Origin of the sequence: Mesorhizobium sp. L48C026A00 (genome assembly GCF_000502375.1) — a bacterium.
Taxonomy (GTDB): domain Bacteria; phylum Pseudomonadota; class Alphaproteobacteria; order Rhizobiales; family Rhizobiaceae; genus Mesorhizobium; species Mesorhizobium muleiense.
In genome coordinates, this window is sequence record NZ_AYWU01000021.1 from 1 (window position 1) to 57671 (window position 57671).

Consider the following 57671-nt stretch of genomic DNA (forward strand, 5'->3'; position numbering starts at 1 on the left):
TGTCTTGGTCGATTCTGGCAATCACCAAACTGGCACATCGCGATGCCGTCGGGAGGGGGCATCCACTCCATCAGACTTTCACCACTAGGGCAGCTTCTGGACTCTGGCCCAGAATGGCGGCATTCTCTCTTCGGGGAGAGCGGGCGTGGGCAAAGGCCACCGTTATCAAGGCGCCAATCAGGCTGGCCGCTGGTGAAGGCACGCCGGCAGAAGAAGGCCGTCACGGCGGCTGCCGCGACCGCTCTTGGGGCTGATCTTCCTCGGCTTTGGCACGCTTGCCGCCGCAGTCACCCAATTCGCGATCCAGAGCACCTCCGGCCAACAGAGCACCTCTGGCCTCCAAAGCACCATAACAAATTGGACAGAACCGCTGCCTAGGCCGATGCAGGGCCGGGCATCTGTCATCGACGGCGACACCGTGGAGATTGCCGGTCAGCGCGTCCGCTTCAATGGCATTGACGCACCCGAGAGCCGTCAGCACTGCGACGACGCCAAGGGCTTTGATTACCCATGCGGGCGCCGCGCCGCGCAAGCCTTAGACAAGTTCCTGGCAGCATCGCGACCGCCGCATTGCAGCTTTGTCGACCGTGATCGGTACGGGCGTCTCGTCGGGAACTGCAATCGCGCCGACGGCCGAAGCGTTCAGAAATGGCTCGTTGAACAAGGCCTCGCTCTAGACTGGCCTCGCTATTCGAACGGGGCATTCGCCGCCGAGCAAGTCTCAGCCAAGGCCGCGCAACGCGGAGTTTGGCAGGGCCGCTTCGATCAACCATGGGACTTGGCGGGATGCCAACGCCGACAAGGTCGAGAGCGTCAGCGAGCAATCGACCGGCTTCGGCCTTCTCGGCGGCTGCAACATCAAGGGGAACATACGCGTCAACACCGGCGAGAAGATCTATCACGTGCCCAGTCAGGAGTATTATGCGGAAACCCACATCAGCCCTTTGAAAGGCGAACGGTGGTTTTGTAGCGAGGTTGAGGCACAGGCGGCCGGCTGGCGCAAGGCAAGGCGGTAAAGGGTCGACGGGCAGCGAGCAGGTGCGCTTATTCGCAAGCACGGCAGCGATCGGGCAATCCTGACCGAGGCCGCGAAGGCATTGCCGGCAATATGATTTCATTTGGCGCGAACAGCCAGGCACACTCGATTGGAATTCGATTCATAGGAGCCGGCGGCCTCCGATTGCCCGCGCCTCCGTCCGCCCGGAGGAGGACGCGGCCTGTTCGGAGCATCGGCCTGCAACATGACGCAAAAGGAAAACGCCAAGGTCGAGGGCCCAGGAGGATACTGGCCGAGCTGTTCAGTTATTAAACTTCGAGAACGAATAGCCCGGCGCTAGGCCGGGCCCCTGAAGCTGGTTGCGCTCAGAACCTGTAATTGACGCCCAAACGAAATACGTCGAAGTCGCCATCTCCTTCGAAATTCTCGGTCCCATCCCCTGTGCCGAATGGGATATCGCCCAGATCAACATGCAGATATTCAGCCTTCGTCGACCAGTGTTCCGTCCAGCCGATTTCCGTCCCGAGGCCAGCGGTCCATCCGTCGGCCGATCCGCCGCCCTGTTGCTCGGAGTTCTCGATGCCCCCTTCGACTTCTCCGTAAGCGTAGCCTGCCGTGCCGTAGACAAGCCAGCGGTCGAATGCGACACCGAGACGTCCGCGAACCGTGCCGAAGTACTCAATCTCGGCGTTGCAATCGCCTGTAGTACAATTCCAAACTGGTCCTGAGGTACCTTGGGAAGTGGTTCCATCGGGGCCATTCGAGATGTCAGCTTCGATGCCAAGGACCAAATAGTCCCACTGCCAGTTGTAGCCAATAGTTGCACCGCCCACGAAACCGTCGACATCTACATTTGCGCCGTCGCCAGAATTACTGAACAGCGTATAATCGCCCCAAGCGTATCCTGCATGCGCGCCGATGTAAAAGCCCGACCAGTTGTAGGCCGAAACCGGCGTTTCCACGATCGGATCGGAATACACAGCGTCAGCAGCAAGTGCGACACTTGTCATGGAGAGCAGGACGGTTGAAGCGAGAAGCAGTCGGTACATAAAACCATCCTTGATAAGGAGAGAATAAAGAGATACTCGCTCGTATGCTGCTTTGAGCTTTCGGTCCAGTCATCGAAACAGACCAGACCGCAACAGGTCTATTCAGTGGCAAAAATACAACAGCTTGCGCGCGCCTTTGATGAATACACAGACCGCGTTTCTATCCTTCCGGTTATATTAGGCTCCAGAAATACACGATGCGGGCAACAAAGCCGGCACCGTCAACGTTGCAGGTCAATGAAGCTCCACAACGACTGTGCGCCATGTATCGTCAGGGCGCGTAACGAACGCGCACGTCCTCGATGAGTGGTTGAAGGCCGCGAAGCGAGACACGAGTGATAGCCCTCAACATCCGAATACCAGCCGGCAGGCCCCCAACGGAGAGCCGCTTTGAAAACGCGTCAAGAATTTCGTGTTCGGGCTTTGGCTTGGGATCGTAGTGAATACTGCCTGCCACATGCGACGTTAATCGAATGATGTCTCTTACCGTCACCTTCTTGCCCCGTGGCGAGATGACGTGATGCGCCATGAAGTCATCCAAGGGAAGCGACAGGGCTCCAGGCGATCTCCTTCCGTTCGCGCCATATGGGTCGACGCTATCTTCGAGAGATTCGAAGACCAAGAATTTTGCCGATCCGGCCAATCCAAGCGTCCCCCGCCGACATCGAGGCGCCCGACCCCACCACTTCGACCGCAGCCGCCTATCAGGCTGCGCTCAACATGTGACAGGCTGGTCATTCGGCCCGTCCTTCGGACCACTGAAACCCAGTGTTAACGTCGTTCGCGGGTGAGAGGATGCAGCCGCAGCTTGAAAGTGTAGGGTACAGCTCGCTGCCAGGCACGGAGGCGAAAATGAAATTGCTTGGGATTGCGATCTTGTGCACGGGCATGATCAGCGCAGCAATGCCGGCCGTTCGCGCTGAGGATCAGCCTGTTCCGCCTAACCATGTGGAAGCGCCAGAGCCGGCAGTTCATTGCGAGGGCCAAAACTGCCTTCCACCAGCCGATAACCCTGTCGAGGAATGCAAGGGGCAGGATTGCACGCCGGCTCCGCCGGTGGACCCAGGTCCGCAGATTGAACAGGTCGACTGAACAGCATCAGCCGAACACCCGACTACGAAAGGCGATCGCAGATCCGTGGAGAAGGTTGGATTCCAGGTCCTCTCCCTCCGCCATCTGCCGTTGATTTATCTAATTCATCGATTTGCCAGAGTTACTTCTTCCAGTAGAGAAGGGCCCGCCGCCATGAGGCCGGCGAAGCGAAGTGAGCTACGACTTACCGCCCAGGAACACGGGAGCCTTCGATCTGCATTTGACAGACTTGGAGTTCGAAGGACTACTGGCTTTCCTTAAATCTAAACAGAGAATAGGCCGAGCCTGGATTTTCGGCTCCCGGCCGTCTGGTCGGCGCCGGCCAAAGGATGTCGTTAAGCCCGCTGATATCGACGTTGCCGTCGAACTCGTGGACGTTCCTGAAGCAGACACGCTACTGGCGATGTTCGATGTCCGGATCGATTTTTTCGTGCATGGGCACCCGCAATATGGCCTCTCGACTACGGAAGGTCAGGCTGGCTTTGTTCAAATCGAGTTTCCTGGCAAAGAAGGCCCGACCGTCGCGGCGTTCATCACCGCCGACGGCGCCACCCTGATCTTTGAGCGGGCCGGCTTGCTGCCGGGGTAGCTTACGCGATCAGGCTTGACGCTCTGCCCTGCCACGCGATGCTGAGTACGGCTTGGGGGATCATTTGCTTACCCGCGGTGGAAGGGGAACATGACTCCTGAGTTCTTTGGGAGTTGGCTGCTCCAAGTAGCCGTGATGCTTTGCGTCGTTGCGGGATTGGCAATGACCATCGTTGCGGTTCGCACTGGATGGAGCTCCATTGGTTTCGTGATGATCGGCTTTGCCAGGCGAGGCCGACACGAGTACATGCGGTCTGTGTCATCGATGGTCGAGAAGATCCTGACCACGTATGCGGGAAAAGGGCTACCTGCCGAAAGGCGCAGCAGAATAGCTATGCTCGTCACCGTCAGCCGGGAGGAGTGTAGAGCGGCTCTCTGCATCGATGAACCAAGCACTGGCCATCGAGCGTCGGCACAAACCCTACCGCTGGGATTTCCGACCAGTCGCACGCATTGCTGTACCGGCGGACGTAGAGGGCATAGGTGTTCGGGCCGGTGGTCAGCACCGCCGAGCCATGGCTCTGGATTAGCGCCTGCGTCTGTTGGCAGGTCATGGCGCGGGTGTCCGGCCTGGCCTGGGCGAGGGTTGTGAAGGNTCTGGATTAGCGCCTGCGTCTGTTGGCAGGTCATGGCGCGGGTGTCCGGCCTGGCCTGGGCGAGGGTTGTGAAGGCAAGCGTGACCGCTGCCGAGGTCAACGCAATCCGGCGAATGGACATGACGAGACTCCCATGATGAGCCATTTGGTTGACAAACTCGCATGTCGCAGGGCAGCTGTGCCATGGCGGCCTCCAAATCGGAATTTCCGGACTGGAGCAAACCGCCCGCCCCGTGCGAACCACGGCGTGCCGCTGGAGCCCGCAACCGAGGACGCTCTCAACTCCATCGCGGCTGAAGTGAAAATTGGCCGGGCGGCCGCACACCGCCGGCATCGATGATGATCTGGGAGCGGTAGCCGTCGAATTTGGCTTCATGCATCCACTCATCGCCTTGGGGCGGCTTGGCGACCAAGGTAGGCATCATTGGCGGGAGAAACTTCAAATGCATGCATTGACTCGCAAAACCGCGATTTCAATTAGCATGCGCTTAATTAGTTCCAATTTTTTAGCATGCGCTTAATTAGTTCCAATTTTAACGAATCGTTGACCGCGCTGTCCCAGAATAGGACGGCGCGGTCANTTTAGCATGCGCTTAATTAGTTCCAATTTTAACGAATCGTTGACCGCGCTGTCCCAGAATAGGACGGCGCGGTCAGACCCCAACCCGGGATTGCGCAGGCGGCTCCGCCAATCTAGCTCCCCCGCCTCACTGTCGGAGCCGCTTCCACACTCCTCTAGCATTACCAGCAAAGGTTGCATCTACTGTTACGTTATCGGAACTCCTTCGATTAGGCGGAGACGGCCACTCCCTCCGCCAAATGCACCCTGCCCCAACATTCTCCGGGTCGGTCTAAACCGGCCCGCGAATCCCTTAGTTGAGAACTGCGGGCTTTCAAAGGAAAGCTTGCAACCGCGGAGCCTAGCCCTTTGCCGTGGCGTCATTCGCAGCAGGATCTAAATTCGGCCGCTCGATCCCTTGCGTCTCAACATTGTAGACGCGAACGTGCCCTTCGAGGCCTTTGAACTGGCGAGTACCGAGGTCAACGATCGGCATGTTGCCAGGCAAATGGCGCGTCACGGAAAAATCGATAAGGATTTGTCGATCTTCAGCGGACGAACACAGCCTCGATGCCAAGTTCACGACATTGCCAATTGCGGTGTAGTCAGCGCGGGCCTCATAGCCAATTCGACCCACCGTTGCCCACCCCATAGCGAGCCCCATGCCGAAGCCAATCTCAAAACCACGCTGCCGCCACCCAGATATGAGCTCTTGTGTGGAATCCTGCATGTCGACAGCCATGTTTACGGCATGAAGCGCCGGCTCTTCACATGGAACCGGGGCGTTGACGAGAATCATCAATCCATCCGCCGAAAAACTGGTCAGCGTCACCTCATACCGGGCGATGATCGCGCCGAGCGCCTCGTAGTACTCACGCAAGAGCTGCATGATGTCCTCAGGCTCAGCGTGCGCCGAAAATGCGGTGAAGCCACGCAAATCGCAAAAAACAGCTACCACTTCCGCGCGCTGTCCGGCGAGCATTCTCTCGTCGCCAGCCTTTTCTACGAGCTCCGCCACCTGTGGTGCCAGGAAGCGCTTCAAACGCATCATTCGCTCATCGCGGTCCCGCGATATGGCGAGTTCCTCCGCCATTTGGTTGAACCGCGCAGCCAGCCGCTCAAGTTCGTCTCCAGTGACAATGTCGATCCGGGGATCGAACTGTCCGGCACCGATCTTGAGGGCGCCTTCTTCCAGCAATCGGATAGGCCCGCTCATCCGTCTGGCAAGCCAATAGGCGAGTACCGCCGCAAGGACTGTGGCGGCGAGGAACAACCCGCCGGTTCGCCACAATGAAGCGTACAGGGGTGCAAAAGCCTCTGCCTGCGACTGCTCGACAAATACCATCCAACCGGCCGCGGCAACGGGCGCGCCAGCGGTCACAACGCGTTCATTCTCGGCGTTGCGGCTTGCAATCGCAGTGCCGCCCGCGGCGGCGATCGCATCCCGCAATCCGCGCAGGGCCAAAGCTGCTTTCTCGTCGGCGCCTTGCATCACTTTGCTGATCGCGGGGTGAGCGATGAGGTGGCCGGTCTCGTCGACGACAAGTGCCTGGCCGCTGCGGCCTACGCGGACTTCGGAAACGATGAGCCAGATAGCCTTCAGACTGATTTCGGCGATGATCGTGTTTTCTAGGACTGTATCGTCGTAATTCGCCATCGCCATGGTTGCCGACGGTTCGGAACCCTGGCGGTAGGCGACCGGGCCATACCAGACCTTCGCGGTCTTGGCGCCCACGACAGCGGGATCGCCCGAGCGGTCCGCCCCGCCTTCCGTCCTGTTTGAGCCAACGCGCGAGACGTGCAGCCGTTCTGCGCCGTCGCCGTCGACGAAACTGATGCTGAGAATTCCCGGGACCTGGTGCATCACACGCAGGAAAAGAAGCCGAAGCTGTTTCACGCTGGCATTGGCCGACACGTCCTCGGGGATCGTGGAGCCGAGCGGAATCTTGATGCCGTCAAGAAAGCTCTCAATTTTGTCGGCCGCCGATGTTGCCTCGGACCGCAGCAGGGCACTGAGGATCGCACGCTGGTCGACATAGCTGAACCACCAGTTGCTGATGCCACCGGCAGCCATCGGAAAAATGGCCGCCGCGAACAAGACTAGAAAATACTTCTGAAATAGCGATCGACGCATGGAAGCGGCTTTGAGATTGGAGAAAGGTCTCCCACATGATGCGACCCGACCATAAGTCGCGACAGCTCAGTCCCAGAAAGGTAACCTAAATTCTTGGGTCTTGGTATGGGCTGAGCCGTTCCCACTCATGGTCGAGTCTCGTGCCTTCCATGGGGCTTGGATGGACGTTTCCCTGATCGGGGAGAGTCGCGTATTCACCAGCCACGTGAGCACGCCCCCGAAGGCTCGCTAGGCCCAGCGACCTCCCCCCGCAACCAAAGCCGCTGGGCCGCCCCGCTCCGCTAGTCCAGTCTAGAGCTTCCCTTTGAACCGATCTCCATTCATGGGGCTCGGCAGCTACATCACAGGCGAACGAATCCTATAAGCGGCAGATGATCGGAGGCGACCCGCGAAAGCGGCGTGTCATGGGCTTCGACGGATGAGATCATTCCGTGTCGATTTGCCATGATCCGGTCGAGCGACAGCAGCGGCAGACTCGATGGAAAGGTGGGGACCGCCGGTGGCGCGGAACCGAAAGTCGTGTGCAGCGTATTCAGCGCGGAACGGTTTCCGAGTCGCCATTCGTTCAAATCGCCGAGCAGCAGTGTTGGTTTTTCGTCCGGTCTGTTCATGATTTCGAGCACGACACGGGCCTGTTCGGAGCGCGATCGGCGCAGCAAGCCGAGATGGGCTGCGATAATGCGCAGAGTTCGTTTCTCGTCCAGATCGATTTCGGCAACCAGGGCTCCGCGCGGCTCCAGCCCCGGGAGCTTTATCTGATGGACATTGCGAACGATGCCCCGTTTGAAAAGCAGAACGTTGCCGTGCCAGCCGTGTCCTTTGCCGTTTCCGGACACCGGCACCGGCACCAGGCCTGTTTCCAATTCGAGACGCAGCAGATCCAGAAGGCCGGCACGATCTCCAAAGCGATTGTCCGCTTCCTGCAACGCAATGACATCCGGACCGATTTCCCGGATGACGCGAGCGATTCGTTCGGGATCGAACTTTCTGTCGACGCCCACGCATTTGTGAACGTTGTAAGATGCGACCAGAGTCCCCGCAGGGCGTGTCCCTTCGGACGGCGCAGCCTTCGCCTTCTGCTTCTTTCTGTCGCGAATGGATTTGAGCACACTTGCAGGAAAGCTCTGTCCAGTTCTTTGCATGAGTCTGCTGCTCGTCCTCACTACCTTCAAGACTTAGCTTTGTCTCACTCAAACAGGATCTGCAATCGCTGCTTCCTGCCCTGACGAGATGCGGCGCTCGAAAGGAGCGATGGCTGCGTCGCCCGAATTGCCCCGGGCAGAACGAGAAAGCCTCTAAAGGTAGGGCGATCCCAGCCACAACACTCGGTCGAACAGGCGGACGATGAATGGCCGGGCTCTCAAGGTTTCGATCGTTACAGACGTGGCGGAGGCGATTGCCGATCCGATCCGCGCATCAATCTCCGCGGCAAATCCTGCATCAAGAACCTCTACATCAATCTCAAAATTCAGCCGCAGTGACCGGGCGTCAAGATTGGAGGATCCTATAAAAGCCCAAACTCCATCGACCGACAGCAGCTTCGAATGATCGAACGAGCCCTGCGTGCGCCATACGCGGCAATAGTGCTTCAGGACCTGATCGAATTGCGCCGTCATCGCCCGGTCAATAAGGAAAAGATTGTTCATCGCCGGTACCACGATGTCGATCTCGACGCCTCGCCTGGCTGCGGTCGTCAGCGCGCTGATCAGTTCCCGATCCGGCAGGAAATAGGGCGACATGATGCGGATCGATTTGCGGGCGACGGAAAATGCCCCGATCAGCAAGTTGTGGTTCGTTTCGATGCTGGCATCCGGCCCGGATGCAACCGCCCGCGCCAGCATTGGTTGACCGGGAGCAGCGGGAAGCGCGGCCACTTGCCAGGTGTCGCCTTTCAGGAGCTCGCCGCTCACGAAGCGCCAATCTTCGGCGGCAACCGAAAATAGGTCGGCAACGACCGGCCCGGTGACCTGAAAATGCGTGTCCCTCGCGCTGGAGGAGCCGGCGAACTCGGCTGAGAATCCCTTTCGGATGTTCATCCCTCCGGTGAACGCAATCGTGCCGTCGACGACCAGGATCTTCCGGTGCGTTCTGAGGTTGGCGTAGGGAAGACGCAGGCCCATGACAATGTTGCCGTTGAAGAGGTCTGCTGTGATTCCTGCCTCTCGCAGGCGCCCAAGAATGCTGGGGACGGAGTAACGCGCCCCGACGGCATCGATCAGCACGCGAACGCTGACACCCCGCTGGACGGCTCCGGCGAGAGATTCCACGAAAAGCCGCCCGACATCGTCATTGTCGAAGATGTAGGTCTCGAGCAGGATAGCGCGTTGAGCGCCATCAATCGCTCGGCACATTGCGGCATAGGTCTCGTCACCTGTCTCCAATATCGCAATCGCGTTTCCCGAGGTCAGGGCACGCCGGGCCACCCTGTCGCCCAATGTCTTCAGGCCGGTGAAGCGTTGGCCGTACCGCTCGGCAATCAATTCTTCTGCGGCAAAGTTACGCTCATGTTTTGCGGAAGCCGCCTCGCTGGAAAGGGGCCGCATGGCGCTGATCGTGGCACGACGGATGCGGTTTATGCCGGCAACGGCGTAGATGATCGCGCCGAGGAATGGCGACAGGAACATCACGCCGACCCAACCCGTGGCGGCGCGGACGTCTTCCTTCGTCATTATGGCATGGACGATGCCGATGGCCGCCATCACCACCGAAATGATCGCGAGGACCTGGGGCCAATGAGTCAATAAGGTCTGCAACATCGCCAAAACTATCCAGCGAGCGGTTGCAGAACGCAATGCAGCTCATTCCCGGCGTTGATACTCAACAGATCCAAAGCGAACAGCGCTGTCTCCTATGGTGGTAATCTTGCACGGTCCTCAAATCGATGAGGACGCCCCGTGAGCCGCCATCAGGGGCATTGGAGCCGTACCTGGCTCATAAACGCCCCACAACTCGGGAGTCGGCTCCTTCGAATTATTTGGCCTTCAGCCATGTGTTCGACAATCCGCTCCTGTAGCGGCTGTCGGCGCGCTTCGAGATGATTCCATGGAGCCCGATCTTCTCGACGGTGCGGACGAGCGCCAGCGCGCTGCCCTCGAAGTGCTCACTGTATTGGATCTTGCCTAGGCCAGGCTCAACCAGTTGCCATAGCGCCTGCTTGCGCTGCAGCAGCGGCAAGGAGTCTAGATCGCGGCCGTCGAGATGGAGGATATCGAACGCGACGAACACCAGCCGGCTTGGCTCGTTCCAGATCGCGGCTTCCAGCGCAGGGCAATCGAAAGCGCTCTGCTCGCCGGGAACAATGACTTCGCCGTCGAGAATGGCAGTCCGGCATGGCAGATCGACGGCTAGTGCGATGGGCCAGTATTTCGTGGTCCAGTCGCGGCCGTTCTTGTTGTAAAGACGCACACCGGCATTATCGATGATGATCTGGGTTCGATAGCCGTCGAGATTGGCCTCGTGGACCCAGCCCTCACCTTCAGGCGGCCGCTCGACCCGCGTCGGGATCTGCGGCGGAAGAAACTCCAGCCGGCCGCCAACGACCTTGGCACGCTTACTCAATGACGCCACCTTTGACCGCGCAGCGGCGGCTATCGGCACAGGCAGCACGACATCTCCCCAACATGATGCCTGCCACCTGTGCCGAGCCCCCGCCAAGCCGCCGAGCCCCCGCCAAGCATTGCAAGCATCTACGCACGAGCCCGATCTGTCGTTGGCTTTGCATCCTAATACTTATCCCGGCGTACATATCTTGCTCGGCGCGGCGCTCTTGCACCGTTCCCGACCGGCTAATTGCTGTCCGGGATCGCCGCCAGCCGACGCAGCCCTTTGCTGGTGAGATAATCCGGGCTAGAGCGGTTCGTCATTTCAAGGAACCGCAGAACCGCTCTATCTCTTTGTTTCTTGACTTGGCAAGCATACGACTCGCGGTCTCAACAAGTGTCTTATGCTGCGTAGTTGCAATGTATGCTCCGCTGTGATGCGCGGCGACATCGATGAACAGTTGGTCGATAAATCGGGAATTGGCTATAATTGATGGTGCGGTGGACGCGACACGAAATATTCTGGTCCATGAGGCGGCTGATCTTCCCCGCCCCTGTTTTGAGCCCGCCCCACTTCAACCATCCCCGATCCTGTACTCAGCTTCCGAGCGCTTTGAGCCAATGTTCAAAGGAAGAGGCCTCCTCGTGTCCGGCATGCGAAACAGAGTGGGCGGGGCGCGGTAACACCACGGAGCTTCGGACTTCGCGGGGGCTGTAGCCGAATTCCTTGCTAAAAGCTCGGCTGAAATTAGCCGCTGAACTAAACCCGACGGCTTCGGCAATATTAACAATGCGCCGGCTGTCCGCCGGATTGCTAAGCGCAACATGGGCTGCCAGAAGTCGGCGACTTTGTATGTAGTGGAGAACACCACCGCTCGGTTCGAACAACTGATAAAGACGAGAGCGCGAGACGCCGAGCGCCCGGCACATTGAATCCGGCGTCAGATGAGCCGCATCCAGATTGTTGTGGACGTATCGACGGGCTCGCTCCATCAGCGCGACACTCACCAATTGTTCGGTGGCCGCGGCATGTTCCGCCGGGGGCGAGAGGCAGGCAATGATCATGCTGCGTGTTGCGTGCACGATGCGGGGCAGATCGTCAACCGTGAGACTGCGCAGTCTTGCTTCGATGTTCTTGAGGTAGTCGAGCAAAAGGTTGGCAAAGTTGCCGGACAGAATTGAATTATTCTTTGCGTCCAGGGTTGCCGCCGCATCGGCGAACAAATCACGCGGCAAATAGAGAAAGAGACTTTGGGATTCCGTTGCCCTCCCCCGAAACGGGTAGCCAAGCGATCTAATCTCCAATTTGCCCGGCTGGTTTTCCGCTACGCGGCGATCGACCTCCGTCCACGACCGGCCAGTATGCGGCAAAGCGATATACCAGTGATCGATCGAGCTGGACCGAAGCTTCGCAGCAGAACGCATATAACTATGTGCCGGTGCGCGCTGTTGAACGATCAGCATGCCGCCGAGGTTCCAAGCCGTGTGGTCGGCGGGAAAGCCATCGTCGAGCGATTTGTCATCCGGCAACTTGATCTCGACAAGCGGAGCCATATGCGCCTGCCAAGCGACGAATTGATCTTCTGGCGCCAGTTCGAGCGTCGAAAAGGGCAAAGGTTCGAGCGCCGGCGCAAGTGACGGGGCAGCCTCATTGTAAGGCTGAGCTTCGCGCGGCCAACGACGTCGATCGCGCTCAAGCGCCTGCCTCGCAAGCGCCTTGTCCTGCCTCTTAGCGTCCATCGCGTAGTGCCGTATCCGATTCCGGTATGCCCATCGCCACCGCAATCATGTGGTGTATCACAGCCATCTGGCAAGACCAGCTGAACGCGAGTCCACAGAGGGCTATCACACTGGGTTACAGCAAGAAATGCATTCCGAGATAAGTTTCTGGATGCGACGATAACGACACTCTTCAACGTGGTGCGTATAGAGTCTGGCACGGTGAAAGCGTAGTTGAGGAGGCAACGAAATGAACGCAAACCTCAAAACAGAAGCTCGTCGCAAGATAATTCTTGATGGATATTTTAATAACGAACCTTTGAAAGATATTGCAGCCAAGGTCGGATGCTCACTGGCGAGTTTGAAAGTCACCGCCAGTAGACTCGGTTGCACACGAACTCCGAAAGAGGCGGCGGAATTTCGGCGAGGATTTCATGTCCCAGAACAAAAATTGCGGGATTACCGCCAACTTATGATTGCTGGACAGTATAGAGCTCGCGAGTGCGCCCTGATTTTGGGACTATTGAAAGACCAATTATCGGTCAGCGAGTAAACTTATTCCAATCACGCCTCAGCGGTTCATCGACAAAAAAGTCCGCCGCAAACACTGGCAACAGGCCCTGAAAGGTTCGCACAGATGCTGCGTCGGCGTTTCAATCGCACCTGCCTCAGCCCTCATGATCTGGCTATTTGCGAACGCGTGTTCGATCAGGTTTGCGCAGATGAACACATGGACTCTTCAAGCCGGGATGCCGAGGCCTTAGCGGTGGCGATTGTCGCAATCTTCCGAAACATTACTACCAAGGAGCGCGAACTGCTGGATGAATTGAGGTCTCTTCGTCTCTCAAAGGGCGCAGAGAAGGCGCACTAGCTGGGCGGCTTTCCCTGACGAATTGTTCTAGTCCCGCGTTGGCATTCGCATCTGCATTGCCCCATTGAGTCCCGCCAGAGTGTAGCCACAGCGCTTGCGAAGGAGATGGAAATGGGTTTAGCCCAAGACTTGTCTGATGTTGCGCTCACATTCGATTGTCCGGATTGCTCGCATCCGGCGGTAAGGAAGGGCTCTGCGCTAAGAACGATCGCGCACTTCAGATGCGACGGGTGCAACGCCAAGGTACGGATCACCTATCCGCAGAAGCTAGCGATCTTCGAAAAGTACAGGCTATTAGCCGCCCAAGGGGCATTGCGATAAGACGATCCGGAAACGCGTCGCCAATGGCGGTGACGCGGACCAGATGCAAAAGGTCGATGCCCCTGGTGGTGGGTCTCGCTAAAGAAATGGCCCACCGGCAACTGGCCGGGTTAGAAAGCCCGGCAGATAAAGCGTGGTCGTGGTTGTGGTCGTGGAGGTCTCGCCCGAAGTTCCGCTCGTCGTCTCGGCAAAGGAAAGGCCGGCGGAAAGCGCCAACACGGCCGAGGTCAAAACGATTCGTTTCGTATTCCTTTCTCCTGTCTTAAGCGCACGACGCGCTCACAAACCAGCATGCGGACAGAAGGGATGTTCTACTGATGGGGCTCACCCTCGGAATCGTTCCGCGTGCCAGTGGATCTTGCCGTCAGGCCGGCGTGATCGTGAGATCCTCGCTTAATCGAACATGATCCGAGAGGTTCCTCTTTCTGCGATCGACATTCTCCGAGCTTCTTGGATCCGCTCGGCCTGTTGTTTGGTATAGGGACCCATCGGCCGGGTCTTTTCATGGCCGCGGCGAACCCGACAATACCAGTGGCCGCTGTCAGAGAAGATCTCAACCGAGGTCGGTGCATCGTTGGCCGCCTCCTTAGCGACTTCGCTGATGAATTTCACGACCTTTGAATGGTGCCGGGCGGGTCCAACCGTGCGCAAACCACTGGTGACGATAAGTTCCTGCTGCACTGGGGACATGGTCGAACTCCTGTCGGTCATTTGCTTGCGCTCCCTCCCACCGGCGCTGCGCAGCATTCAGGGCAGAGCTGGGTGGATAATCTCGAAGCCTATTGCTCTGAGTAGCTATCTAGCAAACGAAATTGATTGACATTTAAACGCAATTTTTATGCTATATGTTTTATGGACATTGAACTCGCCCGGACTTTCATCGAGATCGTTTCGACAGGGAGTTTCATTCGGGCATCGGAGCGCTTGAATGTCGCCCAGACGACCGTAAGCGCACGGATTCGCAACCTCGAACAGCAATTGGGCCGCGCGCTTTTTGTTCGCCACAAAGGCGGAGCTTCTCTCACCCCGGCCGGTGAGCAATTTCTGCGCCACGCCCCGATGTTCGTCCAACTATGGCAACGCACCCTTCACCAGGTTGCCGTGCCCCCGGGACGTCGAGCTGTTCTGACGGTCGGCAGCGAAGTCAGCCTAGCGCAACCTCTTCTGCTCGATTGGGTCCGATGGATGCGCGGGTCGCTTCAGGACATTGCACTTCGAGTACACGTCGATGTGCCGAAGGATTTGATCAATCAGGTCGCGTCAGGAATGGTCGACTTGGCTATCATGTACGCGCCCCCCCACAGACCGGGTTTGAAGATCGATCTGCTTCTGGAGGAAAAACTCGTCCTCGTGACGACCAATTCCGAAGCGCGCCTCCTGGACGAATCCGATTATGTTTATATGGATTGGGGGCCGGATTTTGAACTTCACCACGGGATGAATTTCCCGAGTGCTGCGCCGGATCTTTCTTTCGATCTCGGTCCGCTCGCACTGAGCTATGTTCTTGCGACTGGCGGCTCCGGATATTTCAGGATGAGTTCTGTGCGGCCTCACATGGAGGCCGGCCGGCTGCACCTTGTGCATGAAATGCCGCAGTTCTCCTATCCGGTTTACGCGGTGCAATCCGCAAGTGCGGACGAGAGCGTGGTAGGTCCTGCCCTGGCAGGATTGCATTCCGTCGCGAGCGCCGACATCAAATTGTAGGAGTTGTTGGGCGTCTAAAGGTCCGCTTGGATTGACGGGAACAGAAGGTCGACCGTTGTTCCAATCCCTCGCTCACTCTTTATCCGGATCCGACCACCAACCATTTGCGCCAATGCCTGCACTTGCAACATCCCTATCCCGGTGCCCTTCTCACCCTTCGTCGTGAAGAAAGGATCAAACACCTTTCGCAAGACTTCCGGAGCCATGCCGCAACCATCGTCCTTGACGCGAACGCATGCGTAGGTTTCGGGCCCGGGCAGGTCAGGCGTCGGGGCCGTCTGCACCAATCGCTCAGTGGTGACGCGGATCTCCCCGCCACTTGGCATCGCATCTCGTGCGTTCATTACGAGATTAAGCACTGCAGAGTCGAACAGCGCCGGGTCGATCAAGCAGTTCGGGATATCGGAACCAAGCTCCAGCTTGACGCGGACATCGGGGCCTGCGCCATATCTCAGGAAAGGCTCAAAAGACCTGAGGAATTCATTCAAATTGCCAGCGTGGATTTCGAGTTCCTGATGTTTTGCGAAGGCCAGTACCAGTGACGTCAGTTCGATACCTCGATCGATTCCCTGCCGCGCTGCAGCAATGTAGGTCCTCACGCTTTCGGGCTCCTCGGCTCTTATTTCGGCAAGCCTCAGGCCGGATCCGATGACTGCCAGGAGGTTTCTGAAATCATGGGCAATACCGCCAGTCATCTCGCCTAAGGCGGCAAGCCGATGTGTGGCACGCTCACGTTGTTGGGCTGCGGCCCGAGCACCGAGAGGCATATCTACCTGACGCTCGTCGCGCTTCGCTCGTGTTTCATGATCGTATGGAAACGCGCTGCCGGTCATGATGGTCGCCCCTATCGATCATTGACGACAAACAGGAAACTCGGGCTCCCATTCGCATCGTCGTTTGGGTTCTCCTGTTGCTGGTGTCACGCATCCTGCACGCATGCCTAGGCGCGCCGCACGATCCCTTTCGTCATGATGTCTTCGACCATCGGAAAGGCCTTGACGGCCTCTTCCGGTAGGTCTCCCTTCGCTCCGGTTAGCTCCGTCCAGTCATGCGCCTCGGGCTCGCCGACGACGATACGACCGACCATTCCAGCATGCTCATGCGGAATGCAGTAATAATCATAGACCCCCTGCTCGGTGAAAGTAACCGAAAAGCTTTCGTCGGGCAGTAGATAGTCAGAATCCCAAGATTTTGCCGCTTTGGGCATGCGGAGCGGCCGCTCGAAGTTTGTGGGATTGTATGCCGTCGTCGTGTGCGAATTGCCGGGATTGAGATTGGTCCAGCGGATCGTCTGTCCTGGTTTGATCAGAATGCCTATCGGGTCGAACCAGACGTGTGAACCGTCGTCGCGCCCTTGCATCTTGACTTCGATCATCTCGCCACCCAACACGGCCAGAGAAGAGAGGGAAAGGGCGGCGGCGAGCCCGCCGCCAGCGCCCAGTATCTCACGACGCGTCAGTATCATTTGGCGACCTGTGCCTCGTCAGCCGCCGAAACATGCCACAGCACGACATGGACATGCGGCTCTTCTACCCCCGGATGGCCGGCATTGTAGTAGACGTCCACATGGTCGACATTGCCGCCGGGTGAAGCGAGGTCGTCAAAACGCTTGTCCGGATTGAGGTCTTTGGTCGGCAGCATGTAGATCGTGCTGACAAGCTCGCCATCGTGGTCATAGGCAAGGAATGGTCCGGCAGGCAATGTCGTCGGATCGACGAAAAGTTGGCCCATGCCCGGCAGGAAGTCGGGCAGTTTCACAAGCTTGCTGACCTGTTCGTAAGGAGCGGCTGGCGGAGCTTTGGTGACCTCATTCGCCGCCATGGCGCAAAGCGAACTGCCCACTGTCAAGGCAACTGCGAGGACGAGTTTTTTCATCACGGCATCTCCTGGTTGAAATAAAAATTGCGACGGCTGAAGATCTGGAAGTCCGTCTAAAAATTCGATTTTCACTTTCTGACACGGCATGTTCGCGCCCAGCTAGCAAGCAGGAGACTGTTCTGTTCGTCAAACGAAAATAACTGGCATTTAAAAGCATTATTTCTGTTAGTCAGGCCCGTACCTGTTTTGCTTGATTTTCAAAATATCTTCCACTACCTCTGAATTGCTATGAATATTTTCAGCCTCAATTTCCGGCGGGAGCCTAAACGCCTCAAAACGGGCCATTAGCCCGGACGCGAGAGAGTTCGCGTCCGGGACAGCCAGCCTCATCTCCACTCCTCAGTCCACTGAGAACTCTGTCCTGCTTGACCAGTGCGGCTGAACGCTCATTTGCGATCGCGTCTGGATCGACACGGAGGTTGACCCTGATGATCTCCCCCATCCTGTCAGAAGAAGACATTTCGCTTGATCTTGTGACGAAGGGAAAGCAATCAGCCTTGTCAAGAATTGCGATCAGGATTGCTCGGAGAAATGGGCTTGACGAGCAGATGGTTATCCGTGGTCTTTTCGACCGAGAGTGTCTCGGCTCGACGGGCATCGGTCGTGGCGTCGCGATCCCCCACGCTCTGCTCGGTATGATCTCTTCGCCTGCCGCGTCTTTGACACGTTTGGCTCAGCCTATCGATTTCGACGGCCCGGACGACGATCCCGTCGACCTCATTTACACTATACTTTGGCCGGCCTCTGCCACGTCCGCCTTCCTCCCTGCCCTTTCCCAAATATGCCGGCTGCTTCGGGCATCTCAGGTTCGGGCGCGACTCCGACAGGCACGGACATCCGATGAGGCGTTGGCGATTCTCGAAGCTAAGCCGGTTCCGGCAATTTTCACCAATTTGCATACTTGCTGCTTCGAGCCTGGCGTTCTGGTGTCCAGGCACCTGAGCAATGCCTAGTCAGATGGCCCTGCTCGACCAGCGCCTTCAGATGGTCCTTGATCGTGTTGCGGCTCGCGCCGCTGACCCTCGCGGTCTCGGCCACCGTAGCCCGGCCATGCTCACTCGCCAGTTCGAGGATCGGGACCGATGACTCCGGCAGCGCAGCGAGCATGACTTGCTCGCGCTCCATCTTCTTCTCGAGGTGCTGTTTTTGGCTCTGCAAGGCCGCAGGAAGAACTCCAGCCATGGGTTCCAGTCCGGCGCATCCATCCGGATCGTCCCCTGCGTCCGCCGAAGCGACAGGTAATAACTTCCTTGTTCTGCTCGATCACGCTCTCCAGCGAGCTTGTAAGGCACGTAGGCATAGCCCGCGCGCAGCAGCAGCAGCGTCGTCAGGTGATGCCGCCATGGCCGTTTGTCCACCTGTTTCCATCCAATTGTCGTTCTGCGCAACACTCCTAACAGAGGATGGCCGGAAGGGGCCTTACCGTAATCCAAGCGCACCTCCGCGCACATCGCTGGCAAGCATCGCACATCGCGGAATCGCCAGATATACAGTAAGCGTTTGTTATCCTTGCGCTTTGTGAGTTGTGGCCTTTCTGTTCCAAACTCCGTTTCTAACCTCCACAAACGATGAAGCTCGGCCATCGTGCCGCGATGCTCAGTCTCCTTTGACACGCGCGGTGAACGGCGAGCGACCGCACCCCTAAAGTTTGGAAAGACTGCTCCAGAACAAAGACTGCTCCAGATTGGTATCGAGTTCGTGGCGTCGCACGTGGTTCCGCGCAGTTGCGGGTTGCGCCGACGCATCTTGCACGGCAAGCTGCCTCGAAGCACTCCAGCGATCGCACGTGGCCGCTCCAATGAGGCTGTTCTGGATCTTCAGGTTCTGGCGTTCCTTCTCAGCCGCTGGCCTGCTGATCGGAACACTCTTCTTTGCGGCCTCGCTCACCCCTACGCTGCTTCCACGCACGTTTGTGACGCAAGGCATTCTATCGGGATGTTCTTTCGCGGCCGGATATGGGCTTGGCGTGTTCGGGCGCTGGCTGGCCGACTATCTGGAGTTGCCCAAGCCCACCGGCCGCATCGTGCGGGCCATCAAACTCGTCGCTGCGGCCATCTGCATCCTGGTTGCCGTCGCGTTTCTCTGGCAGGCGTCGGAATGGCAAAATTCGATCCGGCAGCTCATGAGGCTCGAGCCGGTAGACACTGCACACCCCCTGAAGGTCGGTCTGATCGCGTTGCTGACCTTCGTGCTCTTGATCCTCTTGGCGCGATTGTTTCAGGTCACGTTCCTGTTCATCTCGCGAATGCTTGGCCGGATCGTGCCGAAACGCGTGTCATACGTGATCGGCATTGCCGCTGCGGCTGCGTTATTCTGGACGGTGGTCAACGGCGTTTTCTTCAGGTTTGCGCTCCATGCCGCGGATTCGTCCTTCCAGGCATTCGATGAACTGATCGAGCCCGAGACCCAACAGCCGGCCGACCCCAGCAAGACCGGAAGCGATACCTCGCTGATCGAGTGGGACGAACTAGGAAGGGCGGGGCGGGAGTTCATCGCGACCGGACCGACGAGCAAGGGTTTAGGCTCGTTCCTGGGGATGGATGCGCGTGAGCCGATCCGCGTCTATGTCGGATTGCGGTCTGCGGAGACAGCCGAGGAGCGCGCAAAACTCGCCCTCGAGGAGCTCAAGCGCGTCGGCGGATTCGATCGCTCGGTGCTGATCGTGGTGATGCCGACAGGCACCGGTTGGATAGACCCTGCTGCAATGGACACCGTCGAATATCTCCACGGCGGCGACGTCGCGAGCGTCGCCATGCAGTATTCGTATCTCACAAGCTGGCTGTCCCTCCTGGTCGAGCCCGGCTATGGCGCCGAGGCCGCTCGTACCCTTTTTGCGGAAATCTACAGCCATTGGGCCAAGCTCCCGAAGGAAAGCCGCCCCAGGCTCTACCTGCATGGGCTGAGCCTTGGCGCCTTGAGCTCCGAGCTATCCGCCGAGTTGTTCGAAGTGATCGGCGACCCGTATCAGGGGGCACTTTGGAGCGGCCCGCCGTTTCCGAGCAGGATCTGGCGTTCCGTCACCGACGATCGTGAGCGAGGATCGCCGGCCTGGCTGCCACGCTTCAGGGACGGGTCGTATGTGCGGTTCACGAGCCAGGAGAACGGCCTGGCGATCCCGTACGCACATTGGGGACCGATGCGGATCGTCTATCTTCAATATGCGAGCGACCCGGTGACGTTCTTCGACTACCGGTCCCTGTACCGACAGCCGGAATGGATGGCGGGGCCGCGCGGTTCCGACGTGTCTCCCGAGCTCAAATGGTATCCGGTGGTGACGCTTCTCCAACTCACCGTCGACATGGCGATGGCCACAACGGCCCCGATGGGGTACGGGCATGTCTATGCGCCGGAGCATTACATCGATGCCTGGATCGAAGTGACTGACGTTCGGGGATGGACCGCGGAGCAGATCAACCGGCTGAAGCTGGAATTTTTGCGACGGCGGTGAAGGGAGCGGCTGGCGAAGGCCAAGCGCCTGGACGTATGCCGTTCACGACCATTCCGGGCGCGCCTGAGCTGCGCCTCCAACTGGCCGAAGACGTTGGCCGCGGCGGCAGCCGCCTGCTTCTCGTCGTTCCCGACCTGCACCGTCGGCTGGGCGAAATTGATGCCGTTCGCCGCGAAGGCCTGCGGATCATGGTGTAGGCGCGCAGCCTGACGACGGACTGGTGGCCGGGTCTGGCCATGAATGCGAAGCTCAATTCCATACCACCTCTTCTGCCACAGCGCAGGGTTTTGCCGATCGACTCGAACCCGGCTTTTGATCCATTTCTCTCAGTCGCCCACGACCTGCCAGGTATCGTCCGGATTGAAGCGGTCGATGTATTTGACGATCTGCTCGGTGGCTGGCCCGAGATCCGCCTCGTAGACGACGCCGTGCTGGTTGACGGCGAAGGTTTTTGCGCCTGTCTCGCCATATTTGGCCGGCCAGGCGATGAGGCCAAAGCCGGCGATCATGTTGCCGTTGATCACGTAGTCATAGGCGCCGCCGGCGATCTGGTTGCCCTGGCCGGTCAGGATCTTGTACTTGTAGCCGAAATAGCCTTCGCCCTTGGCCGCGTCCTCAAGCTCGGCCTGATCGATATTGGCACCGGCCGGGCTCTCACCGTTGATATCGTCGGTCGGCCAGTAGAGCCCGTCGGTCGCGTCTTCCGAGCTTATCAGTTTCTGCGCGAACTCCTCCACGCCATCCTCGTCGCGGTCCTGCGACGCATAGTCCTCCTGCGCATCGACATAGGCGCGCATCGTCTCGATCGCGGTGAGCTCGTTCTCGCCGACATACCGGTTCACGATCTCTTCGAGCCCGGCATAGGTGTCGAAAGCCCACTTGCCGTCCCCGCCCTTGACGATCGGAAAAGGCAGCGGCCACAGCTTGTCGCCGATCTGCAGCGTGCGGCGGTCGCCCTCGCCATCGAGGACAAGCCGCTTGGCCACACCCTCCTTGATCGCCGCCAGCGTCTCGTCGGCGTTCTCGTCGGCCTTGAGCTTCTCCGCATCGAGGCCGAGAAGGGCCGCAACCGCACCGTTGCCGGCGTCGTTCAGCGCCTTCTTGAACGCCTCGACAGCCGCCTCCGGCGTGTCGAAGACGGGCGGCTCGGCAGCGGCCGCAAAGGCGGTGATCTCCGGGGCCTCCGGCGCATCCTGTGCGGCGGCTGGCTGCGAGACAGCGAAGCCCACTGCAAGCGCCACGGCGCAGACAGAGCGGAGAAGGATCGTGTGCAAAAGTCCCGTGTGACGGGTGGTGCTGAGCATCTGTGTCATAATCCTGTCCTCCCGTTCCGTTAACGCCGGCGTCCGCCGCCGCCGCGCTTGATCTGCTTGTGGCCGCCGCCACGGCTGCCGCCGCCCATGGATTGGTGGCCGCGGTTGGAGCTGACCTTGGTCATCTTGCCGCGATCGACGTTGCCAAGCCCCGAAGGCTTCTTCGGCCGGTTGTCGACCCTTGCCGCAGGTTTTGGCTTGCCGGCCGGACGGTTGACCTTTGCCGGCTTCGCCGCCGGGCGATTGGCACTCGGGCGGTCGCCGACAGCGGGCTTCGCTGCGGGGCGATTGACAGTACGCCTGTCCGCAGGTTTCTGGATGTTGGCGGGCTTGGCGGGGCGGATGGCGTTGGCGGGCTTCGCCTTCAGCCCGTCGAGCGTGCTCTTGCGGATGTCTCTCGTTGCAGCCGTCTTGCCCGGCGCCCTGTTGGCGATCTTGTCGTTCTTCTTGATGTCGCGGGCGCGGTCGCGGATGGCGTTGTCGCCATTCTTTTCGATCCGGTTCCTGATGTTGGTCTGGTCGAACTTGTTGAACTGGTCGCGGTCGATGTTGATCTTGCTGCGATCGATGTTCTTCCAGTCGACGTCGTTGATGTTGATCTTGCCGTTGAAGTCGCGGTTGTTGAAGCAATTGTTGCAGTCGATGTTGATGTCGTTGCCGTTCCAGCGACCGCCCCATACGCCCCAGTCGTTCCAATCGACGGCGGCGGCCCAGATGGCGCCGGTCACCGCCCCGGCGAAAAAGGTCGCTCCGGGATACCAGTAATAGGGATAGGGGTCGGGATAATAGCGGATCGGCTCCCACACATAGTTGGGCTCATAAAACATCTGCGGCGGATATTGCGGGACGTAGATCACTTCGGGGCTCGCCGATTTGATGACGATGTTGTCGTTCTCCTTGACCACCTGGATCTTGTCGTCGGTCTTGATCACGCCCTTGGCGACCGCCTCGTCGCGCAGCTGCTGGATGGCAACCAGCACGTCCTTCTGCTGGTAGGCGATGGCGTCGCCGAGCGTCTGCGTCCATTCGAGGTCGTCGCTCATCATCTTGACGATGTCCGGATAGTTGAGCAGCGACACCACCGAGCCGTCCCAGCTCTCCTTCGGCTTCAGGCTCTTGTCCTTCTCGTAGCGGTCGAGGAAGCGCGCCGCCTCGACGATCTCAAGCGGATAGAGCGCTGCCGCAGTGATCACTGAGATCAGCTCGTCCGGATAGAGCGCAATCCGCGCAACCAGGACCTCCATCTCGTCGGCGCTCAACGGCTCCGGCGAGGCCGCCGCATCGCCGGATGCGTCAGCCGCCGCGACCTGTTCTTGTGCAAGGACAGGATGCGCCGAACCAAACCCGGCAAGCAGCAGCGCCAGCGCCGCCGCGCCGACCTTCAACATCTCATTGCCCGTCATGCTTCGATCCTCCCTGTCTGTCTCTGTCCCGGCAGGCTTTGCGCCGGGCGTTTTTGGCAGTGTTTGTCACGTTCTGCGTGCAATGCAGCGGAAACCTAAATGGCACGTCGACGTGTCGACGGGCTGCGCCATCCGCGCGGCCGGGCGGTAGCGCCGGCAATAGTTGGGCGCGCAAAGATGCGATCCGCCTTTCATCACCTTGCGCGGGATTCTGATCTGCGGCTGCCGTGGATCGAGGCTGTCGTCCCGTTTGGCACCGCGGGGGTTGTCAACCGTGCAGCACGGGCTGTCGATCTTGCCGTGTTCCTGGTACCAGTCCGTGGTCCACTGCCAGACATTGCCAGCCATGTCGTAGAGGCCGTAGCCATTGGCGGCAAAGGAGGCGACGGGTGACGTCCCCTCGTAGCCGTCCTCGCAGAGATTCCGCCACGGGAATTCGCCCTGCCAGGTGTTGGCCATGTGTCGTCCATCGGGCGTCATTTCATCGCCCCAGACAAATTCGGCCGCGTCGAGCCCGCCACGCGCCGCGAATTCCCACTCGGCCTCGGTGGGCAATTCCTTGCCCGCCCACGATGCGTAGGCTTCGGCATCCTCAAAGTTCACATGCACGACCGGATGGTCGGCCAGCCGCTTGATCGAACTCGCCGGCCCGCGCGGATGGCGCCAATTGGCGCCGCGCACGTAGACCCACCAATTGTAGTGATCGCGAAGATCGACACGCTGTTTGGCCTTGCTGAACACCACGGACGATGGTGCCAGCATGTCCGGCTTCGCTCCGGGATAATCGTCGGGATTTACGGGACGTTCGGCCGAGGTGACGTAACCAGTTGCGTCGACGAAGCGAGCAAACTCGCGGTTGGTGACGGTGCAGACGTCCATCCAGAAGCCGCCCACTGCCACCCTATGCGCCGGGGCCTCTTCGGGATAGTGCTTGTCCGATCCCATGAGGAATGTGCCGCCGGGAATCCAGACCATGTTCAGGAATGGCTCTTCGACCTGTGTAGATTGAGCCTGGCGTTCCACAACTTGACGCATCGTCTTGCTCCGAATCCTTACTTCTCGAAGGCGAACACCCGGTTCCAATCCTTCTTCATATCGACAACCGTCCAACCAGAATCGGCTGCAGCGTCGAGGCCCTTGTCGAGGTGGCCGATGTGCGACTGGCGGTCGTAGGCCCATTCGCGCTCCGCGTCGGTGTGGTGCACGTAAAGGCAAAAGTGCGGGCCAGGTCCCGAACATGTCCATTGCAGCATCTGCAAGTCGCCGTCCGAATTGCCAAACGCCGCGATTGGCCGGCGACCGATGTGCTGGTGGATGCCGACAGGCTTGCCCGCCTTGTCGTCAATGAAGTTGATTTCCGGCAATCGCATGAGCACCGGCGTTCCGTCGCGCATCTCGAACTTGGTCTTGCCACTGCTGCCGATGACCTGCTCGGGCGGTATACCATAGACCTTCTCCGTCCATGGACGCATGAAATCGATGCCGCCGCCTGAGACGATGAAAGTCTTGAAACCATTGGCGCGAAGATAGGCCAACAGCTCCAGCATCGGCTGGTAGACCATCTCGGTGTAGAGCCGGCCGGTCTTCGGGTGTTTGGCGGTGGCAATCCAGTCGCGAACGATCTGGTCGAATTCCACCGTTGTCATACCTGAGTGCGTGGTCATGACGATCTCCACGATCGCCGGCTCGCCGCCTGAGAGTGCAGCTTTCACGTCGCCCTTGAGCAACGAGGCAAAGGGCTCCTTGTCCTTCCATTCCGGATGCTGCGGCGCCATTGCCTTGACCCGATCGAGTGCGAACAGGAGCTGAAAGTACATGGGCTGCTCAGCCCACAGCGTGCCGTCGTTGTCGAAGACGGTGACGCGCTCTGCTTCGGGCACGAAGTCTGCCGCGCCTTCCGCAGTTACACGTTCGACGAAGGCGACGATGGCCTGCTTGGCCTGGACATCGTTCCAGGAAGGTAACTGATCGGCGCCCTGCGCAGTGGCAGAGCTTGCGATCCCCAATAACAGGAGGATGGACAACAGGTAGCGCTTCGCGGCGCAAGCAAGATTGGTCATGGCTTGATGTCTCCTCTGGTCAGCGCCCTCGAAAGCGCCATCATCAAACAGCGTTACCGGGAAAGGTGATCGCTCGGGTTCGTTTGGCCTGGCTCTTTCGCGGCAGCTGCCAGACCGGCTGACTGAGGTCCGTCGAACAGCAGCGTCCAAAGCCTGCCTTCCCCAAGTGCAACGTCGACTTCCCTGGACGCCAGGTAGGGGATCAATATCAGCAGCATGATCAGGCTTGTCGCGAGCGTCTGCGGCAGCTTGTCTCCTCCGAACTCAGCGAGGGAGGCAGCGATCGTTCGCCCGTGAATCAAACCGACGACGACTTCCTCAACGACCGAGAGGACGAGAAGCAGGATCAGGTATAACAGGGCCTTGTAGGCTATGACGTAGACCATCCTGCTTCGACGCCGGTCGCCCAATCGGATCATGTGCCCGAGCATTATGAACTTCGCCAGGATCAGTGCCTTGATGGCCGCCAGCCCTGATGGCAGATAGCTGATGCCCTCCTCGCCAAGGATCGCTGCCTTGTAGAGAATGAGCGCACCAAAGCAGACGAATAGATACAAGGACAGGAGCGCGTACTCGCGCAATTCGTTCTTTGCCCTCTGAGCAATGGTCTCGGTCGAAGGATTGTTGTTTGCGACTGCCATTGACCTGCTTCCGCGTTGGCCTGGAGGCCGCGCCTGCCGATAGTGCGAGCGCGGCCCATTAGAGCGAAGACTCAGTTTCTGCCACCCTCCTGCAGTTTCGCCAGGACCTGGTCGAGTGCGAAGCTGCCGGGCCTCTGCCGAGGCGGGAACTCGACATAGGTCTGCAGGTGTTTGGCGACATAAGCCTGCGCCGGCACGAGCGCGAAGGCGTGCTCGACACGCCATCTGGCGTATTCCCCGGCATCCGTCTGCGCCCGTTCGAACGGGTCACCCTTGATGTCGAAGAGCTTCGGGAACCGCAGCGGAATCAGCGGGTTCTCCCACACGGCCAGCCCCTCCTCGCGCTGCTCGAGGAAGACCATCTTCCAACGTTCGTAACGCAAGCCGGCGAGATTGCCGTCNGTTGCCGAAGCCCTGGATATGGCCAGCCCCTCCTCGCGCTGCTCGAGGAAGACCATCTTCCAACGTTCGTAACGCAAGCCGGCGAGATTGCCGTCATCGGTCCAGTAGAAGTATTCGTGGCGCTTGCCTTCGCCTTCGCCGGCTAACACGTCGCGTTGGTTGTAGCCGTCCAGATGCACCTTGAACGTCTTGCCAGCAGCTTCGTATCCGTTCAACAGCTTGGCCGTCACGTCTGGTTCGCCTGCGGCTGCGACCAGCGTCGGCACGAAATCTTCGTGTGACGTTATGTGATTGATTTCGGTTCCGGGCTTGATGACGCCCGGCCAGCGCATCATGCACGGCACGCGGTAGCCACCTTCCCAGTTTGTGTTCTTCTCGCCTTTGAAGGGCGTGGTGCCGCCGTCCGGCCACGAGAAAACCTCCGCGCCGTTGTCGGTCGTCCAAAGGACGATGGTGTTGTCGGCGATGCCGAGGTCATCGAGCTTGCCCAGAAGCTGGCCAACCATGCCGTCCATCTCCACCATGGCGTCCGCATAGATGCCCAAGCCGGTCTTGCCCTTCGAAGCCTCCTTGAGAAACGTGTAGATGTGGGTCCGGGTCGAATTGAACCAGCAGAAGAACGGCTTCCCGTCGGCGTTCGAGCGGTCGATGAAGTTGAGCGCGCTGCCGAGGAACTCTTCGTCTACAGTTTCCATGCGCTTCTTCGTCAGCGGACCGGTGTCCTCGATCTCCTGTTTACCCACCCGCCCGAACCGCGGATCCTCGGTAGGATCGTCGGTTGCACCGGCCTTGCATTTCATCACGCCGCGTGGACCGAACTTGGCCTTGAACTCGGGGTTCTTCGGGTAGTCGGGATGCTCAGGCTCGTCCTCGGCATTGAGGTGATAGAGATTGCCGAAAAACTCATCGAAGCCGTGAACGGTGGGCAGATGCTCGTTGCGGTCGCCGAGATGGTTCTTGCCGAATTGCCCGGTAACATAGCCCTGCGGCTTGAGCAGTTCCGCAAGTGTCGGGNCCTTCTCCGACAGCCCTTCCTTGGCACCCGGCAGGCCTACCTTCAGCAGGCCGGTGCGGAAGCAGGATTGGCCGGTAATGAATGCGGCGCGCCCGGCTGTGCAGGACTGCTGGGCGTAGTGGTCGGTGAAGATCGCGCCCTCTTTGGCGATCCGATCGATGTTCGGCGTGCGATAGCCCATCATGCCCCGGTTGTAGGCGCTGAGGTTCCAATAACCGACGTCATCGCCGAAAATGACGAGGATGTTGGGTTTTGCACCGGCTGCTTGAGCTTTCGCGCTCGTGGCTATTCCGGATGCGACAGCTGAAATGGCGAGCACAGATCCTCCGGTCAGCAAAATGTCGCGCCGGTTCGGTTGTCGGTCTGGATTCGCCTGCTTGTCACTCATCTGACGTCCTCCTTTGATTGTACCGCTTTTCCAAAATGAGCCGGGTTTTCGGTTCCTTGGCGAGAAAAACATGCTCCGCGTTCTGTCGACGAGACGAAACTCGTGGCAGGACGCTTCAACCATGCCTTCGACAAAGTCGTCCTTCGTGAGGTTTGCCTATTGCCGCTCGGGGCGGAAGGTAATTAACGGTAACCTACGGACGGAATCCGCTCGGTTGCATCGAAAGCGGGCTATCCAGGATACGGCTAGCTCGATGGGACAAATGGCAGTAGGGAGATCCAATTCCCGGCGCCGATATACCGCGCAATGGCCTTGGGTCGGATCGGGAAGACATTGCGGGTTCTTTGAGGACCGCTGCTACAAGCGTGTCAATCCTCGGCCATCGGCGGATACAGCTTCACCAAGCAACAGTCCGACTGCGTAACTTACATACCGATACTGGCACCATCAAAAAGACTATGCGCATTCTAGCGCATAAGGGATGGCGCTATGGCAGCAAACGGCAAAACTCCTGGCAGGGAGCAGTGATATTCGGCGGCAAGCGACGCCTGCCAAATGCCGAATTTGCGATCCGCAAATGAGGCATTCCGCGACAGTAGGGTGTGGACGGTCGACACCGACGTCTCCTTCAGTGAAGCGACGGCGCAGCCTGGGTGGATGCCACGGCCGGTCGTCGCGGAAACTATTCGGTCAGGCCCGAGGTCTATTCTGGCCGGTGGGGCTCGTCGGCGCCGGCGAAGCCGACATTGACTGGATGTCGCCGTGGCGATCGGCTATCGTTTCAGCGATCGCGTCTCATCGGTCATCGGGTACCGGGCGTTGGGCGTCGACTACAGCAACGACGACGGTTTCCTCGATGTCGCAGCAAGGTCCGATTCTGGGACTCGTTGTCCGGTTTTAGTGGCACAAGGAGTCTGATGGATTTTGACTTCGCCCTTAGCTTGCAGCCACTCTGCCCGGAGACGTAGCATGCAGCCAGAACAGTTGCCCATAAAAGGGCGAGGAGCCAATATGTGCAGCTGCGGCATTCAAAACTCGAGGCACTCATGAATTACAAGCTACGGCTCGGGTTCTTGCCAGTTATCGTCGTGCTCTTGCTAGCGCTCTTGCAGGGAACTTCGCTAGCTCAACAGCCCTCCCCAGACCTTCCGCCCGAAAAGGCAAAGCAGTTCCTCGAGCTTTTGTCCGATCCGCAACTAAAGGCGTGGCTCGAGGGAAAGATTCCAGCGGCCACGGACGAGCCCGGCCTGTCCATTTCCGAGGACATCTTGAGCTTGGAGGCGGGTATTCGTGCCCGTATCGGTGCGCTCGGCGCCGCGATCCCGCGCCTGCCGGAAGAACTGTCGCGCGCCGCCAAAATTGTCTCGCGTGACGTGAACTCCGGCAGGCCAGGGCTGGTCATGGGCATCCTGGCGGTCTTGATCGCGGTCGGTTTCGGAGCCGAGTGGGCGGTGCGACGAGCGCTCGCCAGGACGAGGAGCGCGGTTGCTCAGGAAGACGCCGGACAAGCGATCCTCTTCGAGACTGTCGCCCTGCTGACTTTTGCGCTCGCCAGCGCCGGTTCGTTCTTGGCACTCGGATGGCCACCCCTGCTCCGCAGGATCATTCTGACCCTGCTTCTTGCGTTCATAGCGTTCCGTATCGTTCGCGCGGCAGCCCGATTGCTGTTTGCGTTCGGCGGTGCGACGAGCGCTCCCTCGGACAGGCCGACTCCGCTTTTCGAAAGCGAAGCTTCGACCCGTTTCTGGCGGTGGCGAGTCAGCCTTGTGGCCGGGTTCCTGTTGTTCGGCTGGGCGATTGCCAGCCTCATGCCTGGCCTGGGCTTCTCTCCCGAGGCTGCAGAGCTCGCCGCCTTCCTGTTCGGGCTTGGCATTCTGGCAACCGCAATCGACGTTGTCTGGCACCGGCCCGACGTGCGAGGTTCTCTGGTCAAGCAATCGTTTCTTACCTTGTTCCTGATCGTGCTCTGGGGGGCTTGGGTCGCCGGCCTGCTCGGCGTCCTGTGGCTTGGGATTTTCGCCCTGGTGCTGCCGACAGCCTTGCGCGGGGTCGGCGCCGCGGCACAGGCCTTCGCCGGCAGGTCGAAGCGCAGCGGCGCGATGGGCGTCGTATTCAACGTGCTCATTGTCAGGGGCGCCAGGGCGGCGGTCATTGCCGCGGCGGTCGCATGGCTCGCCTATATCTGGCGGCTCAGGGCCGCAACTTTCGCCGGCAGCGAGACCGGCGGCTTCCTGATAGCCGGGCTGCTCAACGGCATCATCATTTTGCTCATCGCCGACATGCTTTGGCAACTGTCGAAGGCATTGATCGAATATCGGATGAACCTCGAGCCGACGGATGGGAGCAGCGCCGATGAACTGGCTCGCAGCGGCCGGCTTCGCACGCTGTTGCCGATTTTTCGCAACGCCCTTGCCGTGTTCATAGTCGCCGTCACCATTCTGACCGTCCTCGCTGGGCTCGGCGTGCAGATTGCGCCGCTGATTGCGGGTGCCGGAATTTTCGGCGTCGCCATCGGCTTCGGCTCGCAGACCCTGGTCAAAGATGTGCTGAGCGGCGTCTTCTACATGATGGACGACGCCTTCCGGGTCGGTGAATACATCCAGAGCGGCAGCTACAAAGGCACGGTCGAATCCTTCAGCCTGCGTTCGGTGCGTCTGCGGCATCATCGCGGCCCCGTCTACACCGTCCCATTCGGTGAGCTCGGGGCGGTCCAGAACATGAGCAGGGATTGGGTGCTCGACAAGATGATGATCAACGTTACCTACGATTCCGACGTGGATCTGGCGCGCAAGCTCATCAAGAAGATCGGCCAGGAACTGGCAGCCGATCCTGAATTTGCGACCGACACGATCGAACCGCTCAAAATGCAGGGCATCGACAGTTTCGGGGACTATGCGATCGTTCTGAGGATGAAGTTGATGACGAAGCCCGGGACCCAATTCGGCATCAAGCGGCGCGCACTCATGATGATCAAGGCGGCATTCGCGGAAAACGGTATCAAGATCGCGGTTCCCACCGTTCACGTCGAGGGTGGCGGGGAGACTGCGGCGGCTGCTCATCAGGCAACCCAAACCCTGAAAAAGAGCAAGGCCCCCTTGGAGGCGGTGAGGGACACGCCATAGAGCTGCGCGGTCTGTCCACGTCATCCGAACTCGGCCTGGACCTTTCTGAGAAAGGCATGAAGCGGGGCGAGCATCCACCCACGGGTCAGAGCCTTCCTGCGGATCGGATCGCTGCTCGGATTTCATTGTACCCATGCGGTCGCTCCACGCCCGCTACATGAACATTGAATCAAAGCGGTCAATGCTCCAGAACGCTGCGATCGTCCCGATGACATAGGCTGAGGCGACAACCGCCTGCCGCGGCAATTCATAAACGCGCTGGACTAGATGGATGGCGACCAGCACGACGGCAATATATATCAGCTGGCCAAGTTCGACGCCGACGTTGAATGAGAAGAGCGCCAGCGGGACCATGGGATCCGCGCCCCATGGCCAACCGTATCCACTTGTCACGGGACGAGTTCGATCTCGCCCGGCTTCCAGGTCTTGTCGAACCATGGCTGCAGCGGACCATAGAGGCGAAGAAGAACGTTCCAGCCCTTGCCGGGAACTGTCTGGATCCAGTTGGCCTCATGGCCTTCCGGCGCCGTCGGGCCGAACCAGACATCGACCGAGGAGTCCGCGTTGATCACAATGTCTTTCTTGTCGCTGCCGATGCTAGGGAATTGCTGGTCCGTCTGCAGCATCGAACGCGTCTGATTGTCATACAAGACGAACGACCAGAAATTCTTTGCCGGAATGTTTGGCGGCAGATGCACCTTATAGGTCTTGCCGCCATCGAACGGCTTGCCGTCCTTGTCGGTCGTGGCGCCTGCATACTGCGAACCGATGCCGACGCGCTTTATCGCCATGGCCGGCGTGATGCCCGTCGCATAGTAGTGGAACAGGACACGGGCATCCAGATAGCGCACGCCGGGCTGCAGAAGAAACTCGTAGCTGCCGCCGACAAAACCGGTGAACCAGGCACTGTCCGGGTAGTAGTAGGCATCCTTCATGCGGGTCTTGAAGGTGATGGTGCGCGCCGTCGCGTTGCCGACGGCTACGGCTTCGGTGAGGATCTTTTTCATCCGCTCGTCCGGCGCGAAGGGTTTGCCTTTTACGATGCCGATGGCGGCGAGTTGTCCCAACACTTCCGGGTGATAGGACTCCTCCGGCTCGTATTGGACGATGTCGTTCACTTCCTCGTAGAAATGAAAATCATTGGCATGGATGGTGTTGAACTCCTTGCCGGAGGAATTGATGATCTTCATCGGCGGCGGGTTGTCAGCTTCCGAAAGAGGATAAACCTTGGCGAATTTCCTGGTGTTTTCGACAGCAGTGGCGGTACTGCCGTTCTCGAGGAAGCCGCGCCAGAAGAACAGGTTTCCGTAGGTTGACGTCTTAAACACGAAATAGCCTTCGGGTATCTCGCCTTGGTAACCCGGCGGCAAAAGCAGGTATTTTCCGCCCTTGCCCTTGTCCGGTCCGGCATTGCCGACATCGCCGACATATTGGAACCAATGGTTGTCGATCATGCCCAGGATATTGGGCGGTGTCTCGATGACCAGCGGGCCAGCCTTGGTGTCCAGCCACATGAGATTGTAGATGCTTTCGGTGTTGGCCGTCAGGAACAGCGAATGCGAGTCGGCCAGGTTTTCGAACACCAGGATGGTCTGGTTGTTGTCGGCTCCCTGGCTGGCAAATCCAACCCGCATAGCTTCGACGGATGCACCAGGCATGGCGTTGAGAAAAGCATCGACGCCGCGCATGAAATCGAGATTGTCGTAGATCTTCTCCGAAGTGGCGTCATCCGGGAAGCCATCGAAAAAATTCAGTTTGCCAATCCTGGTGTCCACACTTTCCGGCGTGACGATGGAATCCGGTATCGGCGTCGTCATTTTCATCTTCGGCGCTTCGGCGGAAGCGGTGCTCATGCCGATCAGTACCGCCGCGGCGGTGGCGCAAAGCAGTCTCGTCGTGCGTGCAGCGGTCGCAGTAGAGCCGGCCAATTTCAGGTAGTGTTTCATGGCTTTTCATCCTTCACAGCGGTTCAGGCCGCGGGGCGGCCGGTCTTCTCATTTTTTCGGAACAGAAGCGTCCGGTCCATCAACCGACGGATCGGGAACCGACGCGCTGCGCTGAAAATGCTTTTCTTGCCTTTTGGCCGATACTCGCTGGCATTGCGCCACGTTATTCAAAGCAACTTAGGCTCGGCATTCGTGCCGTGCCAGCCGCAGTATGTAAATTACGTGGACCAACCCGTAATTGACGAAAAACGAGGCGCGGGCGGTCGAAAACCTCAACACGCGAGGGTACGGTGATCCGGGCGGATGCCTCTGCAGTAAGGAAGTTCAATCCCCTGCGCGGAAAGACTGTCGTGCCCAAGTCCACCGGATCGCGGACGGCATACCGGTGGGCCTCGTTCCCAAGGCCAGCGCTGGAGCACGCGTTTGCCTTGGATGGTCGGGCGATTTCCTAACTATGCGACTGCCTGGGCCCTGCTGGCTCAAATCACCATCGACGAAGTCCGATTCACGCTTTCCGGCTGCCTCCGCCTCGTCGTCGGCGGTCGGTCGTGCCCTGGCCATCGCCCGGCACGCGGTGGAGTTGGATCCCCGCAAATGTGTGCGCTCTGCACGCCGAAATGTCCGCTCTTTTATCAGCAAGGAATTCAGGGCGAGAGCCGTCGCGACAGCTGCGCGGCCAGAGCCTGCGGAGGGCTGGCAAGATGTTTCGGTGCAACGCGGGATAACGTCAGCCTTCGCTGAGATGATGCTGCCCGCCATCTCCGTCTGAGATGACGACCCGGCGGCGAGTTCTCGCGCAGGCCAACCGAGGGCTACTTCTTGCAATCTTTTGTGGCGGAGCCAACGCATTCCTTGCCAGCACTCGATTTCCGGCTGGTCTGGGACCCTGTCAAGGCGCCGATGTGATTGCCCAAATTTTCTCTGCTGTTTTGATCGACCGCTGCAACAGGTGCCGCAATCACCAACCCTGCCGCGCTGCCCGCCGCTGCCGCCACACCCGTCGTTGCATGGATGATGGTGTCGCCCAGGCCTATCCTGTTGTCGGTCAACGTCTGGCCGCCGGCCATACGCGCCCCGATCAGTTGCACGATCTGCGGTGACGAGGCGAACTTTCCGTGATGCAAACGATCTCCGGATTTGATTTTCGTCAGATCGATGACGGTTATGTTGTTGTTCGCGAGTTCTTCCTTGTATGGAGCTTGTTCTGGATCAATCGATCCGAGCCGAGGGATATCGCCCCAGACCCGTCGCGAAACTTTGAGCGCGCGATCGTCCTGCGAGACAAAGAGGGTGAACTGCGGGTGCTGTTTGCCCATGTCCGCAATCTGAGTGCGAAACACATCGACGTCGACGTCTGGCGCGGCCAGCATGACGTTCTTGAACTTTTTCGGAAGGCCGCCATTGCGGATGGCCATCTGGCGCAAGCCTTCCAGCGCAAGCCAGTTGCCCATCGAATGGGCGAGGATCGAAACTTCCTTTATCTGGGGATCGCGTGCAAGGTATTGGAACAGCAGTTCAAGCGCATTTCGCGTGTAGTTGGTGCTTTCACGATCGTAGCCATACGCCAGCGCACTGCCTCGGGAGGGCCAGGTGACCAGGATCGGGACGCTCTGCGTGTCCGTGTCCTTTGCGATCTGCGCAAAGCGATAGACCGCGTCTTCAAAGCGATTGTTGAATCCGTGAATAAAGACGAGGGCACTGTGATCCGGGCTCTTCCTGACAGAGGCGCTAAGCCACGCCTTCGCTGTCTCGAGCGTCAATTCCTGGGCCTGCACGACGGCGAAATCGGTCGCCGGGTTTGACGGCAGCTTCTTGGGCCATGCGACCTCTCCAACCTTGCGGACCGATGCCGGAGGGATCGACACCGTAATCTCCGCGAACGAGGGAGCCAGTCCGCGCTCGCCCGTAAACATTTGTGCCGGATTGGAGGAACGACTGCGTGTCGTTGTGACCAGCATCTCCACCTTGCTGGAGGAAGGCGAGGTATCGGCCACGGGCAGCAGCACATTCGTCGGACGGGACGCGCAGCCCAACAGCAGGCCAGCCAACGCCGACGCCAACAAGACGTCGCTGATACGCCTGACTTTGGACAGGCTCATCCGTCGTCCTCGTAGTCTGCGGCAAGGTAGCGATAGCCCGCTTCCAGCGTGACCCAATCACTGTACCGGTATTGAAGCGTGCCCTGCACTTGCCAATCGATGTCGGCGCCAAGGCCGAAGCCACCGACATCCGCCTCGCCATGGAGCCCGAAACCGTTGCCGAGAGCAATATCGCCGGCCACGCCAATAATGGGGTCGACCCAGGTCTTGCTGCCGCTGGCCTCTCTTACGGCGAGAGGGCCAGTAACGGTCAGATCCGCATCGAGGTGCCAAAGCCGTCCGCCGGCCAGAACGTCCAGGGTCGCGGTGCCATTGTCGACGACCCGATAGGAGCCGCCGAAGGTCCACACCACCGTATTCACGTTCGCTTCGGCCGAAAAAAGAGCCAACGGGCCGCGCGACGTGCCATCGGCCTCGAGTCCCAGGTAGATGAAGTCGGTGAAAAGAGCGTAGCGGCCATTGCGCGCCTCCCCGGCAAGCATGACCGGCGGGGGAGACCAATCGATGTGGTCGAAAATCTGGCCGAAATCGACGTCGATATCCACAGGCGACAGGCCCCTGACTCCGACCCTGCCCTTCATGCCTGCCATCCAGAAATAGGGTTCTGCGGTGAAGGTCCAGGCCGGCGCGGCTTCAGCAGGCACGGGTGCGGCTTCAGGAAGTTGCGTCGCAGCGTCAGCAGCGATCGCTGGCACCGCAAACAGCGCTGCCGCTGTTCCCACCGAAGCCAACACGAGAGCTCGGATGATTCCCATATCGAAGTCCCCTCCAGTTCCGTCCTTTACTTCACGTCCGACGGATCGTCTTGCACCCGCAGTGACAACATATCTCTATTCGCGCCGCTCAGCTAATGGATATCGGTTTCCGATCGTCTTTCATGTCGACAGGGGTTCATTTATTGCTGTCACGGACGGACAGTGCCGGGCCTACTTCGGGAACAGCAGGCTGATTCCCGTGCGGAATCCGAAGCTGTCGGGGCTTACCGCCCAACACCGCACGCAGGTCGATTGCCATCCAAGCCAGCCTCCGCTTAGTTCTGGCGTGGCGGCCAAGGAATGACATGCGGTTTCCGGGCGGCATCCGCGTGCAGCACGGCTCCGACTTCCCCAATCAACCGATCCACCAGTTCCTGCCATTCGGCTCGTCTGGCCTCGCGGGATGCCGGCGGGACCTTGTCGATCCTTGAGAGTGCGAGTTCCGCTTCAGCAAGTTCCTCGCACATATCCTGAAAGCCCTCACTTCGGTCCACCAGCCGATGGATCGACAACTCAAATTGCGGGAACCGACGCACCGCCGCCGAGACCGCTCTTATTTTATCAGCCGGTTCGTCGTCCATCCTCATGACGCAGATTCGTGTTTCCCTGGACCACCGTAACCTATCGCATGGAGGCGGCTGCGGAATGTAAGTTACGTGGGCAACAGGGTAATTTCTGAACATCCCGTAGCGAGTTCGATCGGCGCCAAGCCCTATAAAATCGCAAATTCAAATTGCGCTGCCGGCGAGGCCGCCCAACTCTTTGATCCGTCGTCATCCGCCGGCGCATTGCGAGAACCGTCGCCTTCGTCCCAGCGTTATCTGTTCAGACTACTGGGAGTATTGCAAGAACAGGCTCGCGGTTATAAATTACGCAGCGAGGGTAGCCGGCGAAAAATGAAATATAACTGGGAGTGGTCACCCCCAGAACGTCAGGTGAGGGAACCAAGGTGATCCGGGCCGAACCAGCCATAGGGAGGGAGCATGGGCTCGCCCCAGAGGATTGTCGTGCCCAGCTTGCCCGGATACTCAACAGCGCGGACTTCGATGCAACCGGTCGCGAGCGCCGCTTCCTCAGCCATGTGGTGGAGGAGACGATGGCGGGTCGCGGTGATCGGATCAAGGCCTATTCGATCGCAGTCGAAGTGTTCGGCCGTGACATGTCCTTCGACCCGCAGACGGATCCGATTGTCCGCATCGAGGCTGGCCACCTCCGGCGCGGGCTCGAACGATACTACCTGACTGCCGGACACGACGATCCTATTCTCATCACGATCCCGAAAGGCGGTTACGTTCCAACGTTCTCGGTGCGATCGCCCCTCGAGACCATCGAGCCGGCCTTGCCGGTCAACCGAGCAGAGAAAGTCGCGCCCCCTGCTCGCTGGATGAAGGCATCATGGCTGACGGTGGCTCTTGCGGCAATCATCGCGGCACTGGCTGTTCTGGCATTGGGATTGGCGAGGAGCGACGTTCGCCCGACTTCGCCTGAGATCCCGCGACTGCTGGTCGAGACGTTTGACGACCTTTCAGGAACGGAAGCCTCCAAGGCCATCGCGAGTGGATTGAGGCAGGAAGTCGTGAGCCAGCTTTCCAAATTCAAGGATATCGTGGTCGTGGAGTCGGCCGCAAAGGGGGAGGATCCATCGATCTCGCCGGCACGATTTGTCCTGGCCGGAAGCGTGAACCTGTCGACCGATGCCTTCCGGCTTCGGGTCCGGCTGCTCAACCGGGCGGACAACTCGGTTCTGTGGGCAGAAAGCTATGATGGCGGGCTGAAAGTGGCGCAGCTTGTGGAAGTCCAGACGGACATCGCGCGTAATGTGTCATCGAGCCTGGCCCAGGCATATGGCGTCATCTTCCAGGCAGACGCCAATCTCCACGTCGTCAATCCGCCCGACGATTGGGCCGCCTACTCTTGCACGCTTTCTTTTTACGCATATCGGGTCGGTGTCGATGCAGAAAGCCGGTCATCGGTACGCGCGTGCCTTGAGAAGGCGGTGGACCGCTTTCCGACCTACGCCACCGCTTGGGGTCTTCTCTCGCTGATCTACATAGATGACTACCGATTCGAGTTTTCAGCCAACCCCGCTGAGTCCGCCGCTGCGCTCGATCGCGCCTTGGCGGCGGCAAGGCGATCTGTGGGGCTTGATCCTGTCAACATCCGGGGACGCCAGGCGGAAATGGTTGCGCTCTATTTCCACAAGGAGATCGATGCCGCATTGAAAGTGGGCAAGCAGACTTTGACCATCAACCCGAACGACACCGAGTTTATGGGTGAATATGGAGAGCGCCTGGCGGTTTCTGGAAATTGGCATGACGGATGCCAGTTGATAGCGGAGGCGCGTCAGAAGAACCCAGGGCCAGGCTACTATGACGTGGATCTGGCCCTTTGCTCGTATTTCAGCGGGGATTATCCTCAGGCAGCTATGTGGATCAACAAATCGCCATTTCCGTCGAATCCGATCTATCATTTGCTTGCCGCTGCCGTTTTCGGTGAGGGAGGCTACAAAATCGCGGCTGATCGCGAGGTCGCATGGCTGAACCAAAATCAACCTGATTTGGTGAAGAACATGCGCCAGGTGGTTTCGGCGCGGTTGGCCCGTCCGCAAGATGTCGAGTTGTTCCTCGGCTCGCTAAGGAAAGCGGGCCTTGGCGTCGCAGACGACTAAGAGGTCAGCGGCGCCCGCCCCTCACCTGCCCTGCGTCGAAGCCGGCATCAAAATCAACGAGATCTGGATGGACGGAAGTGTTCGTTCGAATGATGCTATTGCGTTGTCTTGAGCGCAGATTTGGCTCAGCCAGCACAGCGCCTCCTCTTAAGCCCGCTGGTCTTGGCCCGGCGGCCTGCTGACAGTCCCCCAGTAGAGCTGCCGGGCCACTCGAACTTGCCCAATGGAAGGCGCGGACTTCCAGGATTAGAACCAACAAGCACACCAGAGGCATCATCTTTGGCGAGTTGCTGCATCATTGAGCACTTGCCAATGAAGAATGCAAAAAAGCCCCGCCGCTCCATTTGCGAAGCGGCGGGGCCCCCCACTCGCCCCCCATCAATGCCCATGCAATTGCGGTGCCAGACATGTTGACCCATTGCGGCGCACCTTTGATGCCACGACGGCCTGTCGCAGTTGCGAAGGCTGTATCGAGCCGATCGATGGAGTATCGACTTTTGTCGCAAAAGCTTTCCCGCCGGAACGCTTGCTCGTCTGGATGGTTGGTTGGGATGCAGGAGATGCAGACGTGGCCAAGAAGCTGTCAATCGCGCAAACGTTGCGACGAACCTCCGACCAACTGAAGAGGATCCGCAAACATGTCGCCAATGGCGGTCATGTGGACCAGATGCAAGAGGTCGACGCCCTGGTGGGCCTCGCCAAAGAAGTGGCCGACCGGCAGCTGGCCGGGTTTGAAAGCCCGGCAGATGAAAACGATGGCTCTGTGCAAGACGATGACGATGCAAAGGACTGAGCGTTGTCGACCGGCTCGTGACATTCCGCGATAACGGAATTACTTGATTTGCCAAAATCGGTACTATCCAACGGCGGCGGACCCCCAATCCGCCTGGCCGGCGCCGTCGAGCGTTCTTACCCCACGCCCCCCAAGCGGCGCCGGCCGCTCGGTTGCGCACCCTCGTGTCCGGCCCCGAGGGCATGCTTTTGGGCAACATGCGTTGGACCAGGAGACGCGCGGGTTTGACGGGTTTTTTCTGCAACTTGCGGCGATCTGTACACGCGCCACGCAATCGGCAGATTCCTATCGCTCTCGGCGGCCTTTAATACCCGATCTGCGATATCGCAGCGGATAATGGGATCGTCTGTTAGATGATCCATTGAATTCTGTGGATTCTGTTTGAAAAACATCTCCGCCCCCGCGCTTGGCGCTGAGAATGCTCAACGGATACCGCTTTGAACAGTCGTCAAATGACGACCACAGACGGATTTATACGCCATCCCACGACGCACGTTGGCGTAATTGCGTGGAGGCGAGACGCGGATCCTGCCGGTGGTCGGTGCAACAGAAGCTTGCAGCCGGGAACAACCACTCGACGGTTCGCGTTTGTGCAAAGGCCCGCTTCTTTTGCACGGGCAGCGAGCCTCGAAGGTTCGCAATGCCGCACCGGCGTTTCAATCGCACCCGCCTCAGCCCTCACGATCTGGCTATTTGTGAACGCGTGTACGATCAGGTTTGCGCAGATGAACACATTGACCCTTTGAGCCGGGATGCCGAAGCCTTGGCGGTGATGATTGTCGCAATCTTCCGAAACATTACGACCAGTGAGCGCGAACTGCTGGAGGAGGTCAGGTCGCTTCGTCGTTCAAAGGGCGCAGAACAGGCGCGCTAGCTTGGCGGCTTTCCTGACGAATCTTTCCGTCCCGCTTTGGCACAGCCGGATTGGCATCGTAATTGCTTTTTGAGTCTCGCCAGAGTGTAGCCACAGCGCTTGCGAAGGAGATGGAAATGGGTTTGGCCGAAGACCTGTCTGATGTTGCCCTCACATTCGCTTGTCCGGATTGCTCGCATCCGGCGGTAAGGAAGGGCTCTGCGCTGAAAACGATCGCCCACTTCAGATGCGACGGGTGCAACGCCAAGGTGCGGATCACTTATCCGCAGAAACTGGCGATCTTCGAAAAGCACAAGCTATTGACTGCGCACGGGGCATGGCAATAACTCAACGCAGTTAAGAGCCAGGTTCGATTTCCACGTGTTCCAAAGGGTTTTGGCGAATTGATGAATTGATTTGGACGATGACGGGGATCCCCGATCGCCCGGAAACAACTTGGCCGAGCATGGCTGCGTCATGAACGGATTTGACGGACGCCAAATCCCATGATTGAACCGCAGCTGCCATCGCCTGCAAGGCGGATGAGGTGAACTTGCGATACCTCCGATCGTATTCAACCCCAGGTGGTTTGAATTTGATCGCAACGGTCTGAAGGCGGACCGTTTGGTGAAACAAAATCCAGGATCGGACTACGAAACCGACGCGATGACCACGGCAATTGAGGACATATATCGGCCGCTTGCCTTAACCGCGAGATTGCTTGTCCAGTGCTGGCCGCAGCTATTGCTTGTCGGCTGCCTGGGTATGATCGCTCGTGGTCTGCTGCTTCAGGGCGCCGTGACGATCGGCCTCCAATTCCCGCTGGGCGGAATGGTCATGCTGTCGCTGGTGGTCCTCGCCAAGCTGACGGTGCTGGTCGTGATGTTCGTGGTGCTCCGGCCGCACATGCCGGCGGTGGCGGCACTGAGGCAAAAAGCCAAAAAGGCAGTGGACGAAACAAAGCGCGAGCCGGTCCTGGCGATTACCGCCGCTGCGATCCTGCCGTTCTTCGCCTATTATGCCGCCTGGGGTTTTCTTGGCGATACGGTTCGCGAATATTCGCGCATGGCGCTCGCCCAGGCCGATTTCGGCAAGAGCGTCGACATCTTCGCCATTCTTCAGTCAAGCGGCGTGGTCCTGTCGATCGTCATATGCTGGCTGGTGCGTTTTGCCGCCAAGCGACTGAACGCGCGCGCGTCCCACCCTTACTGGCGGCTGCTGATCGTGGCGACGGACGCAACCTGGGTCTTCATCGGCCTCTACGCGCTCGGCGTATGGAAGGACCAGTTCATCCGCTGGCTTGGCGCAGGCGCCGCGCTGCAACAGCTCAGCCTCGATTTGCTTGCGCCGGTAAGTCAGGCGGTCGCAGCCGGCCAGTTCGTTCCCGTGGAATTCCGGCCGCTTCCCTTCGGCGAGCAGCTTCAGAATCTATTCTTTTTCGCGTTGCTGCCGATTGTCTGGCTGGTGATGGCGGCGATCATCAACGGCTATGAGCTTTCCGCGCCGGCCGCTCCCGGTCCTGCGCCATCCCGAGCGAGCTCCTGGCAGAAGTGGCTGAAGGATTTCGCGTCTCACTTCGTTGGCGGTTACCGCAGCCGCTATTCGCCGGTCTGGACTTGCGTCAAGCTGACGCTCAGTGCCGGCCTGGCCACGCTTGTCACCTTCGTCATCGCCTATCAGGCCATCTCGTGGGCCGGCGCCTGGACATGGTATGGCCTGACCAGGCTGATCGGAGCGCACGATCTCGGGACCTGGCAGATCTTCGCCGATGCCATCAGCCTGTTCATCGGCAGCCCTAGCGACCTCGACGGAGGAATCCTGCTCGATCCGGTCCGGGTCGCGCTGCTTGCAGCCGTGCTCGAGACCGCGGTCGCCATGGCTGGCGAAGCGAATGGCGTCAGGTCCGCGGTTCGCTGACGCTGAGATAACTCGGCAGCCCCGAGTAGAGGGCGATCGACAGCCTGAGGCCGCTCGCCGCAGGTGGGATCGAAAAACTGGCAGCCATCCGTGCCGGTTTGCCGGGCTCCGTCGCGGCGAATGCCATGCCGCCGCACAGGGACCGTTGCTCGGCCTCCGGATATTGCTTCCTGACCACCGGATCGGCAAACAGGGTTGGCCGCCATTCGCGACCGCTGCCATCGGAAAGCCGCACCTCGCATGGAACCGAGCCGAGCGCTTTCGGGTCAGCAGCGAGAGCTTCGAATTCGGCAAGCACGACGGCGCTGCCCGCGCTGCCTGCCAGTCTGGTGAAGCGTGTCACGGTCCAGCTGGCGCCGGCATAATCGACCGGCTGTCCCAAGCTCGCAGATAGCGGCTGGCGCAGATGTTGGGAGCGCCAGTCCTTGATGCTTCCCCACGTCTGCACGGCCAGCGCGGCAGGCAGTGCGACCACCAGCGCCATCATGCTCAGCCAGTAGCCTCGCCGCGTTGACGTCACCTTTGCGGGAGAACTGTCCATGGCGGCCTTTCTTCGTTGCGGCGGATGGTGATCGCCGGCTCGATGTCTTTGCCCGAAATGTTCGTGGCGATGCGGATCTCGTCGTCGAGCGGCAGCAATTTTGTGGGTGCGACCACGACGGTGCCGTCGGCGACGGCATCCTCCGGCACTTCGAACACCAGAAGGACCCGGCGTGGCAGCCCGGGCTGGTAGACATCGCCCGGCATCATTTCGATCGTCGCCCACAAGCGGTCGGTCAGGACATAACGGATGCCGCTGCGGCTCAGCCACTCGCCCGATGTGAGTCCCAGGGTCTCGAATTTCGCCTCGGCCTCGCCTTCGACCACAACCCATACGCCGGAACTCGTGTAGGTCTTTGACTTGCCGAAGGTCTCGACGTTGAGAACACGCGCCACCCTGGCGCTGTCAAGCGAAAGCGCGAAGGCGCGGGCCTCCACACGCTTGTTCATCCCGCCCGAAGCGACTATCGGCGATGTAATGTCGCTGTACAGCGGGCGCGTGTGCTGCATGCCGTAGAGCACGGCGGCAGCCAACAGCAGCGCCAGCACCGAACGCAGCATGCGCATCATGGCGCCTTCTCCACCGGCAGGTCGACCGTCGCAACCGGATCACGGTCGAACCACCCGCTTGCGCCGTAGACATTGTCACGCAGCTTGTAGATCTGGCCGGTGACGGTGATCGTCACCTTGTCGGGCACGGGCACACCGGCCGGCCACTCCCAGGCCATGGTCAGGCGTTCCGGCATGTTGGGATTGAAATATCCCGCCAGATACTTGTCACGATCGAGATAACCCGTTGGCATCGGCAGCTTTTGCGCCGGCGCGCTGAGCGTGACGACGCGATGGAGCACGTTGTTGGGGGTGGCGGAACGGTTCACCACATCCATGTCCACCATCACAAGCTGCACGGGCCGCGATGGGGGAACGCCTGTCGGCGGCACGGTTCCGACACGTGCCGTTCGCAAGGTCACAAACCAGCGACCGGCATCGATTTGCTGGCCTGCCTGCACAACCGGCACCTTTGGCGGATGGGCAGCTTCGTAGAGCGTCATTGAAAACGAGATTGCCGATGCGGCCAGCCCGCCCAGGCCTGCAATCAAAAAAGCATACAGCCTTTGCCGTATTGTCGTTCGTGTCGGTTCCGTCATGCGCCGTGCGGTATGCGATGGTCCTCAGGCCAGCCTTATACGATGCGAGATCAATTTGTTACAACAGCAGCGGCAGGCATCTCCAAGGGGTTCAGCGCGGGGACACCTGCCGCGCAATCGGTGGCTCGCCCGGTGTTATCTCCACTCCTGGCGCCAAGAGCCGCATTAAGTCCCGATGGCCCGCGCAAACCATGTGAAGAGGCACCGGACTCGGCTCGGCGCCCCTCACCTTCTTCACTTGTCCGACCACACGGCCAGCTCGTAGCCGTCCGGATCGGAGAAATGGAAGCGGCGGCCGCCCGGGAAGGAATAGGCGGGCTTGACGATCTTTCCGCCGGCCTCCTCGACATGGCGCTGGGTCTCGTCGAGCTTGTCGGCATAAAGGATCACCAGCGGTCCGCCTGCCGCCTTGCCCTGGCCACCCAGAGCGAAGCCGCCGGTCAGGCGGCCGTCGTTGAACTCGCAATAGCTCGGCCCGTAGTCCTTGAAGGACCAGCCGAACGCCTTTCCATAGAAGTCGCGCGAGCGCGCGATGTCGCCGACGGAAAACTCGACATAATCGATGCGCTTGTCGTTGCTGGATTTGGCCATGATCTTCTCCTTTCGCGGTTTTTGGATGCTCAGCGCTCGAGCATTGCCTTCAGGCTGTTGAGGTCGCGCTGCACGGCCTCGGCGTCGGCAGCGAATATCTCCTCCGTCATGTCCGGCGTCCTCAACAGCACGAACATGACCTCCGCGCCGGTCCCGTTAGGAACCACGCGCACCGCATTGCGGGTTTCCTTGTCATCGGCAAAGACGATGTGATCGAGGACGCCGTATTCGTTCGGCCGGGAGAAGCGGATGCGGATGGGCCGGCCGTCGGGGTCCTCCGCGGTCCATTCCTCGCCCGATCTTTCGAAGCGCCTGCCGAGGCCTGCCGCCCAGCGCTGGAAATTCTCAGGGATGGAGGCGAAGTCATAGACTTCGCGCCAGTCCCGGTCGATGGACACGGTGATGATGCGGGATTTGTAGATCGTCATATCTGCCTCCTTTCAACGAAGGCAGACTAGGCCGCGTTGGCGGTGGCGTATTGAACGAAACGGCCAGCTCAGGCGCCGAGCTGCCGCAGAACCGTCGCCGGCGAGAAGCCCGACAGGCGCCGCACCTCGCGCGTCAGATGCGCCTGGTCGGAATAGCCCGCCTCGAACGCCAGACCGGCCAGGCGCGGCTCGGTGGACTGCCGCGCCAGGTTCAGGAACCGCTGGAAGCGGAGGATGCGGTCGAGCGTCTTCGGGCCATAGCCGAAAGCCTCCTGGCAGCGGCGGCGAAGCGTTCGCGGGCTGACGTCGAGCCGGTCGAGGATCACCGCCATGCCCGGACCGGCGGATTCGGTTTTCAGCGCGTTGAAGGCAAATCCCATGTCCGCAGGCGGCGGCTCGACATCCGGCGCAAGCCTGCAGAGTGCCGCTTGCATCGCCCGCATCCGCTCTATCGTCGAGGACGCCTCGCCAATTTTTTCGGCGATTTCGCGCGCAAGCGCTCCCCAGAAGTGGCTGAGCGCCACCCGGCCGCCGACGATTTCCGACATCGGCAGGCCGAGCCATCGGCTTGCCGCACCCGGTCGGAAGCGGGCGCCGATCACCGTAGAGCCAGGTGTCAGAGTAGAGAGGGCAACGGCCACGTTGGGGCCCGCCACGACCAGATCGCCGTCGATCCAGGTGATGTCGACGCAGCCGTCGGGGACCACGGCCGACAGGCTCGCCGCGTCCGGGCGCAATGTATTGGACCAGGCACACTGGAAATGCCCTTCGAGTGCGGCCGCAGGATCGAACTCGCGGTACTCCCCGATTGCCCCGGAAAGGATTGGTGCCCCGGAAGGGACGGGTGTGTTGTCGGACGTCACGAGCCTCTCCTGTGAGGAACTTTAGGCATCGTACCCTTCGGTCCCCGAAATCTATTGCGCTGGCGGCGGGCTTCAACCCTGTCCTCTGTGCTCCAACCCTCGTTTGGGGCCTGCACTGTGAGCGGGCGTCTGCGGTGCAATGCGTCTTGACGACCGGGGCGCCGTTCGATTGGCAGCTTTCACCGGCTGCTGGAGATGGCGCCCGCGATAGGCAGTTTGCCGTCTATATCGCCATGGAGCCTTGACGCACGGGAACCATACACGTTAGGGCGTCCGGGCACGAACGATTGGCGACCAAGCAAGGAAATTCCAGCTGATGGAAATTTTTACCGCCGCCGGCCTCGCGGCCCTGCTCCAGGTCATTGCCATCGACCTTGTGCTTGCCGGCGACAATGCCATCGTCATCGGCCTTGCTGCGGCGGGCCTGCCGTCGGATCAGCGCAAGAAGGCGATTCTCGTCGGCATTGCGGCGGCCACCGTGCTTCGCATCTTCTTCGCTCTGATCACCCAGTGGCTTCTCACCATCGGCCCCATTCTCCTCATAGCCGGCGGCCTGCTGCTGCTTTGGGTGTGCTGGAAGATGTGGCGCGAGTTGCGTGTCAGCTACGAGCAGGAACATGACGCGACGGAAGCGTTGTCGAATGTCGATTATGACAAAAGCGGGACGATTGGCGGCAAGGGGCCGCGCAAGACCTTCGCTCAGGCAGCCTGGCAGATCGTCATTGCCGACGTTTCGATGTCTCTCGACAACGTCCTTGCAGTCGCCGGCGCGGCGATGGACCATCCGACGGTCCTGATCATCGGCTTGGCGCTGTCGATTGCGCTGATGGGCTTCGCCGCTTCGTTTGTCGCTCGCCTCCTGCATAAGTACCGCTGGATCGCCTATATCGGCCTGGTGATCATTTTCTATGTCGCCGTGAAGATGCTTCTGGATGGTGCTGTGCAGCAGTGGCCCGAACAGTTTGCGTTCCTGGCGCCCTGGTTCGGGCCGGGCGGTCATTGAAACCTGAGCAGTGCCGGTCTTAGCAGTGCAGGCCCGCCCGAGGCGCCAAGCCATTCCTCGGTTTGCCTGATTGCGGAACTATGCTATTGCGCCGTGCGAATTGAGCTTCTGCGAAAGTTCAAAAGATCAACATGCATCGAGACTTCCGGGCCGGGCCTAAGGGTTTCCGGCCCGCGTCCATTGGAAACCGCAAATGTCTGCCCCTCGCGTCAGTTTCGTCAGCCTTGGATGCCCCAAAGCCCTCGTGGACTCGGAGCGCATCATCACGCGCCTGCGCGCCGAGGGCTATGAGATCGCGCGCAAGCATGACGGCGCCGATCTGGTCGTCGTCAACACCTGCGGCTTTCTCGATTCGGCTCGCGATGAATCGCTCAATGCCATCGGCTCCGCCCTTTCGGAGAACGGCAGGGTCATCGTCACCGGCTGTCTCGGCGCCGAACCGGACGTCATCCGCGAAAAACATCCCAACGTTCTCGCCATCACCGGTCCGCAGGCCTACGAGAGCGTGATGGCTGCGGTGCATGAGGCCGCGCCCCCGAGCCACGATCCCTATGTCGACCTTTTGCCGCCGCAAGGCGTCAAGCTCACGCCGCGCCACTATGCCTATCTCAAGATTTCGGAGGGCTGCAACAACCGCTGCACGTTCTGCATCATCCCGGCGTTGCGCGGCGATCTCGTTTCGCGGCCGGCGGCCGACGTGCTGCGCGAGGCCGAGAAACTGGCCAAGGCCGGCGTCAAGGAAATCCTGGTGATCTCGCAGGACACCAGCGCCTACGGCATCGACATCAAATACCAGACCAGCATGTTCGGCGATCGCGAAGTGCGGGCCAAATTCCTCGATCTGTCGGAGGAACTCGGCAAGCTCGGCGTCTGGGTACGCATGCACTACGTCTATCCCTACCCGCATGTCGCCGATGTCATCCCGCTGATGGCCGAAGGAACGATCCTTCCCTACCTCGACATTCCTTTCCAGCACGCCTCGCCGCGAGTGCTGAAGAACATGCGTCGGCCCGCCCATGGCGAAAAGACGCTCGACCGCATTCGCGGCTGGCGCGAAATCTGTCCGGATCTGGCGATCCGCTCCACCTTCATCGTCGGCTTCCCCGGCGAGACGGACGACGATTTCGAGATGCTGCTCGACTGGCTGGACGAAGCCAGGATCGACCGCGCCGGCTGCTTCAAATACGAGCCGGTCAGGGGCGCCCGCTCCAACGACCTCGGCCTCGAACAGGTACCGCAGGAGATCAAGGAGGCGCGCTGGCACCGTTTCATGCAGCGCCAGCAGAAGATCTCGGCAACGCAACTCGCCAGGAAGGTCGGCAAGCGTCTGCCAGTGCTGATCGACGAGGCGCATGGCACCTCGGCGAAGGGCCGCACCAGATACGACGCACCCGAAATCGACGGCTCGGTGCATATCCAGTCGCGGCGTCCGTTGCGCGCCGGCGATGTCGTCACCGTCAAGATCGACCGTGCCGACGCCTACGATCTTTACGGCTCAGCGGTCTGACCGCATCTCGCCCTACGGCGCCGCGTCCTTTCGGGCGGCAAAGGACGCCGCATAACATAACACCTGATTTTGCGCATGACCCTTCCCGAAATCGATCCCTATTTCGGGCTCTTGCTAAACGAAAGGACACCGCGCGGCGCCCTTCCTGTCAAGATTTTGGCCTGTCAAGATTTTGGCCCATCTTGCGCTTACTGCGGCAGCTTGTCGTCGACGCCCTTGACGTAGAAGTTCATGCCGAGCAGCGTCGGATCGTCGGCGACTTCGCCTTCCTTCAGCCACGGCGTGCCGTCCTGCTTGGCGATCGGGCCGGTGAACGGGTTCCATCCTTCGACGATCTTCTTCTCGGTGGCTTCCGCCATCGCCTTCACGTCGTCGGGCATGTTGGTGTAAGGGGCCATTTTAACGGCGCCGTCCTTGATGCCCAGCCAGACATTGCCGGGTTTCCATGTGCCGTCGAGCGCGGCCTTCACCCGGCCGATATAGTACGGGCCCCAATCGTCGACGATCGAGGTCAACTGCGCCTTGGGGGCGAACTTGATCATGTCCGAAGACTGGCCGAAGCCCTGCAGTCCGCGCTCTTCGGCGACTTGCAGGGCAGCGGTCGAGTCGGTGTGCTGGACGATGATGTCGGCGCCCTGGTCGAACAGAGCCTTGGCGGCATCGGCTTCCTTGCCCGGATCGAACCATGAATTGATCCAGACGATCTTCGCCTTGAAATCCGGCTTGATCGACTGGGCGCCGAGCATGAAGGAATTGATACCCATCACCACTTCGGGAATCGGGAACGAAACGATGTAGCCGGCGACGCCCGACTTCGATTGCTTGGCGGCGATCTGGCCGAGGATGTAGCGGCCTTCGTAGAAGCGTGCGTTGTAGATGCCGAGATTTTCTGATGTCTTGTAGCCGGTCGCGTGTTCGAACATCACGTCGGGGAATTTCTTGGCGACCTTCACTTCGGGGTCCATGAAGCCGAAGGACGTACCGAAAATGATCTTGCATCCTTCGCGCGCCAGGCGCTCGAAGGCACGATCGGCATCGGGACCCTCGGAGACGTTCTCCAGATAAGCGGTCTCGACCTTGTCGCCGAGTGCCTTCTCCACGTCCAGGCGGCCCTGGTCATGCTGGTACGAATAGCCGAAATCACCGATCGGGCCGGTATAGACCCAACAGGCTTTCAGCTTTTCCTGCGCTTCGGCGGTCGCCGCCAGCGACAATGCCGCCGCCGCGGTCATCAGCGCAATAAGCAGTTTTTTCATCGTGTTACCTCTCTGAGTTAAGCCTTGGAGCTTCCCGTTTGTCTTTTTATCGTCAGCGATCCGGAACGAATGGCTGCCCCAAGGAAGCCGGTGTGTTCATCATCGTCAAACGCTTGTTGCGCGAGATTAGAACGAGAACCACGATGGTTGCCAGATAGGGCAACGAAGAAAGCAGTTGCGAGGGAACCGGAATGCCGAAAGCCTGTGCATGAAGCTGGCCGATCCAGACCGCGCCGAAGATATAGGCGCCCGCCAGCACCCGCCATGGCCGCCATGATGCGAACACGACCAGCGCCAGCGCAATCCAGCCGCGCCCGGCGGTCATGTTCTCCACCCATTGCGGCGTATAGACCAGCGACAGGTGGCCCCCGGCAAGGCCCGCACAGGCGCCGCCGAAGATCACTGCCAGATAGCGGTAGCGGATGACCTTGATGCCAAGTGCATGGGCCGATGTGTGGCTGTCGCCGATCGAGCGCAGCGTCAGTCCGGTGCGGGTCTTGAACAGGAACCACATGACGGCGGCGGTCAATGCAATCGAGATGTAGAAGATCGGGTCCTGGCCGAACAGCAACCTGCCGACGACGGGCATCGCTGTCAGGCCGGGAATGTCGAGGTTTGGCAGCCTCGCGCCGGGCTGGCCGACAAAGCTGGTGCCCATCATGCCGGAAAGCCCCAGGCCGAGCAGTGTCAGCGACAGGCCGGTCGCAACCTGGTTGGTGGCCAGCGACAAGGTCATGACGGCGAACAGCAGTGAAAACACCGCACCCAGGGCGATCGCCGCCAACAACCCGATCCATGGCGATCCGGTGAGATAGCCGGCGCCGAAACCGCCGACCGCCCCCATGATCATCATGCCTTCGACGCCGAGATTGAGCACGCCGGAACGTTCGACCACCAGCTCGCCGATCGCCGCGATCAGCAAAGGCGTCGCCGCAGTTGCGATGGTCAAAAGAATGTTGACGGTGATGTCCATCAGCGGGCCTCCTCCAGCTTCGGCGCGGCTTCAAGCGTCGGCGCAGCCAGGCCGATCAGACGAATGCGGTAGTGAATGAGCGTGTCGCAGCCGAGCACGAAGAACAGGAGCATGCCCTGGAACACGCGCGCCACCTTGTCGGAGATGCCGAGCGCGCTTTGCACCGCCTCGCCGCCAAGATAGGTCAGCGCCAGCACCAGGCCCGCCGCGACAATGCCTAATGGATTGAGCCGGCCGAGGAACGCAACGATGATGGCGGCAAAGCCGTAGCCGGGCGAAATCACCGGCTGCAGCTGGCCGATGGCGCCGGAGACTTCCGAGATGCCGGCAAGTCCGGCCAGTGCCCCCGACAGCATGAAGGCGAAGAACACCATCCGGTGGATGCCGAAGCCGGCGAAGCGCCCTGCCCTGGGGCTTGAGCCGAGCACGCGGACCTCAAAGCCTTTCAGCATGCGGCTCATCAGGATCCAGACCAGCACCGCCGCGACCAGCGCGAACACGAAACCCCAATTGGCGCGGCCGGAGGCCGGCATCAGTTCCGGCAATATCGCCGAGTCGTTGAACTGTATCGTCTGCGGGAAATTGAAACCCTTCGGATCGCGCCACGGCCCGCGCACCAGCCAGTCGAGGAACAGCTGCGCGACATAGACCAGCATCAGGCTGGTCAGGATCTCGTTGGTGTTGAAGCGCGCCTTGAGCAGGGCGGGAATGGCGGCGTAGGCGGCACCGCCGACCATGCCGAACAGCAGCATCAGCGGCAGCACCAGAGGCCCTTCAAACTGTGGAAACAGCACCGGAACGCTCGAGCCGACGATGCCGCCCAGGATGAACTGGCCTTCCGCGCCGATGTTCCAGATGTTGGCTCTGTAGCAAACCGACAGGCCTACCCCGATCAGGATGAGCGGTGCCGCCTTGATCGCCAGCTCATGCAGCTGCCAGACCTGACTGACAGGCTCGAGGAAGTAGATCTGGAACGCCTTCAAGGGATTGACGCCAAGCAGCGCGAACAGGATGGCGCCGGCAATGATCGTCAGCACGAATGCAATGAAGGGCGACAGCGCCGAGAACAGCATCGAGCGCTGCGGCCGTTTGACGAGTTCGAGGCGCATCATGACGTCTCCAGAGCGTGTTCGGCGTGGCCCGGCTCGGCCCCGCCCATCAGCAGTCCGATCTTTTCGAACGTCGCCTCGGCGATCGGCAAAGGCTTCGACAACTCGCCATTGTGCATCACCGCGATCGCGTCGGATATCTCGAACAATTCGTCGAGATCCTGGCTGATGACCAGCACTGCCGAGCCGCTGCGCGCCAATTCGATAAGCGTCTGCCTGATATGGGCGGCCGCACCGGCGTCGACGCCCCAGGTCGGCTGATTGACGACCATGACGCTTGGCCTGCGGTCGAGTTCGCGGCCGACGATGAATTTCTGCAGGTTGCCGCCTGAAAGCGCTGCCGCCTCCGGGTCCGCAGCGCTCTTGCGCACATCCATCGCCTTGATGATGCGTTGGGCAGCTGCATAGATCGCATCGCTTTTGACCATTCCGCCGGCGCCGACAAAAACCTTGCCGTCGGTGGCATGGCGCGACAGCAGCAGGTTTTCCGAAAGCTTCATGCGCGGTGCTGCACCGTGGCCGAGCCGCTCTTCCGGCACGAAGGCAGCGCCCATCAGCCGTCTGCCGGTGATGCTGAGGTGGCCGGCGTCCTTGCCGCGGATACGCACCGAGGCGGCATCCTGCTGCGGCACCTCACCGGAAACGGATTCGAAGAACTCGCCCTGGCCGTTGCCGGCGACGCCTGCAATGCCGATCACTTCGCCGGCGCGTACGGCCAGGTTGATGTCTCTGAGCGGGATCGAGAACGGCGTTGCGGGCTTGCGGCTGAGCGCGCGGATTTCAAGCAGCGGCTGCGCAGTCTCGATACCCTGGGCCGGCGCGCGCACCACGGCCTGCACGTCGTTGCCGACCATCATGCGCGCCAGCGATGCCGCGGTTTCCTTGCGCGGATTGCAATGGCCAACGACCTTGCCGTGGCGCAGCACGGTAGCGCGGTCGCAGATACGCTTGACCTCTTCCAGCCGGTGCGAAATGTACAGGATGGACTTTCCTTCCGAGCGCAGCCGTTCGAGCGTCTCGAACAGCTTGTCGGCTTCCTGCGGCGTCAGCACCGAGGTCGGCTCGTCGAGGATGATGAGCTGCGGCGTCTGCAGCAGACAGCGGATGATCTCGATACGCTGGCGCTCACCGACCGAGAGGTCGCCGACCAGCGATTGCGGATCGAGCGGCAGGCCGTAGCTATAGGAAAGCGCCCTCGCCTTCGCGGCGATCGTGCTGATCGGCGAACCGTCGTCCAGCGACAGCGCGATGTTCTCGGCCGCCGTCAGTGCCTCGAACAGCGAAAAATGCTGGAACACCATGCCGATGCCAAGCTTCTTCGCAAAGCCGGGATTGGTGATCGTGACCGCCTGGCCGTTCCAGAAAATCTCGCCCGAATTGGGCTCCAGCGTTCCGAACAGCATTTTGACGAGCGTCGACTTGCCGGCGCCGTTCTCGCCGAGCAACGCATGGATTTCGCCTTTTGCGACGATGAGATCGATATGGTCGCACGCTGTCAGTGTGCCGAACGTCTTGGTAAGGCCACGAACCTCAAGCAGGTTGGCGTCGTCCTGATTTGCACTCACAGTGCCTCCCATCTGGTTTGCCAGATATGTTCTGTGTTCCCGCAGGCATGGTATGCGTGGCCTGCTGTCGTCGCAAAGCGGCACCCGTCTTGAAAGAGCTTCAAGAATTTCAGCGGAAACCTAACGCATCGGCCCGAAAATCGAAATCGATTTTCGGAAAGCACGATGCGCAGATTCAAAATGTCAGAGCGTGCTTTTGTGCGTCCAAGTGGACGCAGGTCGCTCCAAGCGATGGCAAGGCTCAGGGGACAAAAATGGTTGTCCCGGTCGTCCTGCGGCCTTCGAGGTCGGAATGCGCCCTGCCGGCGTCCTGGAGCGCGTAGCGCTGATTGATCTTGATTTTGACCGCGCCGCTGAGCACGATTTCGAACAGCGCGGCGGCGGACGCCTCCAGGTCTTCGCGCCTGGCGTTGTAGACGAACAGTGTTGGACGGGTTGCAAACAGCGAACCTTTCTGCGCCAGCAAGGACATGCTGAACGGCGGGACCGGTCCCGACGATTGGCCGAAGCTGGCGAACATGCCGAGCGGCTTCAGGCAGTCGAGCGAAGCCGGAAAGGTGTCGTTGCCGACCGAATCATAGACGACGTCGCACTTCTTGCCGCCGGTGATGGCGAGGACGCCGGCGACGAAGTCCTGCTCGCGGTAGTTGATGACGTGGTCGAAGCCATGCGCCTTGGCGAGCTCGATCTTGTCGGCGGAGCTGGCGGTGCCGATCACGGTTGCGCCGAGATGCTTGGCCCATTGGCCGAGGATCAGCCCGACACCGCCGGCCGCCGCGTGAAACAGGATCGTGTCGCCCGCCTTCACCTCGAAGGTACGGCGCAGCAGATATTCCGCCGTCATCCCTTTCAGCATCATGGCGGCCGCCTGTTCGTCGCTGATGCCGTCCGGCACCTTGACGACCCGATCAGCGGCGATCACGCGTTGTTCGGCGTAGGCGCCAGTCGTCACGGCGTAGGCGATGCGATCGCCCGGCTTCAGCCAGTCGACGTCCGCGCCCACTTCCACCACCACCCCGGCCGCCTCGCCGCCGGGTATCAGCGGGAAACCGCCTGGCGGCGGGTAAAGGCCGGAGCGATGATAGACGTCGATGAAATTGAGGCCGATCGCCGTGTGCCTGACCAGGATTTGCCCCGAGCCGGGTTGGCCCGGATCGGCGTCCTCATAGGTCAGGACCTCCGGACCGCCATGGGCGTGGATGCGTATTGCTTTGGACATTGATGAGGCTCTCTTGGGACCAGACTCTATGGGATCAGGTTTTCTTGGCGCCGAGCGTTGGAAAGAGCTGCATGATACCGCCGATGCATGCGAGGTAAAGTCCGGTGACCGTGATGCCGATCTTGGTGAAGACACTCACCTGCTCGCCCAGGACGCCGATCTGGTCGTAGAAGGCGGCAAGAGCTGCCTGCGCCAGCGCCAGCGCTCCGAAAGCGCACCATAGCAGCGTCATGCCAAGGTTGATCGGCCGCAGCCGCGCCACCCGCACCGGGTGGATGAAATTGATCGGCACAAAGGTCAGGATGCCGGCCACCACGACCACGGCGAAGGAAACCCATTGTCCCGGCTCGATGACGAACAGCGTGAACACCACCATGTTCCAGACCACGGGAAACCCCTTGAAGAAATTCTCCTTGGTCTTCATCCCGGTGTCGGCATAGTAGATCGCGCTCGACACGACGATGATCGCCGCCGACAGGAACGACAGGCCCTCGCCCATGAAGCCGCGCTGGTAAAGCGCGAAGGCCGGTATCAGCACATAGGTGACGTAATCGATGATGTTGTCGAGGAGTTCGCCCGACCACGTCGGCAGGATTTCCTTGACCTCGAGCTTCCTTGCGATCGGCCCGTCGATGCCGTCGACGAACAGCGCCAGCCCCAGCCACCAGAACATCGCCGTCCAGCGCTGCTCGCTCGCCGCCACCAGCGACAGGAACGCCAGGAACGAGCCTGATGCGGTCAGCAGATGCACCGAAAACGCGCGCGCCTGCGGCCATGTGACTTTCTTCTTCGGCCTCGGAATCTTGTCGGCGATTTTCCTGGCCGTGATTTTTCCGGCCGTGATTTTTCTGGCCGTTGTTTTCTTGCTCACGGGCCCCGCCAGTCCAGCTTGCAGATTTCGGCCGAGCGGCCGGCAAAATTCCAGTTGCGGCCGAAGGCCCGCATCTTGCTCTTGTCGGACCTGGCGACGATGATTTCCGGTGCGATCCAGTACTCCGAATTGCTGATCACCGTATCCTTGTCGCGGTCCTTGCCGGAAATCGGCGTTACGGCTCCATCGATGATCTTCGGGATCTGGAAGATTCGGGTCCTGTCGCGCGTCTCATAGGTGATCGGCGCCTGCTCGACGCCGAGGAACTTTCCGACCAGGATGGAGAGCAGCGAGGTGGTCCCGCCAGCCTTGCCGGTGAAAATCCTGGTCAGCGCCTTTACCGCGTAGACTGAGGCGCGCTTGTCGATGAACAGTCCGGCGGTCCAGTTGCCGCGGCTCATATAGCCGGGGATTTCCATGACCAGCCCAAGATTGAGGCCGGACAGCTCGACCTCACCGAAATGGCCGGCATCGATGCGGAACCCCGCCCAGGTCTGACAATAGCCCTCGGTCGGCGGATGACTGCCGAGAGACAGCACGCAAGGACAAAAAACCGTGCAATTGCAGGAGAGCACCAACTCTCCTTTCATTGCCCAGCCTTGATCCGCCATAGAATTCTCTCCCTATGCCGAGACTACTAGCAGGGCGGTTGCCCAGACAAGCAGTATCGCACCGGCGATCCGGGTTGGCAGCCTGCCCGCCGTCTGTTTTTCGATCAAGGTGAACAGGCCGATCAACGCCAACCAGAACACGTTCATCACACCGACGGCGAACATCACCAGCATCAGCGCCCAGCAGCAGCCGAGGCACCAGACGCCCTGCTCCATGCCGAGCCGGAAAATGCGGCCGGGCCTCGCGCTCCAGTTCGAAAACAGGATCGAGAACGGGCTTTTGCATTTTGTCAGGCAGGCTTCCTTCAGGCCGCTGAACTGATAGAGGCCAGCAACCAGAAGCGCAGCCGCTCCTGTCGCTCCGACCACCGGATCGAGCATCTGCACAGATGAGGCGAAGGCGTGAACGATGAGCGTCAGCGCCGCAAACACTGCCGACGCAGCCAACCACACGCTGAGGTAACCGGCGACCAGGATCAGCGGATGGACGACCGCTTCGCCCTTGATCCGCGCGGTATCGGCAATCTCGCAATAGGTGCGGATCATCGGCGCCGCCGAAGGCAGCATGGTGGCGACCCCCATCAGGAACCACATGACGATGAGCGCTCCGGCCTGCGCGCCGACGCCGCCGTCGAGCGGCGCAGGTGCAAGACAAAGGCTGAAGAAGCGCTCGAGAAGATCCGGCAGCGGCAGCCCCGGCAGGTGCCTGAGCATCGTGTCGCCGGGTGCATCCACGCCCGGAACCCGGCTTTCGGCGCCACGTATGGCCATGGCGCCGAGCAACAGCCATGCCAGGACGACGGCTGCGCCCAAAACGATGTTCACCGCCGGTCGAGGATTGCGCGAGACGCTCGCCGCTGCGCGGCCGAAACGGTCGAGATGACTGAAATCATGGTCTTCGGCGGTCATGGCAGTCGAATGGGCCGAATCGCCGCGTTGATCAAGCCGCATGATCTGATCTATATGCTCCTCAGGTCGGACCGACCGCCTCGCATCGCAACCGGGAAGCCGAATTGGACCGTCGGGAAACAGCACGGATACTGGTGGCCGGCAGTGGCCCGGCAGGGCTGATTGCAGCGCTTGGTTTCGCAGACGCCGGCTTTCCCGTGACGCTCGTCGGACCCGAGGCAAATGGCCAGGACGGCCGCACGACGGCCCTGATGAACCCGGCCCTGAAGATCCTCGAGCGGTTGGGCGTCCTCGATGCGGTGAGGTCCCAGGCCGCACCGCTGAAGGTGATGCGCATCGTCGATGCAACCAGCCGGCTGATCCGCAGCCCGGTGGTCATTTTCCGCGCCAGCGAAATCGGCGAGGAGCAGTTTGGGCTGAATTTACCCAATAGTGCGCTCAACCCCGCGCTTGCCAGTGTTGTTGCCGCCCATTCCGGCATCGAATGGCGAAAAGCGATGGTGGAGACCTGGCGCCTCGAGGGCGACCATGCGCATGCGATCCTGCCTGACGGCAGCGAGATCACGGCATCGCTGGCCGTCGCTGCCGATGGCCGTTTGTCGCCGGCCCGCGAGGCTGCCGGCATCTCGACGTCGGCGCGGTCCTATCCGCAGGCGGCATTGGTTCTCAATTTCGGCCACCGCAGCGACCACTCTTTCACGTCGACCGAGTTCCACACCGAGACCGGCCCGTTCACCCAGGTTCCCCTGCCCGGCAAACGGTCCAGCCTTGTCTGGGTGGTAGAGCCGGAAACGGCGAAGGAACTCGCCGCACTGGACGACGCGGCGCTTTCGATGCGGGTCGAACAGCGGATGCAATCGATGCTGGGCCGGGTTTCCGTCGAACCCGGCCGGCAGATCTACCAGCTTTCCGGCGTGACGCCGCGGTGCTTCGCGCGCAACCGGGTCGCACTTGTCGGCGAAGCCGCCCATGTGTTTCCGCCGATCGGCGCACAAGGTCTCAACCTTGGTATCAGGGATATCGATGATCTGATTGGAATTGCTTGCAAAAACAGGGATAACCCGGGCGCCGTCAAGGCCCTCGCAGCCTATGATTTCAAGCGCCGGCCCGACATCCTGGCGCGCAGCAATGCGGTCAACCTGCTCAACAAATCGCTGCTCTCGCAGATGCTGCCGGCACAGATGGCGCGCAGTGCTGGCCTTGGCGTG

The 57671-nt window shown here is 60.2% G+C and carries 55 protein-coding genes and 3 pseudogenes (1 of these 58 running past the window's edge); 19 read left to right on the forward strand and 39 right to left on the reverse strand.

Features of this window, described 5'->3' with window-relative positions:
- Positions 1-382 precede the first annotated feature (382 nt).
- Together X738_RS87440 and X738_RS89770 are read left to right on the forward strand one after the other, a co-directional pair.
- Positions 383-694: pseudogene (locus X738_RS87440) on the forward strand (thermonuclease family protein); the annotation flags it as partial.
- 145 nt (positions 695-839) lie between these two features.
- Positions 840-1016, forward strand: a pseudogene (locus tag X738_RS89770) (sunset domain-containing protein); the annotation flags it as partial.
- Positions 1017-1362: 346 nt separating this feature from the next.
- On the opposite strand, the gene X738_RS69775 reads toward X738_RS89770, so the two are convergent.
- The gene (locus tag X738_RS69775; protein ID WP_023801786.1) at positions 1363-2046 is read right to left on the reverse strand and encodes an outer membrane protein; all 684 of its coding nucleotides are present in this window, start codon (positions 2044-2046) and stop codon (positions 1363-1365) included.
- A gap of 271 nt (positions 2047-2317) precedes the next feature.
- Complete coding sequence (locus X738_RS69780; protein WP_156942657.1) at positions 2318-2575, reverse strand: hypothetical protein; 258 nt, start codon at positions 2573-2575, stop codon at positions 2318-2320.
- A gap of 735 nt (positions 2576-3310) precedes the next feature.
- Between X738_RS69780 and X738_RS85130 the strand changes: the two genes are divergently transcribed.
- Entirely contained in the window at positions 3311-3727 is a 417-nt protein-coding gene (locus X738_RS85130; RefSeq protein WP_023801789.1) for a hypothetical protein, read from the forward strand.
- A 346-nt stretch (positions 3728-4073) separates the two neighbouring features.
- Here the strand turns inward: X738_RS85130 and X738_RS83200 are convergent, their stop codons facing one another.
- The 7 genes from X738_RS83200 to X738_RS69810 form a co-directional block, all read right to left on the reverse strand.
- Complete coding sequence (locus X738_RS83200; RefSeq protein WP_306454983.1) at positions 4074-4280, reverse strand: hypothetical protein; 207 nt, start codon at positions 4278-4280, stop codon at positions 4074-4076.
- 320 nt (positions 4281-4600) lie between these two features.
- The gene (locus X738_RS89225; RefSeq protein ID WP_373420456.1) at positions 4601-4735 is read right to left on the reverse strand and encodes a hypothetical protein; all 135 of its coding nucleotides are present in this window, start codon (positions 4733-4735) and stop codon (positions 4601-4603) included.
- 507 nt (positions 4736-5242) lie between these two features.
- Positions 5243-7015, reverse strand: coding sequence for an adenylate/guanylate cyclase domain-containing protein (locus X738_RS69790; RefSeq protein WP_023801791.1), 1773 nt, complete (start codon positions 7013-7015; stop codon positions 5243-5245).
- A 341-nt stretch (positions 7016-7356) separates the two neighbouring features.
- Positions 7357-8157: an endonuclease/exonuclease/phosphatase family protein gene (locus X738_RS69795; RefSeq protein WP_023801792.1), complete on the reverse strand. Its 801-nt coding sequence runs from the start codon at positions 8155-8157 to the stop codon at positions 7357-7359.
- Positions 8158-8310: 153 nt separating this feature from the next.
- On the reverse strand, positions 8311-9771 hold the full coding sequence (locus X738_RS69800) for a phospholipase D-like domain-containing protein (RefSeq protein ID WP_023801793.1): 1461 nt from the start codon (positions 9769-9771) through the stop codon (positions 8311-8313).
- A gap of 214 nt (positions 9772-9985) precedes the next feature.
- Positions 9986-10582, reverse strand: coding sequence for an ATP-dependent DNA ligase (locus X738_RS69805; RefSeq protein WP_245277775.1), 597 nt, complete (start codon positions 10580-10582; stop codon positions 9986-9988).
- A gap of 569 nt (positions 10583-11151) precedes the next feature.
- Positions 11152-12294 carry a helix-turn-helix domain-containing protein gene (locus X738_RS69810; RefSeq protein ID WP_031255952.1) on the reverse strand — a complete coding sequence of 381 codons (1143 nt, stop codon included), beginning with the start codon at positions 12292-12294 and terminating at the stop codon, positions 11152-11154.
- Positions 12295-12523: 229 nt separating this feature from the next.
- Here X738_RS69810 and X738_RS85145 point away from each other — a divergent pair, with 229 nt between their 5' ends.
- The gene (locus X738_RS85145; protein WP_128172562.1) at positions 12524-12826 is read left to right on the forward strand and encodes a hypothetical protein; all 303 of its coding nucleotides are present in this window, start codon (positions 12524-12526) and stop codon (positions 12824-12826) included.
- Between the two features lie 84 nt (positions 12827-12910).
- Positions 12911-13144 (forward strand): hypothetical protein, encoded by a 234-nt coding sequence (locus X738_RS85150; RefSeq protein ID WP_023801795.1) that lies wholly within the window; start codon positions 12911-12913, stop codon positions 13142-13144.
- Positions 13145-13858: 714 nt separating this feature from the next.
- On the opposite strand, the gene X738_RS69820 is transcribed toward X738_RS85150, so the two are convergent.
- Entirely contained in the window at positions 13859-14155 is a 297-nt protein-coding gene (locus tag X738_RS69820) for a hypothetical protein (protein ID WP_156942659.1), read from the reverse strand.
- A gap of 162 nt (positions 14156-14317) precedes the next feature.
- Here X738_RS69820 and X738_RS69825 point away from each other — a divergent pair, with 162 nt between their 5' ends.
- A complete protein-coding gene (locus X738_RS69825; RefSeq protein ID WP_023801799.1) occupies positions 14318-15169 on the forward strand; it encodes a LysR family transcriptional regulator in 852 nt (283 codons plus the stop codon).
- Positions 15170-15183: 14 nt separating this feature from the next.
- Here the strand turns inward: X738_RS69825 and X738_RS69830 are convergent, their stop codons facing one another.
- From X738_RS69830 to X738_RS69840, 3 genes are all read right to left on the reverse strand, one after another.
- Complete coding sequence (locus tag X738_RS69830) at positions 15184-16002, reverse strand: ATP-binding protein (protein WP_023801800.1); 819 nt, start codon at positions 16000-16002, stop codon at positions 15184-15186.
- Positions 16003-16109: 107 nt separating this feature from the next.
- Positions 16110-16634 carry a plastocyanin/azurin family copper-binding protein gene (locus X738_RS69835; RefSeq protein ID WP_023801801.1) on the reverse strand — a complete coding sequence of 175 codons (525 nt, stop codon included), beginning with the start codon at positions 16632-16634 and terminating at the stop codon, positions 16110-16112.
- Positions 16631-17044 carry a DUF5602 domain-containing protein gene (locus tag X738_RS69840; RefSeq protein ID WP_023801802.1) on the reverse strand — a complete coding sequence of 138 codons (414 nt, stop codon included), beginning with the start codon at positions 17042-17044 and terminating at the stop codon, positions 16631-16633. Before X738_RS69840 ends, X738_RS69835 begins: the two co-directional genes overlap by 4 nt.
- A gap of 431 nt (positions 17045-17475) precedes the next feature.
- Between X738_RS69840 and X738_RS69845 the strand changes: the two genes are divergently transcribed.
- The gene (locus tag X738_RS69845; RefSeq protein WP_084833839.1) at positions 17476-18000 is read left to right on the forward strand and encodes a PTS sugar transporter subunit IIA; all 525 of its coding nucleotides are present in this window, start codon (positions 17476-17478) and stop codon (positions 17998-18000) included.
- Here X738_RS69845 and X738_RS87445 read toward each other — a convergent pair.
- Complete coding sequence (locus X738_RS87445; protein WP_245277768.1) at positions 17933-18229, reverse strand: winged helix-turn-helix domain-containing protein; 297 nt, start codon at positions 18227-18229, stop codon at positions 17933-17935. The two genes, X738_RS69845 and X738_RS87445, sit on opposite strands and share 68 nt — an antisense overlap.
- A gap of 616 nt (positions 18230-18845) precedes the next feature.
- Here X738_RS87445 and X738_RS69850 point away from each other — a divergent pair.
- Together X738_RS69850 and X738_RS69855 are read left to right on the forward strand one after the other, a co-directional pair.
- Positions 18846-20495, forward strand: a complete 1650-nt coding sequence (locus X738_RS69850) for an alpha/beta hydrolase (RefSeq protein ID WP_023801806.1) — start codon at positions 18846-18848, stop codon at positions 20493-20495.
- A gap of 35 nt (positions 20496-20530) precedes the next feature.
- Entirely contained in the window at positions 20531-20692 is a 162-nt protein-coding gene (locus X738_RS69855) for a hypothetical protein (protein WP_023801807.1), read from the forward strand.
- A 129-nt stretch (positions 20693-20821) separates the two neighbouring features.
- Here X738_RS69855 and X738_RS69860 read toward each other — a convergent pair whose 3' ends face one another.
- The 6 genes from X738_RS69860 to X738_RS69885 all read right to left on the reverse strand — a co-directional run bounded on the left by X738_RS69860 (position 20822) and on the right by X738_RS69885 (position 27717).
- On the reverse strand, positions 20822-21808 hold the full coding sequence (locus tag X738_RS69860; RefSeq protein WP_051407904.1) for a DUF2950 domain-containing protein: 987 nt from the start codon (positions 21806-21808) through the stop codon (positions 20822-20824).
- Between the two features lie 20 nt (positions 21809-21828).
- Positions 21829-23211, reverse strand: coding sequence for a DUF3300 domain-containing protein (locus tag X738_RS69865; RefSeq protein WP_023801809.1), 1383 nt, complete (start codon positions 23209-23211; stop codon positions 21829-21831).
- A gap of 66 nt (positions 23212-23277) precedes the next feature.
- On the reverse strand, positions 23278-24246 hold the full coding sequence (locus X738_RS69870; RefSeq protein WP_031255964.1) for a formylglycine-generating enzyme family protein: 969 nt from the start codon (positions 24244-24246) through the stop codon (positions 23278-23280).
- Positions 24247-24263: 17 nt separating this feature from the next.
- Positions 24264-25271, reverse strand: a complete 1008-nt coding sequence (locus X738_RS69875; RefSeq protein ID WP_023801811.1) for an HAD family hydrolase — start codon at positions 25269-25271, stop codon at positions 24264-24266.
- Positions 25272-25324: 53 nt separating this feature from the next.
- A complete protein-coding gene (locus X738_RS69880) occupies positions 25325-25912 on the reverse strand; it encodes a hypothetical protein (RefSeq protein ID WP_023801812.1) in 588 nt (195 codons plus the stop codon).
- 71 nt (positions 25913-25983) lie between these two features.
- Positions 25984-27717 (reverse strand): arylsulfatase, encoded by a 1734-nt coding sequence (locus tag X738_RS69885; protein ID WP_023801813.1) that lies wholly within the window; start codon positions 27715-27717, stop codon positions 25984-25986.
- 635 nt (positions 27718-28352) lie between these two features.
- Here X738_RS69885 and X738_RS87450 point away from each other — a divergent pair.
- Positions 28353-28618: pseudogene (locus tag X738_RS87450) on the forward strand (hypothetical protein); the annotation flags it as partial.
- 145 nt (positions 28619-28763) lie between these two features.
- A complete protein-coding gene (locus tag X738_RS69890) occupies positions 28764-30839 on the forward strand; it encodes a mechanosensitive ion channel family protein (protein WP_023801815.1) in 2076 nt (691 codons plus the stop codon).
- 153 nt (positions 30840-30992) lie between these two features.
- Here X738_RS69890 and X738_RS69895 read toward each other — a convergent pair whose 3' ends face one another.
- The 5 genes from X738_RS69895 to X738_RS69915 form a co-directional block, all read right to left on the reverse strand.
- Positions 30993-31193 (reverse strand): HupE/UreJ family protein, encoded by a 201-nt coding sequence (locus tag X738_RS69895; RefSeq protein ID WP_023801816.1) that lies wholly within the window; start codon positions 31191-31193, stop codon positions 30993-30995.
- A 35-nt stretch (positions 31194-31228) separates the two neighbouring features.
- On the reverse strand, positions 31229-32785 hold the full coding sequence (locus tag X738_RS69900) for a DUF1254 domain-containing protein (RefSeq protein WP_023801817.1): 1557 nt from the start codon (positions 32783-32785) through the stop codon (positions 31229-31231).
- An 812-nt stretch (positions 32786-33597) separates the two neighbouring features.
- Positions 33598-34884, reverse strand: a complete 1287-nt coding sequence (locus X738_RS69905) for an alpha/beta hydrolase (protein ID WP_051407906.1) — start codon at positions 34882-34884, stop codon at positions 33598-33600.
- Positions 34881-35465, reverse strand: a complete 585-nt coding sequence (locus X738_RS69910) for a hypothetical protein (RefSeq protein WP_156942661.1) — start codon at positions 35463-35465, stop codon at positions 34881-34883. Before X738_RS69910 ends, X738_RS69905 begins: the two co-directional genes overlap by 4 nt.
- A 449-nt stretch (positions 35466-35914) precedes the next feature.
- The gene (locus X738_RS69915) at positions 35915-36226 is read right to left on the reverse strand and encodes a hypothetical protein (protein WP_051407907.1); all 312 of its coding nucleotides are present in this window, start codon (positions 36224-36226) and stop codon (positions 35915-35917) included.
- Positions 36227-36588: 362 nt separating this feature from the next.
- Here X738_RS69915 and X738_RS69920 point away from each other — a divergent pair, with 362 nt between their 5' ends.
- From X738_RS69920 to X738_RS69940, 5 genes are all read left to right on the forward strand, one after another.
- Positions 36589-38307 carry a hypothetical protein gene (locus X738_RS69920; RefSeq protein WP_023801821.1) on the forward strand — a complete coding sequence of 573 codons (1719 nt, stop codon included), beginning with the start codon at positions 36589-36591 and terminating at the stop codon, positions 38305-38307.
- Between the two features lie 568 nt (positions 38308-38875).
- The gene (locus tag X738_RS85155; RefSeq protein ID WP_128245053.1) at positions 38876-39100 is read left to right on the forward strand and encodes a hypothetical protein; all 225 of its coding nucleotides are present in this window, start codon (positions 38876-38878) and stop codon (positions 39098-39100) included.
- Between the two features lie 640 nt (positions 39101-39740).
- A complete protein-coding gene (locus X738_RS69930) occupies positions 39741-39974 on the forward strand; it encodes a hypothetical protein (protein ID WP_023801823.1) in 234 nt (77 codons plus the stop codon).
- 116 nt (positions 39975-40090) lie between these two features.
- Complete coding sequence (locus X738_RS69935; protein WP_023801824.1) at positions 40091-40300, forward strand: hypothetical protein; 210 nt, start codon at positions 40091-40093, stop codon at positions 40298-40300.
- Between the two features lie 280 nt (positions 40301-40580).
- The gene (locus tag X738_RS69940; protein ID WP_245277769.1) at positions 40581-41870 is read left to right on the forward strand and encodes a hypothetical protein; all 1290 of its coding nucleotides are present in this window, start codon (positions 40581-40583) and stop codon (positions 41868-41870) included.
- Here X738_RS69940 and X738_RS69945 read toward each other — a convergent pair.
- The 6 genes from X738_RS69945 to X738_RS69970 all read right to left on the reverse strand — a co-directional run bounded on the left by X738_RS69945 (position 41851) and on the right by X738_RS69970 (position 45440).
- On the reverse strand, positions 41851-42411 hold the full coding sequence (locus X738_RS69945) for a hypothetical protein (RefSeq protein ID WP_128169546.1): 561 nt from the start codon (positions 42409-42411) through the stop codon (positions 41851-41853). The two genes, X738_RS69940 and X738_RS69945, sit on opposite strands and share 20 nt — an antisense overlap.
- A complete protein-coding gene (locus X738_RS69950; protein WP_051407908.1) occupies positions 42387-42980 on the reverse strand; it encodes a hypothetical protein in 594 nt (197 codons plus the stop codon). Before X738_RS69950 ends, X738_RS69945 begins: the two co-directional genes overlap by 25 nt.
- A complete protein-coding gene (locus X738_RS69955; protein WP_051407909.1) occupies positions 42977-43510 on the reverse strand; it encodes a hypothetical protein in 534 nt (177 codons plus the stop codon). The genes X738_RS69950 and X738_RS69955 overlap by 4 nt, the downstream gene beginning before the upstream one ends.
- Before the next feature lie 282 nt (positions 43511-43792).
- Positions 43793-44149, reverse strand: coding sequence for a VOC family protein (locus X738_RS69960; protein WP_023801829.1), 357 nt, complete (start codon positions 44147-44149; stop codon positions 43793-43795).
- 29 nt (positions 44150-44178) lie between these two features.
- Positions 44179-44577, reverse strand: a complete 399-nt coding sequence (locus tag X738_RS69965) for a hypothetical protein (protein ID WP_023801830.1) — start codon at positions 44575-44577, stop codon at positions 44179-44181.
- Positions 44578-44645: 68 nt separating this feature from the next.
- The gene (locus tag X738_RS69970) at positions 44646-45440 is read right to left on the reverse strand and encodes a helix-turn-helix domain-containing protein (protein WP_031255983.1); all 795 of its coding nucleotides are present in this window, start codon (positions 45438-45440) and stop codon (positions 44646-44648) included.
- A 316-nt stretch (positions 45441-45756) separates the two neighbouring features.
- Here X738_RS69970 and X738_RS69975 point away from each other — a divergent pair, with 316 nt between their 5' ends.
- Positions 45757-46443, forward strand: a complete 687-nt coding sequence (locus tag X738_RS69975) for a TerC family protein (protein ID WP_023801832.1) — start codon at positions 45757-45759, stop codon at positions 46441-46443.
- A gap of 193 nt (positions 46444-46636) precedes the next feature.
- Complete coding sequence (rimO, locus tag X738_RS69980; RefSeq protein WP_023801833.1) at positions 46637-47950, forward strand: 30S ribosomal protein S12 methylthiotransferase RimO; 1314 nt, start codon at positions 46637-46639, stop codon at positions 47948-47950.
- A 188-nt stretch (positions 47951-48138) separates the two neighbouring features.
- Here the strand turns inward: rimO and X738_RS69985 are convergent, their stop codons facing one another.
- From X738_RS69985 to X738_RS70020, 8 genes are all read right to left on the reverse strand, one after another.
- Positions 48139-49206, reverse strand: a complete 1068-nt coding sequence (locus X738_RS69985) for a BMP family ABC transporter substrate-binding protein (RefSeq protein WP_023801834.1) — start codon at positions 49204-49206, stop codon at positions 48139-48141.
- Between the two features lie 52 nt (positions 49207-49258).
- On the reverse strand, positions 49259-50179 hold the full coding sequence (locus X738_RS69990) for an ABC transporter permease (protein WP_031255985.1): 921 nt from the start codon (positions 50177-50179) through the stop codon (positions 49259-49261).
- Entirely contained in the window at positions 50179-51291 is a 1113-nt protein-coding gene (locus tag X738_RS69995; RefSeq protein ID WP_031255988.1) for an ABC transporter permease, read from the reverse strand. Before X738_RS69995 ends, X738_RS69990 begins: the two co-directional genes overlap by 1 nt.
- Positions 51288-52865 (reverse strand): ABC transporter ATP-binding protein, encoded by a 1578-nt coding sequence (locus X738_RS70000; RefSeq protein ID WP_023801837.1) that lies wholly within the window; start codon positions 52863-52865, stop codon positions 51288-51290. The genes X738_RS69995 and X738_RS70000 overlap by 4 nt, the downstream gene beginning before the upstream one ends.
- Before the next feature lie 229 nt (positions 52866-53094).
- Positions 53095-54072, reverse strand: a complete 978-nt coding sequence (locus X738_RS70005) for a quinone oxidoreductase family protein (RefSeq protein WP_023801838.1) — start codon at positions 54070-54072, stop codon at positions 53095-53097.
- Between the two features lie 34 nt (positions 54073-54106).
- On the reverse strand, positions 54107-54943 hold the full coding sequence (gene pcsA / locus X738_RS70010) for a phosphatidylcholine synthase (RefSeq protein ID WP_023801839.1): 837 nt from the start codon (positions 54941-54943) through the stop codon (positions 54107-54109).
- On the reverse strand, positions 54940-55554 hold the full coding sequence (locus X738_RS70015) for a DUF1326 domain-containing protein (protein WP_023801840.1): 615 nt from the start codon (positions 55552-55554) through the stop codon (positions 54940-54942). Before X738_RS70015 ends, pcsA begins: the two co-directional genes overlap by 4 nt.
- Before the next feature lie 12 nt (positions 55555-55566).
- A complete protein-coding gene (locus X738_RS70020; RefSeq protein WP_023801841.1) occupies positions 55567-56505 on the reverse strand; it encodes a DUF2182 domain-containing protein in 939 nt (312 codons plus the stop codon).
- A 62-nt stretch (positions 56506-56567) separates the two neighbouring features.
- Here X738_RS70020 and X738_RS70025 point away from each other — a divergent pair, with 62 nt between their 5' ends.
- Positions 56568-57671, forward strand: partial view of a UbiH/UbiF family hydroxylase gene (locus tag X738_RS70025; protein WP_023801842.1) — the 5' portion only. It continues 108 nt past the right edge of the window; only the first 1104 of its 1212 coding nucleotides appear in the window; it begins with the start codon at positions 56568-56570; its stop codon lies off the right edge, out of view.

Coding starts and splice junctions, on each gene's coding strand:
- X738_RS69775 (WP_023801786.1), bottom strand. CDS start 2,046: ATGTACCGACTGCTTCTCGCTTCAACCGTCCTGCTCTCCATGACAAGT.
- X738_RS69780 (WP_156942657.1), bottom strand. CDS start 2,575: ATGGCGCATCACGTCATCTCGCCACGGGGCAAGAAGGTGACGGTAAGA.
- X738_RS83200 (WP_306454983.1), bottom strand. CDS start 4,280: ATGACCTGCCAACAGACGCAGGCGCTAATCCAGAGCCATGGCTCGGCG.
- X738_RS69790 (WP_023801791.1), bottom strand. CDS start 7,015: ATGCGTCGATCGCTATTTCAGAAGTATTTTCTAGTCTTGTTCGCGGCG.
- X738_RS69795 (WP_023801792.1), bottom strand. CDS start 8,157: ATGCAAAGAACTGGACAGAGCTTTCCTGCAAGTGTGCTCAAATCCATT.
- X738_RS69800 (WP_023801793.1), bottom strand. CDS start 9,771: ATGTTGCAGACCTTATTGACTCATTGGCCCCAGGTCCTCGCGATCATT.
- X738_RS69810 (WP_031255952.1), bottom strand. CDS start 12,294: ATGGACGCTAAGAGGCAGGACAAGGCGCTTGCGAGGCAGGCGCTTGAG.
- X738_RS85145 (WP_128172562.1), top strand. CDS start 12,524: ATGAACGCAAACCTCAAAACAGAAGCTCGTCGCAAGATAATTCTTGAT.
- X738_RS85150 (WP_023801795.1), top strand. CDS start 12,911: ATGCTGCGTCGGCGTTTCAATCGCACCTGCCTCAGCCCTCATGATCTG.
- X738_RS69820 (WP_156942659.1), bottom strand. CDS start 14,155: ATGTCCCCAGTGCAGCAGGAACTTATCGTCACCAGTGGTTTGCGCACG.
- X738_RS69825 (WP_023801799.1), top strand. CDS start 14,318: ATGGACATTGAACTCGCCCGGACTTTCATCGAGATCGTTTCGACAGGG.
- X738_RS69830 (WP_023801800.1), bottom strand. CDS start 16,002: ATGACCGGCAGCGCGTTTCCATACGATCATGAAACACGAGCGAAGCGC.
- X738_RS69835 (WP_023801801.1), bottom strand. CDS start 16,634: ATGATACTGACGCGTCGTGAGATACTGGGCGCTGGCGGCGGGCTCGCC.
- X738_RS69840 (WP_023801802.1), bottom strand. CDS start 17,044: ATGAAAAAACTCGTCCTCGCAGTTGCCTTGACAGTGGGCAGTTCGCTT.
- X738_RS69845 (WP_084833839.1), top strand. CDS start 17,476: ATGATCTCCCCCATCCTGTCAGAAGAAGACATTTCGCTTGATCTTGTG.
- X738_RS87445 (WP_245277768.1), bottom strand. CDS start 18,229: ATGGCTGGAGTTCTTCCTGCGGCCTTGCAGAGCCAAAAACAGCACCTC.
- X738_RS69850 (WP_023801806.1), top strand. CDS start 18,846: ATGAGGCTGTTCTGGATCTTCAGGTTCTGGCGTTCCTTCTCAGCCGCT.
- X738_RS69855 (WP_023801807.1), top strand. CDS start 20,531: ATGCCGTTCACGACCATTCCGGGCGCGCCTGAGCTGCGCCTCCAACTG.
- X738_RS69860 (WP_051407904.1), bottom strand. CDS start 21,808: ATGACACAGATGCTCAGCACCACCCGTCACACGGGACTTTTGCACACG.
- X738_RS69865 (WP_023801809.1), bottom strand. CDS start 23,211: ATGACGGGCAATGAGATGTTGAAGGTCGGCGCGGCGGCGCTGGCGCTG.
- X738_RS69870 (WP_031255964.1), bottom strand. CDS start 24,246: ATGCGTCAAGTTGTGGAACGCCAGGCTCAATCTACACAGGTCGAAGAG.
- X738_RS69875 (WP_023801811.1), bottom strand. CDS start 25,271: ATGACCAATCTTGCTTGCGCCGCGAAGCGCTACCTGTTGTCCATCCTC.
- X738_RS69880 (WP_023801812.1), bottom strand. CDS start 25,912: ATGGCAGTCGCAAACAACAATCCTTCGACCGAGACCATTGCTCAGAGG.
- X738_RS69890 (WP_023801815.1), top strand. CDS start 28,764: ATGAATTACAAGCTACGGCTCGGGTTCTTGCCAGTTATCGTCGTGCTC.
- X738_RS69895 (WP_023801816.1), bottom strand. CDS start 31,193: ATGGTCCCGCTGGCGCTCTTCTCATTCAACGTCGGCGTCGAACTTGGC.
- X738_RS69900 (WP_023801817.1), bottom strand. CDS start 32,785: ATGAAACACTACCTGAAATTGGCCGGCTCTACTGCGACCGCTGCACGC.
- X738_RS69905 (WP_051407906.1), bottom strand. CDS start 34,884: ATGAGCCTGTCCAAAGTCAGGCGTATCAGCGACGTCTTGTTGGCGTCG.
- X738_RS69910 (WP_156942661.1), bottom strand. CDS start 35,465: ATGAAGGGCAGGGTCGGAGTCAGGGGCCTGTCGCCTGTGGATATCGAC.
- X738_RS69915 (WP_051407907.1), bottom strand. CDS start 36,226: ATGAGGATGGACGACGAACCGGCTGATAAAATAAGAGCGGTCTCGGCG.
- X738_RS69930 (WP_023801823.1), top strand. CDS start 39,741: ATGCCGCACCGGCGTTTCAATCGCACCCGCCTCAGCCCTCACGATCTG.
- X738_RS69935 (WP_023801824.1), top strand. CDS start 40,091: ATGGGTTTGGCCGAAGACCTGTCTGATGTTGCCCTCACATTCGCTTGT.
- X738_RS69945 (WP_128169546.1), bottom strand. CDS start 42,411: ATGGACAGTTCTCCCGCAAAGGTGACGTCAACGCGGCGAGGCTACTGG.
- X738_RS69950 (WP_051407908.1), bottom strand. CDS start 42,980: ATGATGCGCATGCTGCGTTCGGTGCTGGCGCTGCTGTTGGCTGCCGCC.
- X738_RS69960 (WP_023801829.1), bottom strand. CDS start 44,149: ATGGCCAAATCCAGCAACGACAAGCGCATCGATTATGTCGAGTTTTCC.
- X738_RS69965 (WP_023801830.1), bottom strand. CDS start 44,577: ATGACGATCTACAAATCCCGCATCATCACCGTGTCCATCGACCGGGAC.
- X738_RS69975 (WP_023801832.1), top strand. CDS start 45,757: ATGGAAATTTTTACCGCCGCCGGCCTCGCGGCCCTGCTCCAGGTCATT.
- rimO (WP_023801833.1), top strand. CDS start 46,637: ATGTCTGCCCCTCGCGTCAGTTTCGTCAGCCTTGGATGCCCCAAAGCC.
- X738_RS69985 (WP_023801834.1), bottom strand. CDS start 49,206: ATGAAAAAACTGCTTATTGCGCTGATGACCGCGGCGGCGGCATTGTCG.
- X738_RS69990 (WP_031255985.1), bottom strand. CDS start 50,179: ATGGACATCACCGTCAACATTCTTTTGACCATCGCAACTGCGGCGACG.
- X738_RS69995 (WP_031255988.1), bottom strand. CDS start 51,291: ATGATGCGCCTCGAACTCGTCAAACGGCCGCAGCGCTCGATGCTGTTC.
- X738_RS70000 (WP_023801837.1), bottom strand. CDS start 52,865: ATGGGAGGCACTGTGAGTGCAAATCAGGACGACGCCAACCTGCTTGAG.
- X738_RS70005 (WP_023801838.1), bottom strand. CDS start 54,072: ATGTCCAAAGCAATACGCATCCACGCCCATGGCGGTCCGGAGGTCCTG.
- X738_RS70015 (WP_023801840.1), bottom strand. CDS start 55,554: ATGGCGGATCAAGGCTGGGCAATGAAAGGAGAGTTGGTGCTCTCCTGC.
- X738_RS70020 (WP_023801841.1), bottom strand. CDS start 56,505: ATGCGGCTTGATCAACGCGGCGATTCGGCCCATTCGACTGCCATGACC.